Here is a 57,671-nt window from a genome sequence, read left to right as displayed (position 1 = left end):
CCAGCTCCACCTGGCCGCGGCCGGCCACCGGCGTGCCCACCGCCACGTCCTGCTGCCCGGACCAGCGGGCCAGCACGATCTGCACCACCGCCAGCAGCACCATGAACCGGCTCGCCCCGGACCGGCGGGCCAGCTCGTCCAGCCCGGCCTCCCACGCGCGCGGCAGGTCGATCTCCACGGCCGCGCCCCGGCCCGACCAGCCCGCGGGCCGCGGCCGGTCCGTGGGCAGCTCCAGCACCGGTACCCCGGCCAGCGTCCCCTCCCAGTACGCCAGCTGCCGCTCCAGCGCCTCGCCGGCCAGCCGCTCGCGCTGCCAGACCGCGAAGTCCCCGTACTGCACGGGCACGGGCGGGAGCCCGTGCGGGACCCCGGCCAGCCGGGCCGCGTAGCAGGCCGACAGTTCGCCGATGACGATGTCCTTGGACCAGCCGTCGGTCGCCGCGTGGTGGAAGGCGATCACCGCGACGTGGTCCTCGGGCGCCAGCTCCCACACCCCGGCGCGCAGCAGCGGCGGGCCGGCCAGGTCGAAGCGGCGGGTGGCGTACCGGACGGCCTGCTCGCGGACCAGGGCCTGCCGGGCGGCCGGGTCCGCGCCGGCCGGGTCCGTGCCGGGAGGGGCGGGCTGCCACAGCAGCGGCACGGCAGCGCGGGGCAGCACCCGCTGCACGGGACGGCCGTCCTCCTCGGCGAGGGCGGTCCGCAGCGCCTCGTGCCGGGCCACCACGTCGTCGAGGGCGCCCTGCCAGGCGGAGCGGTCCAGGGGGCCGCGCAGCCGCCACGAGTACCACAGGACGTATTCGTCGCCGGTGTCGGACATGCGGTCGAGGAACCACATCCGCTCCTGGGCGAAGGACAGCGGCAGCGGCCCCGAGCGGTCGACGGGGACGACGGCGGCGCCGCCCGACTGCCGGGCGGCGGCCACCAGCGGGCCGAACTCGCGGATCCGCGGGTTCTCGAAGAGGGTGCGCAGCTCGACCTCGCGGCCGAGGCGCTCCGCGATCCGGGACACGGCCATGGTGGCGAGGAGGGAGTGCCCGCCGAGGTCGAAGAAGCCGTCGTCGATGCCGACCCGGTCGACGCCGAGGACCTCGGCCCAGATGTCGGCGACGACCTGCTCGGTCGCGTCGCGCGGGGCGGCGAACTCGGCCCCGCCGGCCGCCCGGTCGCGGACCGAGCCCGGCGTGCCCGGGGTGACCGGGGCGTCCGGGCGGACGGCGGGGAGGGCGGTGCGGTCGAGCTTGCCGGAGGCGTTCACGGGCAGCGCGTCGAGGGTGACGAAGTCGGCGGGGACGGCGTGCTGCGGCAGCCGGGCGGCACAGAACGCGCGCAGCGCGGCGGGGGCGGTCGCGTCCGGCCCGTCCGAGCCGGCCGCCGGGACCACGTAGCTGGTCGGGACCACGTAGCCGGTCAGGGCCGGGCCGCCCTGTGCGTCGGTGCCGACGGCCACCGCGGCGGCCGCCACGCCAGGGCACTGTGCGAGGACGGCCTCGACCTCGCCGAGTTCGATGCGGAACCCGCGGATCTTGACCTGGTCGTCGGTCCGTCCGAGGAACTCCAGCTCCCCGGACGGCAGTCGGCGTACCAGGTCGCCGGTGCGGTAGAGCCGCCCGCCGGTGCCACCGTACGGGTCGGGGAGGAACCGCTCGGCGGTCAGCGCGGGTTGCCCCAGGTAGCCGCGGGCCAGTTCCGGCCCTCCGATCAGCAGCTCGCCGGGTTCGCCGTCCGGCGCGAGCTCCCCGTGGGCGTCGACGACGTACGCGCGGCGGGCGCCCAGCGGCCGCCCGATCGGGATCCGGGCCCCGGCCGGGGCGCCTTCGCCGTCGGTGCCGGCGACGTCGTACGTGGTGGCGGTGACGGTGGTCTCCGTCGGGCCGTAGGCGTTGACGACCCGTACGTGCGGGGCGCGGGCCGTCCAGGCGGCCAGCGCGCCGGCCGGGACGGCCTCTCCGCCCAGGATCAGCAGGCGGAGCCCGGCCAGGGCAGCGGCGCTGCGGGCGGTGAGGGAGAAGGCGAGCTCGTTCCAGTAGGTGGGCGGCAGGTTCAAGGCGGTGATGCCGACCCGCTCGACCAGTTCGGGGATCCGCGCGGGCAGCCACTGCTCGTCGGGCCGGATCACCAGGCAGGCCCCGCAGCCGAGCGCGGTCAGCAGCTGGTCCAGGGAGGCGTCGAAGGAGAAGGAGGAGAAGGCGAGGACCCGATCGCGGGCGGTGATGCCGAACCGCTCGCGGGCGGCGGCCGCATGGGCGGCCATGGCGCCGTGCTCGACGCCGACGGCCTTGGGGCGGCCCGTCGAACCGGAGGTGAAGATGACGTACGCGAGCTCGTGCGGCCCTGCCACGTGCCGCGGCGCTCCGGCCCCGGCCGGCCCGTTCTGCGGCTCCGGTACGTCCTTCGGCTCCGTTACGTCCTCGACGGCCAGCACCCGCGGGCCGAGCCCGGCCGCCCGCTCCGCGGTCTCCGCGTCCGCGACGACGCACGCCAGGCCGGCCTCGGCGGCCATGAACCGCAGCCGCTCCTCCGGCAGGGCGGGATCCAGGGGCACGTAGACCCCGCCGGCGCGCCAGATCGCGGCCATCGCGGCGACCGACCACACCCCGCGCCGCAGGAACACGCCCACCGCCGCGCCCGGGCGGACGCCCGCCCCGGCCAGGGCGGCGGCCAGGGACCCGGCGCGGGTGTCGAGCTGCCCGTACGTCACGGTCTCGTCCCCGCAGACCAGGGCCGTCGCGTCCGCCGGACCCGACACGGCGAACGGCACCGCCGCAGCCGCCGCGGGCGACCGCTCCGCCCCCGCCAGGGCCAGGAGCCGCCGGCGCTCCTTGCCGGGCAGCGGCTCCAGGCCGGCGGTGAGCTCCGCCAGCGGCCGCTGCGGCGCGTCGACCACCGCGCGCAGCAGGGCCGTGTATCCCTCGGCGAACCGGGCCATGGTGCTCCGGTCGAACAGGGCGGTGGAGTACTGCAGCCGGGCGGCGATGCCCCCGTCGGCCCGCAGGCTCAGGTCGAGGAACACGTCCAGCGGGGTGCCCGTCAGCGGGGTCCGCACCAGCTCCACGTCCAGACCGGCCAGCCGGGCCGGCGTCGGGGCGGTGTTGAGCAGGGTGAAGGAGGCCTGCGCGAGGGGGTGGCGGGACAGGTCGCGTTCGGCGGCGACCTCGCCGACCACCCGGTCGAACGGGGCGTCGGCGTGCGAGAAGTCGCGCAGCGCGCCCGAGCGGACCCGTGCCAGCAGCCCGGCGAAGGTCGGGCCGCCGCCCAGGTCGGTGCGCAGCACGATGGTGTTGACGAACGGGCCGATCAGCCCGGCTACTTCGGGGCGGCCCCGGTCGGCGAGCGTGGTGCACACGGCGATGTCCGTCCGGCCGGAATACCGGCCCAGCAGCGCCTGGTACACGGCGAGCAGCAGCATGTAGCGGGTCGCGCGGTGCTCGCGGGCCACGTGGTCGGCCCCGGCCACGAGCGCGGCGGGCAGTTCGAAGCGGACGACGTCGCCGGAGCCGTCCCAGAAGGCGGGCCGCGGCCGGTCCGCGGGCAGCGCCAGCGGGGCCACCCCGGCCAGCCGCTCCCGCCAGTAGGCGAGCAGCCGCTCCATGCGGGGCCCGTCCAGCCGCTCGGCCTCGGCCCGGGCGACGTCCGCGTACTGCAGGGCGGGGGCGGCGACGGCCTCGCCCCGGTAGCCGGCGTCCAGTTCGCCGAGCAGCACGTCCCAGGACCAGCCGTCCACGGCGATGTGGTGGACCACGACCAGCAGCAGGTGGTCCTCCGGGCCCAGACGGGCGAGCACCGCCCGCAGCGGGTGCTCCTGGGCGAGGTCCAGCGGGCGGGCCAGCTCCCGGTCGAACAACACATCCGGGCCGGCGGCATCGACCCGCTCCAGCACCGTCCGGCCGCCCGGCGGGCCCACCTGCGCGACGGGCTCCCCGCCGACCGCGGTGAACCGGGTGCGCAGCACCTCGTGCCGGTCCACGATGCCGGCCAGCGACCGCTCCAGGGCGGGCACGTCGAGGGCGCCGCGGATGCGCAGGGCCAGCGGGAGCAGGGACTCGGCGGAGCCGCCGGTGAGCTGGTCGAGGAACCACAGCCTCCGCTGCGCGAACGACACCGCGCCACCCCCACGGGCGGCTGCCGCATCGCCCGCCCCGGTGCCGTGCCGACTCGCCCCGCCGTTCGCTGCGACAACCTTCACTCTGGGCCTCCAAGCGGTGTTTTCCCCCACCCTGCTGGCTGCGGGGGAAGGCCAGTAGGGAAGAAGAAGCAGCCGCGTCGGCAGGCCCGGGGGAAGAAGACGCAACGCCGGAACCGCCGTCCCACCGACGGCCAAGAGGCCGGCGCAGAACGGCGGTTCGTCACGCAGGGAAAGGCAATGGCCACGGCCTGCTCGTAGACTGGCCCGTGCCGGGGGAGGCACGGCCCCGGGCCGTGCGGCACACGGCCGCACCCAGTACGACACACGACGCGCCACGAGGTGAACGAGCCATCCTGTACCTGATCATTGCCTGCGACGTGCTCTTCTGGGTCTTACTGGCGGCCGGACTCACCGCCCGCTACGCCAAGGGCCGGAGACGCCTCGGCGGCGCGCTCCTGCTGTGCGTCCCCCTCCTCGACGTCGTGCTGCTGACAGCCACCGTCCTCAGCCTCCGGGACGGCGCCGAGGCGTCCATCTGGCACGGGCTCTCCGCCGCCTACCTGGGCTTCACCGTGGCCTTCGGACACGACACCCTGCGCTGGGCCGACGCCAAGTTCGCCCGGCGCTTCGGCGGCGCCGCCGAAGCGCCGCCGCGGCCGACCCTGTACGGCGCGGCCCGCATCCGCCAGGAATGGCTCTCCTGGCTCCGCTTCCTCCTGGCGTACGCGGTCAGCTGCGCGCTGCTGCTCGGCATGGTGTGGCTCGTCGGCGGCCCGGAACGCGGGGCCCTCCTCCTGCCCTGGCTGAACCCGCTCACCAAGATCCTGCTGTACAGCCTCGTCTGGCCGGTCATGGTAACGATCCGCCCCGGCCGCACCCCGGCCTGATCCCGGAGCGGGGGAGCTGACCCTGGCACGGGTGGCGGAGCCGATCCGCCGCCTGTTCAGCTCCCGGTACACTCCGCGCGGGGTGTCGTACCTGCTGCACGGGCTGGGCTGGTCACCGAAAGCCCCAGCCCACCGGGCCGTAGAGAGGGCGACGAACAGGCCGTGGCCAGGTGACGGACGAAGGAGTGGTCACGGGTAAGTCGTCTCACCCGCGGCTTCCACTCGGACTGATACATGGCCACCATCGAAAGTGACGGTAGCTCTGCCCCCGCAATTGTGAACCAGGACCGGAGTGGTGCCCGCCAGTACGCGGCGCCAAGAGGTGCGGGAAGGCAAGCCCAAAATACGCGCCAGAGGCCCCGCCGGACGAAAAAACCGGTGAGGCCTCAGGCATTCACCCTTTACCCCTTGCAAGCTACCAAAGGGTGGTGATGTGGCGCCGAAAACTGGTGCAGCAATTACAATTCACGAGGAGTGAGTGAACCGATCCGTTCCTCTATCTCCTCGTCTGAGAGGTCTCCGCCGATTGCATGCCATCGCGACAGGCGCTTTGCGTCCCACAGTGACATTTCGAATGCGTCATGCATGCATCCGACAACTCCGAATGCGACTTCACCGAGATCGTCGCGTGGGCCGATCGCCGATACCAGGAAGCGCATGACGGAAATCGCAGATCTCTCACTGGCCCAGCACTCCTGGAGACTACGGACAATGCGCGCCCTCTTCGCGAAATATTCCTCTGAATCCACTCATCCTCCCGGTCGCATGAAATTTACGACGAATTCTTCGTAGTTGCCAGGGTTTCCAACCAGGCTGTCCTGGTCGATAACGGCGTCCGTAAACCCGTTGCGAGCGGCGAATTTTCCGGTAGCTGTCTGCCAGACTGCCTGTCGAACGGTCAATCCGCTCTGTACGGCCGCGTTCAATGATTGCAGATTGTCCGTCAGGTCACCCTTCGCAACCCAGGCGCCACGAATTCCGTCTACCGGTAGACCTGCACCTTCAAATGCGGTTATGGCCTGCCTGATCATCTGTGAACCGCTGGGGAGCCCGTCGATACCCTTCGGGGCTCGCACAATCATTTCCAGGACTCCATAATCATAGGTCGCTTCGATCCCTTGCTGACCGATGTCACCGTTGTAGCTGTGCACCCACTTCTTTGTGGGGATGGTGAAGGATCCGCCACAATTGTGAACAAGGACCGGCGTGGCGCCCGCCAGCACATAGTACGTGTGGAGGTCTGCAACGGTGAGGTTGTAGGTCTCCTTGACATCCTGGTAGGTGCGGACCTGAGCAACGACCGCGGGCGTGCCGTCGTTGGTTCGGAGTGTCGTGCCCGGCTTGAGGTCCCCTGCGTCCTTCCAAGTTTGGTCCGATTCGGACCAGAACGGGTGGTGGTCTGTCGTGGTGATGGTCTTCACGCCGTCGTCTGTCTCAATGGAGACGTCGACGTACTTCTTGTCATCAGTGGTGAAGATGGTGGCTGAGACGGCCTTGGGTCCGGTTTCCCCTGTCTCCGGGTCGGTGGCCATTACTTCATCGCCGGCGGCCAGTTGTTCGATCGGCTTCGAAGTGCCGTCTGCAAGTTGAACCTTCGCGCCCGCGACGAAGCTGTTGCATTTACTGGACAAGCGGGCGAACAGTCCGCGCGCTGCCATCGTCCCCGTCTTGGCCTTGCTGCCGAACCCAGGGGAGAAGAGTTCCGCGATTTGATATGCGGCAGACTTCTCGTTCAGGCCGAACTTCTCGGACATTCGAGTGGCGATCTGACCGCCAGACATACCGAAGCGCGTGAGAACTGGGGCAAGCGGATTAACCATGTCGCCGGTACGGAGTAGGCCGCCGATCAGTCCTCCAACAGCATCCTTTGCTACTTGGCGGAGGTTGCGGGGAGCGGGCTTGATGCCCTCGTTCTTTCTGATCTGCTTCCTGATGTCGCTGCCACGCCAGTGCCAGGTTTCACCAGAGGTCTGGTAGTACCTGCGCTGAGCTTCCGGCTCGCGGTAGGTGATTGTGGAAGCGTTTGAGAAGGTGATAACGCTGCTGCCGTTGCAGTTGTAGAGGGTGCCGCATTCCTCGCTGCGCAGGCCCGTGGGGTCCGACCCGGTGATGGGGTTGCCGCCGGAGTAGGTGTAGCCGTTCATCTGGAGCGGGTCGGTGATGTCGATGATCGGGTCGACCGAGATGAAGCGGCCCGTCGAGGGTTCGTACTCGCGGGCGCCTATGTGGGTGAGGGCGGTCGCGGTGTCGTCCACGCCCGTCCCGAGGAACGTGCGGTCGCCCGGCCAGTCCGAGGGCTGGGCGCCTCGGGGGTTGCCGTACGGGTCGGACTTGCGGCGCGAGTCCTTCTGACCCGGGGCCTGTTCGATGCTGGTGGTGGCGGTGTTGTGGTGGTCGGTCAGCAGGACCGAGAGGGTGTGGCCGGTCGCCTTGCCGTTGGTGCGGCGGACGGTGGTGGGGCCGCCGCTCGGGCTGCCGTAGTAGCGGACGGCATCGATGGCCTGGCCGTCCTTGTTGACGGTGATCTCGGCTTCGCCGAGGTAGAGGGTGCGGGAGCTGCCCGTCTCCTCGATGATCCGGTTGCCCGAGGCGTCGTGGAGGTAGTTGGTGACGTTGCTGAAGCTCCACTGCTGGGCTGCGGTCGGGGCGGGGCCGGCGCAGGTGTAGATGTCGAGGTCGTTGCCCTCGGCGGCGTTGTCGTTGGGGACGGTGACGCAGGCGTTGGTGCCCGTGTACAGGGCCTTGTCCGCTGCCCGGTAGGTGAACTTCTGTTCCGGCCTGCCGTCGCAGGTCCTCAGGACCGCGTCTCCGTTCTCGGCGGTGAGGCACTTGCCGAGAGCCTGGACGGTGTCACCGGTGACGCGCCACTGCTGCGGCTTGGTTTCGTTGCAGGACAGGAGCTGCACCGGAGTGCCGTCGGCGGTGCTGCCGTTCTGGACGTCGAGGCACTTGCCGGCGAGCCCGGTGATGGCGACGGCGCCGATGCCGGGGCTGGTGGCGGAGGTGAGCTTGTTGCGGCGGTCCCAGGCCAGGGTCTGGGTGTCGCCGTCGATGCGTCGGGTCTTGGTGTTTCCGGCTGCGTCGTAGGTGTAGCTGGACGAGGAGTTGACGGTGGAGGTCGCGGTCTTGGCGGTCTTGGCCATGCCGGTCAGGGCGTGCGGCTGCTTGACCGGGGATCCGGCGCCGTCCTTGAGCGCGACGCCGTAGCCGTAGGTCGTGACGTCGTCGAGCGCGGCGTTCGTGAGGTCGTGCTCGGTCAGCTTGGTGCGGTTGCCGATCGCGTCGAACTCGTAATCCTGCCAGTAGGCGTCACCGGGAGCGGCGGAACCGACCTCGGTGAGGGCGGGGCCGTTCGAGCCCGTGGGGCAGCCTTCGGTCCTCCCCGTCCAGGCTCGCGTGAGCCGGCCGATCGCGTCGTAGGTGTAGCACTGGCGGTCGATGCGTCCGCCGGGCTGGGTGTCGGTGATGGAGGTCGGGTTGCCGACCTTGTCGTAGGCGTAGGTGAGGGCGGAGACCAGGTTGGACCTGGTGAGGTCGTCCTTGGTCTCGCGATGGCCGGCGGCCTCGGTAATCCGGCCGGTGTGGGGGTCGTACGCGTTGGTGGTCCACACCCGGTGAGGGGCGGGGCCGGCGGCCGTGCGCAGGACCTCGCCGAAGGGGCTGTAGACGGTGTCGGCGGTGTACCAGGTCAGGCCGGACATGGTCTGCACCATGCCGTCCGCGTTGTAGCGGGTGATCAGCTTCTCGGCGGCGAGGCCGCCGATGGTGGCCGGGAGTGTCGTCGACTGCACCTTGCCAGTGGGTGTGTACGTGGTGCTGTAGGCGTACGTGCCGGCCAGGCCCCTGGTACTGGGCAGGCTCGGGACCGTGATCTTCGATCCGGTGGGCCGGTACTCGCTGTCGTAGCCGGTGACCTCGCTGACGTACGAGCCCGCGCCCCAGTTACGGGTGGCGGAGACGGGCTGGCCCTTGGCTCCCGGCAGGGTGTCGTAGGTCCACGTGGCGACGACCGGGCCGGTTTCGGAGTCGTCGTGCAGTGCGGTCTTGCGGCCGAGGACGTCGTACTTGGTGAACTGGGCCAGGCCGCGGGAGTCGGTGACGGAGACCTGTCGGTCGAGGATGTCGTAGGTGAACGTCGCCTTGCCCATGTCGGGGTCGTCGGACGAGGTCATCCGACCGCGGGCGTCATGGGCGTACGTCCAGCTGTTGCCGGCCGCGTCGGTGACCTTGGCGAGCTGTCCGCGCGCGTCGTAGGAGTACTGGGTCTTGATGGTCGCGGGATTGTTGTCCTTGCCCGGGTCCACGTCCGCGGGATTCGTGGACGTGTAGTGCTCGACCAGGGTGGTGCGGTTGAGGGCGTCGGTCGTGGTCTTGACCGCGCGGCTGCCGGCGAGCGGTGTGGCCCCGGTGGGGGACATGGCGCTGCGGGTCAGCGTCCAGTCGCCGCCGTACTGGGTGAGGGCGGAATGCTGGGGTGTGCCCTTCTGCAGGGCGGTGGTGCGCACGGGGCGGCCGAGGCCGTCGTAGGCGCTCTGCGTGGAGTTGTGGATCTCCGTCAGCGACTGCGGGACGAAGATGGCCGTGTCCACCCGGCCCTCGGCGTAGTAGCCGTTGTTGGTCTGGCTGACCGTGCCGTTCGCGCTGTACAGGGTGTCGGTGATCAGGCGTCCGCCGCCGGGGGCCTCGGCCTGGGTCTGGCGGGGGCGCAGCAGCCCGTCGTAGATCGCGATGGAGGTGTTGTACGTGCCGTCGTCCTTGAGCGAGCGGGACGTGACGGCCGGGGTCTTCAGCTCCTCGATCTGGTACTCGAAGGTGTAGGCGGGCTTGTCGGAGGGCTTCTGGGAAGGCGTCCAGACCTTGGTGCTGCGGCCGAGTTCGTCGTAGGCCGTGGTGACCTTGCGGCCGTTGGCGTCGGTCGTCTCCAGCACGCTGCCCCGGGCGGGATCGACCTTGGTCGTCACCGTGTGTCCGAGGGCGTTGGTGGCCGTCGTCGCGAACGCGGGACCGGTGGCTGGGCTGAACGCCGTGGTCGCGGCGTTGCCTGCGGCGTCGTACGCCTTGACGGTCCGTCCCAGCGCGTCGTACTCGGCGCGCCCGGCGGTCGTCCAGCCGGTGCCCGCCGCGTCGAGGCCGTCGACCTGGTAGGGGAGGCCCTTGGTGGGGGCCGCGCCGAAGTCGTTCACGGCGTCGAAGGAGGTGCGGGCTGCGCCGAGGACCGTTCCGGTGCCGGTGGAGGCGTCAGAGCAGTCGCCGGCCGTCTTGCGGACCTGGGAGGGCAGGCCGATCAGGTTGTTCGCCGTGTTGTGGACGAAGGTGGTCTTGTCGCAGGACTGGTCGACCGTGGTCCAGCCGGTGCCCTTGTTCTCCATGACGTCGGTCTGCGTGCTCTTGACCAGGCCGTACGTGGTTTCGAAGTCGTTGCGGGTCCGGACCATCCTGGACTTGCCGCCGCTGACCGACTGGATCTCGTCGGTGCGGGCGACGCCTCTGCGATGGGCCTCCAGGTCGGTCGTGTCGACCCGCTTGCGGGTCGCGGTCGGGGCGCCGGAGTCCCAGGGCCAGGTCAAGTGCCGGTTCTCGACAGCTCCGTTGGCCTTCGTGTAGGTGATGGTCTCGGCGGTCAGGCCCTGGTACCGGGGCTTGTCCTCGCCGAGCTCCTCGGTTCCGGTGGAGTCCTTGACGGTGACCTTGGCGCCTTCGCGGGAGAGGCCGCGGAAGTAGCGGGTGCGCGTCTGGGACTGCTCGGTCGCGGTGGGCGTGCCCGCATTGGCGGTCTGCCCCGTCGTGGTGAGCACGCTCGCGTAGCCGCGCCACTGGCTGTACGTGCGCAGCTCGGGCTTGGTGAACTCGTCGTCCTCCTTGGCCCAGGCCGCGCCGCCCTCGTAGGTGTAGCTGGTGGTGACGGCGGGACGGAGCGCCACGCGGTCCATTTCGACCACGCTGTCCACGACGTACTTGTTGAACCACTCGATCGGGGTCTTCTCCGGCGGCAGCTCCGGATCCGGGGACCAGCGGACGGGGAAGCAGCGGGTGGTGTTGCCCTCGGGTTTGAGGTCGCCGGTGCCCACCGGGCAGGGGGCGGAGTAGTTGACCTGGATCTCGCCGCCGGTCTCGGTGCGGATCGTCGCGATGCGGAGCCGGTCGAAGTCGGGCGTGGCTTCGTTGGCCGACTTGCGGACGCGGTTGGGCATGTCGTTCTTGTTGGCGGTGAAGGTGACGGCCGGCAGGGACACGCCGATGGAGCCGTCCTTGGCGCTGTAGCCCGTGCGGGTGACGGACTTCAGCCACAGCGGGGGGTGGGTGTCGGTCCGCTGAGCGGGGAACGACTGGTCGAGGGACCACTGGTCGACCTTCGACAGGACCGTGGAGCCTTCGGTGCGCTGCCCGTAGGTGCTGATGCTGGCCAGGCGCATGTTCGACCAGAAGGTCGGGGCGGCGGTGTAGCAGTTCGCCGCGTCCATCGTGCAGTGCAGGGTGGTGGGGGTGTCCCACCAGCCGCGCTTGTCGCCGGCGTTCTTGGAGTTGAACTGCTCGTCCCCGCACTTGATGTCGCCTTCGGCGAAGCAGCGCGGCTTGGCCTCGAACTCGACCCGACCGGCCGGGGCTCCGGCGAGGTTGTCGGCGCGCAGGCCGTAGAGGATGCGGAGGGGGTAGCCGCCGCGGACGTATCCGACCTTGGCCCGGTCCTTCTCCGAGAACTTCTCGTTCCTGGCGTAGCGGTTCTCTTCCTTCTTCCAGTCGATGACCATGGCGTTGCCGTGGACGTCCTCGACGTAGTCGAGGTTCCAGCGCCAGGCCTGGGTGCAGGAGGAGGTCGCGTAGGACGTCTGGTAACAGGGTTCACCGGGGTGGTTGCCGAAGACCGGCACGGTGAAGACCGAGTCGGTGGCGGTCTGCGGCGTCGAGCCGTCGCCGTGGGCGCCTACGTTGTGGCGTCCGTAGTGGTAGCGGGTGCCGTCGCGCGTGGTGACGACCCAGTACTCGCCGTCCTTGGCACCGTTGCTGCCGCCCGTCTTGCGCTCGACGGTGGAGCCGTCGTCGGCAGCGGGAACCCACTTGCCGGTCTTGTCGTCGTGGACGAGTTCGGTCGTCACTCCGCCGAAGGACAGGACCACGTTGTCGCCGGCCCAGCAGAGGTCGGCCTTCTTCTTGTCCGTGGCGTTGTCGTTGTTGGGCTTGCTGATCCTGGTGCTGCGGTCGTCGGCACAGGAGCGGTAGCGGCGCTCGATGAAGCCCGGGTTGTAGTCCCAGCCGTCACCGATCCACGACGCCTGGCCGTTGGTCACGGACGTCTTGCCGTCGACGGCCTGCGAGGAGTAGGAGAACGCGATGGAAGGCGTCGGGCCTGCCGGCGCCGGAGGCACGGTCAGCGGATAGGTCCAGGAGAAGCCGCCGCCGCTGCCGCCCGCCGTCCACGAGCCCGACGGCGAGAGGGAGGTGGCCTTGTAGCTGCCGCCTGCACCTGCAGCGCCGTCGGAGGCGGCCAGTACGACGGCACCGCCTGCGCTGCTGCCCGTCATCGTGCGAAGACCCTGGGCGGGTGCGCTGGTGGTCGGGTCCACGGTCGCGACGACCGTCTTCTCGGACGGGTTGTTGGTGCTCGCGAGGTCCTTGGAGACCGAGCACTCGGGAAGGTCCGGGGTGCTCAGGAAGCACGCGGGAAGCTGCTTCAGCTGCAGGCGGGATGACCACTCGGTGCCGTAGAGGTCCTTGAACTTCGTGTAGTCCAGCTTGACGTCGACCGGGGTCGATGCACCGGCGGGCGGCGTGATCTTGATGAGGGCGCCGTCGACGTCGGCCGCCTCGGTCGCCGGGCGCGATTCGACGGACACGTTCCAGGTCCCCGAGGGGGCCGTGGCGGTCCCCTCGGCCTTGCCGATGCTCACCGGGAGCGTGCCTGCCCGGACGGGCTGGTCCCCGGTCAGCGTGACGTCGTAGGAGCCGGCGGCCGGCGGCGCCAAGGCCTTCGGCTCGAACGCCGGGGGCGGCGAGGCCGCTTCACCGGCCCAGCCCTTGAGCTTGGCCGCTTCGATGGCATCGAGTCTGGTCTTGAGGTCTTTCTGGAGACCCGGAAGATCGACGCCCGTGCGGTCGCCCGGTGGTGCCGCCCAGGCTTGGACGGGAAGGAGAGATGCGACCAGCAACACGGACAGCGTGATGCCGGTGCGCCCGGCGAAGCGCGCACGCGTCGCGCGCGCTTTTCTGTTTCCGGGCAGGCGGAAATTGTTCGCCGAGAACGGCGACATGTGGACCCCCCCACGCGCTGCCGCCCAGGCAATGGCACACAGGCGGCAGGAAACTGACAATGAGCCAGTTGATTCTGCGGCCAGTTGATCAGAAAAGCCACGGTTCCGATATCCGGTGTGTCCCTTGTCACCTTAACCACTGCATACGGTTGGATAAACGGCGTAAATCGACGCCAAATGGTACTCCGGCCATTCGACCCGGGGGTGAATACGTCGGATGAATGGTTCATGCTCGACTGGCGTGCCCGCCCTATGCGCGGACGACGAGCGGGGAGTGAGTCATTCGCGCTTTTCAGGCCAGTGGCCGAAATCATCTGTGAATACCGAGGGCTGCGGAAGTAGGAGCGCCCGAGGGGGGAGAAGACGCTCGTGTCCGTTGGTGAATCCGTGGACGAAAGTCCGCCCGCTGCCGCCGAAGAGAAGGCTGCTGCCGCACCGGCAATCCGCTGGTTCAAGCGCCGCAGGACCCTGGGGGGCCTCGCTGCGCTCCTCGCGGTCGCCGTCGCGCTGCCGGTCGGTCTAGACGTGGCCGACAGCGACAAGGGGCGCACCCGGCCGGCGCAGGACGTCCCGCCCGTCGCAGAAGCCGAGGCGCGCCGTCTGGCCGTGAAGACCGGCAAGGGGGTCGAGGTCACCGCCGCGCGCAGCGCGAACACCACGACCTGGGCGCAGCCTGACGGAACGTTCCGCAAGCAGGTCTTCAGTGCGGCCGTCCGCGCCATGGCGGACGGCCGGTGGCAGCCGATCGACACCGGTCTGCAGCGGGTGGAGGGCGGCTACGCCGCCAAGGCGGTGAACGGTCGTGTCGTCTTCAGCGCCGGATCCCAGCAGCAGGCGGGCGGAGGTCAGCGGTCCTCCCGCGGCGTCAGCCGGGTGGCGCTGAAGCAGGACACTCCGGGCGAGGTGTGGACCGACCTGGTCCGGTTGAACACCGACGGCCACGACATGGCAGTCAGCTGGCCCGGCCCCCTGCCCGAGCCCGTCATCGACGGCCCGCGGGCACTGTACGAGAACGTCCGCCCCGGAATCGACCTGGTGATGACCGCGCAGGACGGCGGCTACTCGCACCTGTTGGTCGTCAGGGACAGGCGGGCCGCCGCCGATCCGCTACTGGGCCAACTCGACTACCGCCTGGCCTCGCCCGACCTGGCGTTCAAGCTGGACGCCGAGTCGGGTGCGGTCAGTGCCCGTGATGCCCAGGGTGCGGAGGTTGCCGGTTCACCGACCCCGATGATGTGGGACTCCAGCGGCAAGGTCGCGACCACCGACAACGAGCCCGCCTGGAAGCCCACCGCGGTCGCGAAGCAGCATCCCACGCTGGCCCTGCCCGGCCTGGCCGGCGCGGAAGGCGCACGCCTGAAGCCCGCCAAGGTCGCACTGGCCGAAAACCGCCTTTCCGTGACCCCGGACAGTTCCCTGCTGAACGCCGCGGAGACCGTGTATCCGGTGTTCATCGACCCCTCCTTCAAGGGGCACAAGCATTCCTGGACGCTGCTCTACAAGACGGAAGGAAACTCCAGCTTCTTCAACGGGCAGAACTACAACGCGAGCGGCACCAACGAGGCCCGCGTCGGATACGAGTCGACCACAGGCGGAACATCTCGCTCCATTTTCAATTTCGACTTCGGCAGCCAGCTTCACGGCACCGGCATCATCTCCGCCAACGTGCGCGCACTGCAGACGTACTCCTGGTCGTGCGACCAAAAGGCGATGGACATCTACTCGACCCCGTACATCACCTCATCGAGTACGTGGAACAACACGAACACGGCCGCCTACTGGAACAGGAGGGTCGCCTCCGAGTACTCCGGCTACGGCTGGAACAGCTCCTGCCCGGACAACTGGATCGCGCCCGACATCAAGGGTCTGGTCGCGGAGGCCGCCAGCAGCGGCTGGGGCGCGCTCTCGCTGGGGTTCGCCGCACCGAACGAGTCGGACTCGTACTACTGGAAGAAGTTCATCGCCAACGGTGAGACCGCTCCGTACATCGAGGTCGTCTACAACACCCCGCCGGACACCCCGGTCGCCGCGAACATGAGCACCTCACCCGGCGGCGCCTGCCTCGCCAGCGAGAACGGGGCGAGCATCGGCAAGACGAACGTGACCTTCCAGGTCAAGGGAACCGACCGCGACGGCAACCTCAAGGGTGTCCAGATCGAAGTGTGGGACGCGGCCAGCGGCCAGCACGTACACAACGAATGGCTCTCCCCCAACAGCGACGGCGTGGTCACCCGGGAAGTTCCCTGGGACAAGTTCACGTCGGGCAGGAAGTACTACTGGCTCTCGCGCACCTACGACTGGGACGGATGGGGCTCGCCCGGCAGCGGCCCGGCCGACTCGGGGAGCGGTGGCTGGTGCACCTTCACCGTCAACCATGACGTTCCTCCTAGCCCTGAGATCTCCTCCCCCCACTTCCCTCCCCGCGGCGACGCGCACACCGACTGGAGCGTCAACCCCGCCGGCACCCCGGACCAGGAGATCAAGCTCAGCGGCAACGGCGCCAAGGCCGAGGACATCCGCGAGTACCAGTGGAGCCTCAACCGGCCCGCATTCGACAAGAAGGCCACCCCGACCACCGGCGACGCAGCCGTGATCAAACTTCAGGTCGACACCAGCGGCCCCAACGTGCTCTACGCCCGCACGGTGAACAAGTACGGCAACGTCTCCGACCACCGGGCCTACCCGTTCCTCGTCCGCCCCAGGCCCGGCCTGGACGCGCCCGGGGACGCCAACGGAGACGGACACCCCGACCTCTTCGCCGTCGACAAGGACGGAAACCTCCGCTCGTACGCCGGCGACGCCGCAGGCGACACCGACGACTACATCCGCGGGGCCATCCAGGACGGCGTCCCGGTCGGCGACGGCTACTGGAAGAGCTCCGCCGCGGGAAGGAAAGCCCTCATCGGCCATTCCACGGACTGGTTCCCCGGTGACGGGCTCACCGACCTCATCGCCCGGATGCCCGACGGCAAGCTGTACGTCTACCCGGGCATCGGGACCGGCCAGGTCGACGTCGGCCGCCGCATGGAGATCCTCCTGCCGGCCGGGGCTCCTGACCCGGCGACGTTCCGGCAGATCGTCGTCACGGAGGACGTCGACGGCGACATGTTCGCCGACATGTTCGCCGTCGCGGACGACACCCTGTGGGCCTTCTCCGGATACACCGGATCGAGCTTCACCTCGTACACGAAGATGGCCGCGGGACCGTGGACCGACCGCGACGTCGTCGGGGTCCGCGACGTGTCCGGGGACAAGGTCCCCGACCTCCTCTTCCGCGACAACGCCGACGCCAACCGGGGCCTCGCGCTCCGCAAGGGCAGGCCGGGGGCGAACGGCGGAGTCGACCTCGCCTCCCTCAAGGACGCAGCCAGCTCCGCGGGGGGCCAGGACCACACCTACGCCACCACCGGCTGGGGCCGGGCCACCATTCCCATGATCCTCGGCACGTCCGACACCAACGGGGACGGCATCCCCGACATCTGGGCCGTCGACACCCTCGGCAACCAGTGGCTCTTCCGAGGCGGCGCCACCGCGATCGGCCCCGCAGCCGGCAGGGACGAGGACGGCTGGAACGCCTTCCTCGCGATCGGTTAGCGCCGCCCCGAACCCCGAACCCCGAACCCCGCACCCCGCACCCCGCTCCACCGACAACGGCGCCCGGCCGGGACGGCAGTCCCCGCCGGGCGCCGTTCACGTCATCGGCGAACCTCGTCCCAGCCCTCGTCCACCGCCACGAAGCGCAGCTCGGAGGTGTACGCGTTGCCCTCGTCGTCAGTCAGCCACGTGTCCTCGGGGCCGGGCAGCATCTCGGTGAACACCGCCCGGCCCTGCGGGTCCTTGCGGGACATCCGGCGGAGCGCCTTGGCGAGGACGTTGACGTACACGGGGCTGTCGAAGTCCACGTAGAACGGGCGGGTTTCGGTCGGCAGGACCGTGAACACGAACCGGGGCAGGCCGTGCCGCTCCCGCCAGCGCCGGGCCCGCACGAACCGGCGCGCCTCGTCCTTCTCCCCGGCGAAGTCCAGGTCCGCGGGCGGCAGCCGCCACGTCTCGCGGGCCACGACCAGCCGGTCCACGGTGACCCGCGGCGAGTGCTCCGCCCCGTCCGGCAGCAGCTGGAACAGGTCCATCGCCAGGGTGGTCAGCACGTGCGAGAACACGTCCACCGCCGGGAACTCGGCCCCGTCGGGCAGGACCACCGCCAGTGCGCCGTCAGCCCGCTCCACCACGGCCACGTCGGCGCTGAGGACCGTACGGGGCCGGGCCGGGTCGGCGGTGAAGTCGACGAGGGCGACGTAGTAGTCCTCGGGCCGCACCAGGGAGTTCCGGATGCGGGCCGAGAGCCGGGAGCGGTGCTCCTTCGGCAACAGCGGCAGCAGCCGGGGGCCGGGATGGTCCCGGTCGGTGAGGCGGAGCAGCTCCTCGGGATCCGGGTGCTGGTGGACGAAGAGCGACGCGCCCAGCGTGTTGGAGGCGACGTGCAGTTCCCCCAGGACCAGTTCGAAGTCGCCGCGCGCCACGGCCTCCGCCCCGGCCGCCGCGACCATCACGTCGGGGCTGAGGTACCGGGCGGCCGTCCAGCCGCCGCCCGGCACCGTCCCGAACCGCTCGGCCACGGGCCCGGCGATCGCCGACAGCGGCAGCCGCACCCGCCGGGCGCCCGGCTCCGGCGCGAGGATCGCGTCCCAGCGCCGCCGGAACTCCCGCTGGAGCGCGACGGATTCCTCGCGGGCCGCTCCGTGCAGGACGGGCATGCAGGCGAACCAGAACGCCGCCAGGTCGACCGGCCCCTGCGCGGCGAGCCGGGCGTACACCTCCTTCGCGCGGGCCATCACGGCCTCGGCGAGCCGCCCGGTGAGCCAGCCCGCGCTGGTCAGCAGCGGGCCCAGCGGGGCGAGCGCCTCGTGCACGCTCCGGCCGAGGGTCGCGCTCGCCGCGCGGCGGCAGTCGGAGTACACCAGGGCCCGGCAGGGCGCCGTACCGGAGGCCTTCTCCCGTACGGCTGCCGTCTCCGTCAGGGTGGTGAACTCGCCCTCCAGGGCGGTCAGGGCGGCCACCAGGGCGTCCGGCCCGTCCGCTGCCCGCACCCGTTCCCGGCCCCGCTCCAGCACGTCGAGGGTGTCCAGCCCGGCTCGCCGCAGCTCCGCATCGCCGACCCCTTCCAGCCAGGCCCGCAGGTCGCGCTCCGGGCGGGCCCCGGCCGGCACCTCCAGCCGCCACACCACCCACCGCCGCGCGACCAGGTCCGCGAGCGCCGTCGGCACGTCGACGCCGGGCAGCGCGGCCCGGATCTCCCGGGCCGTTCGTACGCCGTCGCACAGCGCGAGCACGGCCCGCGCGGCTGCGGTCAGGGCCTGCCGGGGCCGGCCCGGCACGGTCACCTCCTCACCCGTCTGCCGGACGAACGGCACCCGCCGGGGCGCCACCCACTCGCGCAGGGCCGGGTCCGCGTCCAGCACCGCGGCGACGGCGTCGACGGCCCAACTGGCGAAGTACACCTGCGTGTCGGCGACCAGGCCGCTGCCCGGATCGACCCGCACCCCGTCCGTGGCGGCCGGGTCCCAGCGGCCCCAGCCGACGGGTCCGAAGAACCCGATGGTGTCGTTCTTGACGCAGAACCGCTGCCAGTAGTGGGCGACCAGTTCCTCGCGCTGCCGGGGCATGCTGGTGCGGCCGGCGGCGGTCGGCGTCCAGTTGAGGAACGGGGCGATGCCGGAGGCGAGGACCGGGCGGTTCTGCCAGGCCACGGCCGCCCGGAAGGCCGGCTGCCGGGCGATGTCCTGGAGGGTGTGCGAGGCCTCCACCTGGGCCCGGGCGAACAGTTCGGCGAACTCCTCCCAGCCGTCGCCGGCGAGCGGCTCGTCCGGCGCGAACTTGTCGGCGGCCTCGGCCAGCCCCGCCGGGGCCAGCCGCAGCACCCCGCGGGCCGGGAAGCCCGGCCCGCGCAGCGCGAACCGGTCCCACAGCCGCCAGCGGCCGCCGGGCACGAAGAGGTCGGTCACGGCCGGCCCCTCAGGCCCGGACGAAGTCGGCGTCGACGACGCCGGCGAGGTCCGCGGGAGTGGGGTAGGCGAAGACCAGGGCCACCGGGACCTCCACCCCGAGGGCCTCCTCCAGGCGGGCGGTGACCCGGAACGCGGTCAGCGAGTCGCCGCCCCACTCGTAGAAGTCGCTCTGCTCGTCGAGGTCGGCCACGCCGAGGGCCTCCCGGTAGACGGCGACGACCAGTTCGGTCAGGGCGGCCCCGGCCGGGCCGGCGAGCGGGTCGGTGATCGGGCCGGCGAGCGGGCCCGCGAGCGGGTCGGTGATCTGGTCGGCGGTCAGGTCGACGGTCGGGTCGGCGGCCGGGCTCTCGGTCATGGTCATGGCGTGTCTCCTTCGGAATGAGGGAAGAGGGGGAAGGCGTGGAAGGGGTGCAAGGGGTGGAAAGGGTGTCGGGAGGCGGAGGGCGGCGTGGGGCGCTCAGGGCCTGGTGAGGGCCGCGGCTGCCGCCGTCAGGGCCGCCGTGGTGTTGCCGCCGGACACGACGGCGACCGAGCGGCCGGTGCCGCGACCCGCGCGGATGGCCCCGGCCAGGGCTACGGCCCCGCTGGGCTCGGCCTCGAAGCCGCGGCGCCGCAACAGGGCGGCGGCGGCCAGGACCTCGGCGTCGGACACCGCGATCAGGTCGTCGACCCGGTCCCGGACGATTGGGTACGGCACCGCCCCCGGCTGCTGCCCGCGCAGCCCGTCCGCGACGGTGCTGCCGGGCGCCAGCCGCACGGGACGCCCCGCGGCCAGCGAGCGGGCGTAGCGCGGCGTACAGGCCGGCTCCACGCCCACCACCCGCACCGGGTGGCCGTCCGCGGCCAGGCACACCCCGGCCAGCAGCCCGCCCCCGCCGACCGGCACGTACACGGTGTCGGCGTCCGGAGCGTCCGCGAGGATCTCCAGCCCGACCGTGCCCTGTCCGGCGACCACGAGCTCGTGGTCGGAGGAGGGCACGAGGACCGCGCCGGTCTCCGCGGCCAGTTCCGCGGCCCGCAGGTCCCGCTCGGCGACTCCGCCCGGTACGCCGACCGTTCGCCCGCCGAGCGCCTGGATCAGAGCGGCCTTGGCGGGGTGGGCCCCACCGGCCAGCACCACGGTCACCTCGGCGCCCAGCGACGCGGCCAGCCGGGCCAGCGCGATGCCGTGGTTGCCGGAGGACCCGGCGACGATCCGGCGCGCCCCGAGGGCCAGGACGGCGTTCGCGGCGCCGCGCAGCTTGAACGAGCCGCCGTACTGGAGGTGTTCGGCCTTGAGCAGCAGCCGCCAGCCGGCCCGCCGGCGTCCGGTGGCGGGTAGGCCCGGCAGTAGTGGGGTGCGTCGGACGTGGCCGGCGATCCGTGCGGCGGCGGCCTCCACGTCGGCCCGGCCGGGCGTCGCGGGTGGTGCCGGGGGCGTCGCGGAAGCGGTGGTGGTGGCGGCGGTGGTCACGGTCGGCCTCCGGTCCGGGAGAGGGCGCGGCGGTCGGCCTTCCCGCCGCGGGTGGTGGGCAGCCGGTCCAGGCGGGCGAAGCGGCGCGGCATCAGGTGCGGGGGCAGCGTGCCGCCCAGGTGGGCGCGGAGCGCGGCGTCCGTGGTGTCCGCCAGGTCCCCCGTGAGGTGGGCGACGAGGAACACCCGCCCCTGCCCGTCGGTGTCGGAGGTGACGACCGCGCCCGTGACCCCGGGATGGGCCAGCAGCGCGCCCTCGACCTCGGCCGGGTCGACGCGGTAGCCGCGGATCTTGACCTGCCGGTCGGCGCGCCCGTGGAACTCCAGCCCCTGCGGACCGTGGCTCGCCAGGTCACCGGTCCGGTACAGCCGGGCCCCGGGCGGCCCGAGCGGGTCCGGTACGAAACGCTCGGCGGTGCGGGCCGGCAGCCCCCGGTAGCCGCGGGCCACCCCGGCCCCGCCGATGTACACCTCCCCGGCGGCCCCGTCGGGCACCGGCCGCAGGCCGGCGTCGAGGAGCCGTACGACGACCCCGTCGATCGGCGTGCCGACGACGTCGGCCAGGACGTCCGGCTGCCGGGCGGGCACGGCGTACCGGGTCGAGGTCATCGTGCACTCGGTCGGGCCGTACTGGTTGACCAGCGCACCCCCGATCAGATCCCGTCCGCCCGCGGCCAGGAACGGCCGCAGCGACTCGCCGCTGGACACCACCAGCCGCACCCCGGCGAGCAGCCCGGCCGGGTCCGGCTGCCCGGCCAGGAACGACAGGAAGGACGGGGTCACGCTGAGCAGCGCCGTCACCCCGTACGCCCGCACGGCGGTGCCGAACTCCTCTGGCCGCAGCAGCGCGGACCGCGGTAGGACCACCAGCCGGCCCCCCGCCAGGAGCGGGGCGAAGGTGTCGCGGACGGAGGCGTCGTAGCCGAGCGGGGCGACCTGGAGGGCCACGGTGTCCGGGCCGAGACCGTAGTCCCGGACCAGGAACCGCAGGTAGGAGTCCAGGCCGCGGTGCTCCACCAGCACGGCGCTCGGCTCGCCCGTGCTCCCGGAGGTGTGGCTCACGTACGCCAGCGCCCGCTCCCCGACCGGGCCACCGGGGCCACCGGGGTCGGCGGGGCCACCGGGGTCGGCGGGGCCACCGGGGCCAGCCGGCCGGGCCGGGTCGGCGGGCCCGGCCCCCGGCGCCGCGTCGAGCAGCACCGGTGGCCCCGGGACGGGCAGGTCCAGCCGCGCCGCCAGGGCCGGGGTGGTCAGCAGCAGCTCCGCGCCGCCGCTGCGGGCGAGCGCGGCCAGCCGGGCCGGGGGCTGCTCCGGGTCCAGGCCCAGGAACGCCGCCCCCGCCCGCACCACGGCGGCGGGGCCGACCACGGCGTCCGGACCGCGTTCCACCGCCACCGCGCACACCGTCTCCGGACCGGCCCCGCGGGCCCGCAACACCGCCGCCAGAGCGTCGATCCGGGCAGTCAGCTCCCCGTACGTCGTCTCGCCGTCCGGCGTGGTGACCGCGATCCGGCCGGGTGTGCGGGCGGCGTGCGCGGCGATGTCGTCGACGAAGGTCCGCATCACGCACCCGCCCCGCCGCCGAGCCCGCCGCCGGGGCCGCCGCCGAGCCCGGGGCCGGGGCCGGCCACCGTCTGGTCGACGGCGACGAACCGCAGCTCGGAGGTGTAGGCCCGGCCCTCGTCGTCGGTCAGCCAGGCCTGCTCCGGCGTGGGCAGCATCTCGCTGACCTTCAGCCGGGCGGCCGGGTTCCTGCGGGCCAGCCGGCGGACCGCCTTCGCCAGGATCGTCAGGTACACCGGGCTGTCGAAGTCGACGTAGAACGGCCGGGGTTCGGCCGGGGAGACGACGAACACGAACCGGGGCAGATCGTGCTCCCGCTGCCACTGCCGGGCCCGCACGTACCGGCTCGCCTCGGACTTCTCGCCGGAGAAGGCGAGTTCACCGGCCGGGAACGTCCACGTCTCGCGGGCCACCACCATCCGGTCGATGCTGATCCGCGGCGTGTGCCCGCCCTCGGGGCGCAGCGTGAAGCGGTCCATGACGCGCTGGGTGAGGGTGTTGGCGTACACGTCGAGCAGGTCGAACACGGCCCCGTCGGGCAGCACCGCGACCAGCGTGCCGTCCCGGTCCTCCACCGCCACGTCGGCGCAGAGCACCGTACGCGGCCGGTACGGGTCGCCGGTGTCGTCGACGAGGGAGACCGCGTAGTCCTGCGGCCGGTCCAGCGAGGGCCGGCTGCGCGCCGACCACTTCAGCGGCAGCTCCTTCGGCAGCATCGGCAGCAGCCGCGGCCCCGGGAAGTCGCGCGTGGTCTCCGCGATCAGCTCCGCGCGGTCGGGGTGCTGGTGGACGAAGAGCGAGGCGCCCATCGTGTTGAGCGCGCTGTGCATCTCACCGAGGACCAGCTCGAAGTCGCCCCGCGCCACCGCGTCCGCGTCCTCGGCGAGCAGCAGCACGTCCGGGCTGAACCAGCGGGCCAGCGACCATCCGTTGCCGGGCTCCTCGAACTCCTCCCGCACCCGCTCGGCGATCCGCGCCGAGGGCACCTGCACCCGGCGGGCACCGGTCCCTTCCGGTAGGTCGAGGATGCGCGCCCACTTGGCGCGCAGCTCGGCCTGGATGCCGTCCAGGTCGCGGTCCGCGTCCGGGTACGGGGACGGCAGCGAGCCCAGCCACATCTGTCCGAGGTCCACCCGGCCGCCGCCCGCGGCCAGCCGCTCGTACACGACGCGCAGGTGGCCGCGGACCCGGTCGGCGAACCGGTTCGTCAGCCAGCGCGCCGAGGTCAGGCACAGGGCGAGCGGGGTCAGCTCGTCCAGCAGGGACCGGCCCAGGGTGGCGGTCGCCGCCCGCCGGCAGTCGGAGTACACCAGCCCCCGGCACGGCGCCGTCCGCTCGCCCTTGGAGCGCTGGGCGCCGGTAGCGGTCAGCGCCGCGAAGTCCGCTTCCAGGGCGCCGATCGCCCCGGTCAGCGCCTCCACGTCGGTGCCCGCCGCCTGCACCGCGTCCCGGCCCCGCTCCAGCACGGCCAGCTTCTCCAGGGCCCGTTCGCGCAGCCGCCGGTCGCCGATCCGCTCCAGGACGGTGCGCAGCTCCCGCTCCGGGTGGGTGCCGGTCGGCACCTCCAGGCGCCAGTGCACCCACCGCTTGGCCAGCAGCCCCTCGACGGTCGCGGCGGCCTCGGCCGCGGGGATGCCGAGCGCCCGCGCGATCGCGCTCACCGGCCGGGTCCCGTCGCACAGGTCCAGGACGGCGCGGGCGGTCTCGCCCAGGGGCTGCGGCGGCCGGCCGGGCAGGTGCACGGCCCCGCCCTCGACCCGGACGAAGGACCTCCGGCGCGGCGGGATCCACGCCCGCAGCGCGGGGTCCGCGTTCAGTGACTTCGCGAGCGCGTCGACGGCCCAACCGGCGAAGTACACGCGGGAGTCGGCGAGGAAGCCCTCCCCGGGATCGACCCGCACCCCGTCCGTGGCGGCCGGGTCCCAGCGGCCCCAGCCGACGGGTCCGAAGAACCCGATGGTGTCGTTCTTGACGCAGAACCGCTGCCAGTAGTGGGCGACCAGTTCCTCGCGCTGCCGGGGCATGCTGGTGCGGCCGGCGGCGGTGGGCGTCCAGTTCAGGAACGGGGCGATGCCGGTCCGCAGCACGGCCGGGTTCTGCCAGGCCACGGCGGCCCGGAAGCGCGGCGAGGCCGCGATCCCCTGGAGCAGCCGGGCGGTGCGGACGGCACCCTCCTCGAAGGCCTCGGCGAAGGCGTCCCACTCCGGCCCGGCGAGCGGATCACCCGGCCCGAACTTGTCCGCGGCCAGGCCCAGCCCCGGCGGTGCCGTGCGCAGGACCCCCTCGGCGGGGAAGCCCGGGCCGCGGAGGGCGAAGTGCTCCCACAGCCGCCACCCGCCGGTGGGCAGGTACACGTTCTCCGGTGTGTCCGACATGGCGGAGCTCCTTCCAGCCCGAGGGGGTGGCCTGGCCGGTGGCGCCTGCCGCCCCCGGCACCTGCCGGAACCTCTCGGACGCCACCCCGGCTGCCCGGAACACTGCCGCCGCCCGCACCGCGGCCGCCAGGGAAGGAGCGGCAGCGCCGTCCGCCGGTCCTGCTGCGCGTTTGTCCCTATGGCAGGGACCGGACCGGGCGGCAGGGTGGGACCCGCTGACCGATCGAGTGCCAAGTGCGGGAGGACCGACTGCGATGAGTGACACCGACACCGACCAGGGCCGCTACCGGGTCGTGCACAACGACGAGGAGCAGTACTCGATCTGGCGGGCGGACCGCGAACTGCCGGCGGGCTGGCACGACGAGGGCACGGCCGGCACCCGGCAGGAGTGCCTGGACCACATCGGCCGCGTGTGGACCGACATGCGCCCGCTGAGCCTGCGCCGCAGCCTGGCCGGGGCGGCCGGCGCCTGACGGGGGACGCCGGCGCCTGACGGGGGACACGGACGCCGCCCGGTGTGGCTGAGGCGCGGGGGAACCGAGCCCCGCCGCCGGCGGCAAGGGGTCGGGCCGGCCGGACCGCTACGTCCGGCCCGCCCGACCCGCCCCGACGGGAGGGGCGGCGGATGCCGTCGCGTCGGCCGCAGCGACCGTGCACCGGGGCGGCCGCGTGCGGAGACGTTCCCCTACCCGTCCCGTCCGCCGTACCGGATGTGCGGCTCCGCCGCGTGGCGGGGCCCGCCCTTTGACCCCGGTGCGCCCGAGCGCCCCGCGGGACCGATCGCGCCCCGCGGGACCGATCGCGCCGCGCGGGACTGATCGTGCCGCGCGGGACCGATCGCGCCTCGCCGCGCGCCCCTGCGGCTACGCGCCGCCCGGCAGCGTCGCAAGGTAGTCGTCGAGTGTGTGGCTCGGCGTCCAGCCCTGGGCGCGGGCGCGGGTCAGGTCCAGCACCACGGTGTGGGCCAGTTGGTCCACCGCGTAGCGGCTCAGGAGCGGTTCGCCGCCGCGGGCCAGGGCCTCCGCGGCACGGGCGGCCGTACGGGCCAGGGCCGGCGGCAGGTGGCGGATGCGGGCCGTGATGCCGTGGGCGCGCAGCACCCGTCGTACGGTCGCGTCGCGCGCGTACGGCTGCGCGTCGGCCACGTTGTACGCACCCGGCGCCCAGCCGGTCGCCGCCAGCGCCGCGTCGGCCAGGTTCTCCACCGCCGTCAGGCCGAGCAGGACGTCCGGGCCCGGCAGGAACAGCGTCCCCGCCCGCACCCGGGACACGATGCGGGGCAGCAGGGTCGTGTCCCCGGGCCCGTAGACCGCCCGCGGCCGGAGCACCACCGCCCCGGCGGCGAGGGCCAGGGCCTCGCCCTCCGCCTTGGTCCGCCCGTACGCGTTCAGCTGGCCGGCGCGCGGATGGTCCTCGCCGACCAGGCTGCGGTCCGGGCGCGGGTCGTACACGCTCGCGCTGCTCACCCACACCACCGGCCTGCCGCCGGCAGCCCGCAGCAGCCGCTCGGTGCCGCCGACGTTGACGGCGTGCATCTCCGCCTCCGCCGGTGAACCGGGCGCCGGATCGCCGACCGCCGCCGCGCAGTGCACGACGAGGTCGACCCCGGTCAGGTCGGGGAGCTCCCGGGCGGCGTCCCAGAACCGGTGCTCCCCGACGGGACCGGGCCTGCGGCCCACGCACACCACCTCCGCCCCGCGGGCGGCGGCCGCCCGGGCCACGTGCCCGCCGCAGAAGCCGCTCGCCCCCGTGACCGCGATCCGGATCATGCGCCCGCCGCCTTCACGGTCAGGACCCGCCAGCCGGGCAGGGCCGCCCGCCGGTCCACGCGGGCCCGGACGACCTGCGGCCGGTACGGGGCCAGCGCCGCCAGGACGTCGGCCAGCTGGGCCCGGGCCAGCCGGGCACCGGGGCAGGCGTGCGGGCCGGCGCCGAACACCAGGTGGGCGTCGGCCGGAGCGGCCGGATCCAGGGCATCGGGGTCGCGCCGGTGCGCCGCGGCGGCGTGCCGGGCGACCAGCAGCAGCCGGTCGCCCCCGCGCACCGGGCAGCCGCCGACGCTGCCGTCCGCGGCGGCCACCCGCGGCAGCACCGGCGAAGCCGCGGTCACCCGCAGCAACTCGTCGGCCAGCCGGGGCAGCAGCGCCGGGTCGGCGGCCTGCTCCCACAGCCCGGCGTCGGCACACCAGGCCACGGCCCGGGGCAGCGCGGCAACCGTGGTGTTGACGGCAGCCACCGCCACCATCGCCCCCAGTGCCCCCTCCACACCCCGCCGGACCTCCCCGCCGGTGCCGATGCCGGCGCCGGTACCGGGACCCGCATCCACAGTGGGGCCCGCGCCCGAACCCGAACCTGCGCCCGAACCCGAACCCGAACCCGCGCCCGGGCCCCCGGCGGCGCCCGGGCCTGCGCCCGCACCCGTGCCCATGGCGGCACCCGCGCCCGGGACAGGGCCCGCGCCCACGGCGGCACCCGCGTACGGGCACGCGTCGGTGGCGGGGGCCCGGCCCGCATGCGTGGCGGGGCCGGGGTGCGTGCGCGTGGGCGTGCTCGTGCCCGTGACGATGGCCCGCCCCGCGGGCGAGCCCGTGGCCGGGCCGGAGCCGGCGGCCCTCCCCGCTGGGGCCGGCGGGGTGTGTCCGCCACCTGTCGTGGCTCCGCCTCCGCCCAGCAGGTCGCGCAGGGTACGGGCCGTGCGGGCGGCAGCGGCCGCCGCGCCCGGGCGGGGGAGGCCCGGCAGGTGGTCACGGACCGAGGCGGCCGCCGCGTCGGCGGCCGCGCGGGCCACCGCCACCGGTTCCGCGTCCGTGCCCAGGAGCTCGCAGACCACCGACCCGGACAGCTCCCGGGCCAGGGCCACCAGGTCCACCTCGCCTCCCGCGGCGAGCGGCGCGAGCCGCTGCTCCAGCAACGGCAGCCACCGCGCCCGCAGTTGCTCCACCCCGGCCGCGCCGAGCCCGTCGGCGAGGGAGCGCCGGTCCGCCCGGTGGCCGCCGCCCTCCTGGTCGAAGAGCACGCCCCCGCCGGGGGAGCCCGCCCCGGCCAGCGCGTCGCGCGCCGCGCCGCCGGTGGTGCCGGCGGCCGTGCGGTCGAGCGGGAGCCGGGTCAGGGCCTCCCGGTAGGCGGCCGCGTCGTGGACCAGCAGGGTCCGCCCGAGCCGGCGCACCCCGCGCCCGCCCCGCGTCGCGGCGAGGAGTCCGAACAGCAGCGGGTGGCTCCGCAGGTACACCCTCCGGTCCCGCCGCCGGGCCGCCGCCGCGTCCCCGCCGGCCACGCCGGTCCGCGCCGCCCGCGCGGCGGTCTCCGACGCGTCGGCCACCGTACCCGTACCCGTACCCGTACCCGTACCCGTACCCGTGCCCGTGCCCGTGCCCGTGCCCGTGGCCAGGCCTGCGCCTGTGCCCGGGCCTGCGTCCGGGCGGGTCGCAGGGCCGGTCATCGGGTGCCTCCGAGGCGGGAGGCGGCCAGCGCTGCGGCTGCCGCGCGGTCCGGCTTGCGGGACCGCCCGGACAGCGGGACCTCGGCGAACACGACCGCGTCGGGCCGGGCAGAGCCCATCCGCCGCAGCGGATCCGCCAGCGCGGCCCGCAGCTCCGGCTCGGCGGCCCCGTGCCGTGGCTGTACGACGGCCACGAGCCGTTCGTCGCCCGCCGCCTCCGCCGTCCCGCCGGCCGGGACCCCGACGAGCACGGCCAGCTCCACCCCCGGCACGTGCAGCGAGGGTTCGTACAGCCCCGGGTAGATGTTCTCGGCGCGGCGCAGCACCATGTCCTTCGTCCTTCCTTCCAGCACGATCCGTCCCGTCCCGTCCAGCCGGGCGCGGTCCCCCGTCCGCACCCACGGGTCGGGCTCCTCGCCCAGGTAGCGGTGCCGGGCCGCCGCCCCGGCCAGCAGCAGCTGCCCGTCCTCGTCCGTCTTCGCCGCCACGCCCGGCAGCGGGGCCCCGACCAGGTCGCCGGGTCCGTCGTACGCGGCCTTCTCCGCCGCCTCCACGGCGGCGGCCGGGAAGAGCTCGGTCAGTGCGTACACCCCCCAGGCCTGGTCGGCGCCCGCATCCCGTACGCGGGCCAGCAGTTCGGCGCCGGCCGGCGCCGAGCCCGTCCACACCCGGCCCCGGAACCGGGCGTCCTCCCGTAGCGCGTCGCGTAGTTGAGGGGGCGTCAGGTAGGTGTCGGCCGGCTCCAGGCGGTGCAGCTGCCGGGCCAGGACCCGCGGGGACCGGGCGGGCAGGGCGACCGGGGCGCCGCGGGTGAGCGCGGGTACGAGCACGAAGAAGGTGCCCCCGAGCACCGGCCGGCCGTCGTCACGGAGGCCCCCTGCCTCCCTTGCCTTCCCCGCCTCCCCGGCCCCCGTGAACAGGGCGCTCACCGTCTCCATCCCGGCGGCCAGGCTCGCCCGCGTGTGCACCACCGCCCGCGGCTTCGAGGTGGTCCCCGAGGTGAAGACGATCACCGCGTCGGCCTCGCCGGCCACGGCGGCTCCGCGGCCCGCCGCCCCGGCCGCCGGCCGGGGCGCCCGCAGGTCCAGCGCCGGCGCGCACCCCGGGAGCCGCCGCCCGACGGTGGCCACCGGCCCGCCGAGCGCGGCCAGGTCGGGCAGGGCGAGCCGGGCCCTGCGGGCCAGTGGCCGGGCCCACCCGGCGACGGCCTGCGCGGCCGCGTCGGCCACCACCAGCGAGGGCCGGGCCAGGGCCAGCCGGGCCCGCAGCACGTCGGGCCCGGCCCCGGGGTCGAGGACGGCCCCGCGCAGCCCGAGCCGCCACAGGGCCAGCAGCAGGGCCAGCGCCCGCGGCCCGGGCCGGACGGCGACGCCGACGGTGTCCCCGGCGCGCAGCCCCCGCGCGTGCAGGGCGGCGGCGTACGCGTCGGCCAGGTCGGCGAGTTCGCCGCAGCGGGCCCGCACCCGGGGCGCGCCCGTACGGGAGGCGGTCAGGACGGCCGGCCGCTCGGGGCGGCTGCGCAGGGCGTGGTCGAGTCGGTCGAGCATCAGCGGGGGTCGTCCGTTCCGTGCGGGCCGCTGCCCTGGTCGAGGTACCAGCGGGCGGTGCCGAGGATCCCGTACGCCCGCAGCCGGCGCGTGGAGTTCTCCACGACCATGGACCGGCAGCGGCTGATGCGGTCGGTGTGACGGCGTACGGCGTTCAGGAAGAGCCGGTCGGTGGGCGACGGGCGCCGCGGCATGCCGCCGACCGCCAGGTACAGGTCGGCGGTGATGGCCATGTTGTTCCCGGCGTGCATCCGGTACGGGGCCCGGAACTCGCCCCGCCGCACGTGCTGCGGCCGCAGCCGTCCGAACAGCGCCGCGAGGGAGACCAGGGCGGTGAACCCGGCCCGGCCGAGCGGCCCGTGCTCGTCCCGCCGGGCGGTGATCCGCCCGCACACCAGGCCCGGTCGGGCCGTCAGCGCCGCCCGCGCGGCCCCCGCCCAGCCGGGGCGGGGGATGCAGTCGGCGTCCGTACGGGCCAGCAGGGTCGCGCCCTGCCCGATCGCGTACCGGAAGCCGGTGTCCACGGCGGAGCCGACGCCCTTCTCCGGCTCCTCCAGCACCCGCACCGGGAACGGCGCGCCCGCCGCGAACTCCCGGGCGAGGTCCCCGGTACGGTCCGTGGAGGCGTTGTCGACGACCAGCAGCGTGAAGTCCCGGTCGCGCTGCGCGGCGAGCGCGGCGAGCGTGTCGGGCAGCCGGGCCTCCTCCTGGTGGGCGGGCAGCACCACCCACAGCGCGTGCCCGCCGCTCACGACTTCTCCCAGACCATCGTCATAATGCTGATGCCGCCGCCCAGCCCCACGCACAGCACCCGTTCTCCCGGGGCGAGTTCCGCGAACACCCGGTCCAGCTGGACGCCGATGCTCGCGCTCGCGATGTTCCCGAGCTCGGGCACCGTCACCACCAGCTTGCCGGCCGGCACCCCGGTCAGCTCCGCGAACCGCTCCAGGTACGGCACCGTCACCTGGTGCACCAGCACCTTCGCGACGCCGTCCCAGTCCAGGCCCGTGCGGTGCAGCGTCCGGTCGATGACCGCCGTGCCCACCTTCTCGAACACGCCCCGCAGTTCGTGCCCGTCACCGCGGAAGTAGGTGTACGCGTCCCCGCGCGGGTGCCGCGACCCGCCGCCCGGGATGCCGCCGACCTCCCAGTGCTCCGAGTGCGTCTCGGTGTCGACGTCGAGGATCCCGCCGCGCTCCACCGCTTCCACGACCACGGCCGCGCCCGCATCGCCGAAGGTGTACCCGGCGAAGCCTTCGCGTAGTTCGGCGAGGCTGCCCGGCGCGTACTGCACGGCCCGGCTCGGGGTCTCCCCGGTGACGACGAGGGCCCGCCGGGCCCGCCCGGCCAGGATCATCGCCCGGGCCAGGTCGACGCCGTTGATGAAGCTGTTGCAGGCGTTGGTGACGTCCAGCGCGTGGGCCCGCGTCCCGAGCTCCGCCTGCACGATGTGCGCGGTGGCCGGCTCGACCATGTCGCGGGACGCGGACGCGAACAGCAGCAGGTCGATGTCGGGCCCGGTGAGCCCGGCCGCGTCCAGTGCCCGGCGGGCCGCGCCCGCGGCGAGCGTCGACGCGTACACGTCGGGGCCGGCGACCCGGCGGGAGCGGATCCCGGTGGCCTGCGTCAGCAGCCTCGGCGGCAGCGCGAGTCCGCTGCGCCGCGCCACCTCCTGCTGGAGGGAGTCCGAGGACAGGATCTCCTCGGGCAGCATGCTGCCGACGGCGGTGATGCCGGCGGCGCGGGGCTGCGGTCCGTACGACTGAAGGAACATGCCCCCACGATGGCAAGGCGTCCGCGGCCCGGACCTGAGTACGGATGCTCAGATCGCACGCGCGTGCGCACCGCTTCGCCCTGAGTACCCCGGCCCGCTGATCACGTCCAACGGGAGGACAGGGGCGGCCGGTTTTCGTAGGGTGAAGGGGGCAGACCACGGGAGGGGCCGCATGGGCCAGTTGGCAACACGCCAGTTACCGCAACTGGCGCAGTACCGGACCGACGCGGTGACCCGCCACCTGTGCGCGGGCGCCCACCTCGACGAGGGCTTCGCCCGCGAGGCCGACACCGAGCTCACCGCAGACCGGCTGGGCGCCATCGGCCTCACCCTCGGCATCGACCTGATCGCACTCGCCCGCCACGCCCGCGCCGCGGTCCGCCGCATCGACGTCCGGGACCGGCTCCTGGCCTGGATCTGCGTCGGCTGCGTCTGGGCGGCCGTGCCGACCCTGCTGTACGCGGCGGTCGCCGGCCCGGCGGTCCTCGGCTACGCGGCCGGATCGGCGATCGTCCTCGGCTACGGCAGCGCCTGGTGGCTCGTCCACCGCGCCGAGAGCGAGGCCCGCCGGGCGGCGCTCGCCGTCGAGCACGGCTCCGACCGGGCCGCCGACCTCGCCCCGCCGGTCGAACCCGAGGCGGAGCAGCGGCTCCGGGAACAGAAGAAGGCCAACGTCGTCCCCTACACGGCGAGCGCCGAACGCACCAACCCCTTCGTCGGCAGCGGCTCGAAGCTCAAGGAGATGGTGTGGCAGCCCATCGACGTCAGCCGGCCCGCCGATGACCCGGCGGGCGGCGGCAAGCTCACCATCAAACCGTTCGACGCGATCGACCTGCACACCTTCGTCGCCCGCGAGATGGAGAACATCGCCGGCCTCAAGGGCCTGCGCGTCCGCAACCGGCTGTACGTGATCGGCAACCACGTCCCGTACGTCACCGAGCTGCTCCCGGACCCGCTGCGCATGCCCCGTTCCCAGATCCCCAAGCAGCTCGTCCAGGCGGGCCTGGTGCAGTCCGGCGCCGGCATGCGCACCTACCTCAGCCTGGAGCGCGCCGGCGAGGGCGGCCGCGCCATCGTCTCCATGCACCTGCGGGCCCGCCTCCAGCACCCGAGCCTCACCTGGGAGGTGTCCGCGTACGGGATCCCCCCGCTGCAGGGCCGCTTCGACCGGGTGAACCAGCTGCCGGTGACCGGGTTCGAGCGCTGGTGGAGCCTGGTCTCGTACGCGACCGGCGCGACCCTGTCCCTGCTGCTCGGCGCCCCCGGGCGGGTCTCGCGCCGGTCCTCGGAGCGGCGCCGGCGGGCCCGCACCCTGGAGAAGTGGCGCCGCGAGATCGACAAGCGGCACCTGCTGTACGACTACGGGGCCGTCGACAGCATCCGCGAACGGGTGTCCGACTGGAGGCAGTTGGGCTTCTCGGAGCGCACCGACTCGCAGGACTTCCTGCAGCGCCTCCAGCAGGGCGTGCTGATAGCGACCGAGCGGTTCCTGAAGGACCACAACGTCGACACCAGCTCCTACGACCAGGCGCAGCAGGTCATCAACACCCACACCTACAACTTCCAGGGCGACATCCACGGCCCGGGCAACTACGGCCCGGGCGGCACCATCAACGGCCCCGGGCCGGGCCCGGGCGGCCACCCGTAGGGCGGCGGCCAGGGCCCGTCGCACCCCTGAGCCCCTGACACCCGCAGCACGAGGAGAACAACCGCATGGGCGGCAACTACACCTTCAACGGCAACGTCAACGGCCCCGCCAACTTCGGGGACAACGGCGTCATCAACGTCGGGCAGCAGGACACCGCCGCCCAGACCCTCCACCTGGCGACCCAGCTCGCCCAGTGGCTCCGCGACCAGGGCGCAGCCCCGGCCCGCATCGAGGCGGCGGAGGTCCTGCGCGGCGAACTGGACCGCGCCGCGCAGGAGCGCCGCCCCGCCGAACCGGGCCTGATCCGCCGCTCCCTGGAGACCATCACCCTGGGCCTGGGCGCGGGCAGCAGCGGCTTCACCCTCGCCCAGGAGATCGGCCGCCTCGTCACCGGCGGCTGACTCCGCGCCCCCGGGGGCGGGCCCGGCCCGAACCCCGGTCCGGTCCGGACGGCCCGCTACGTCGACCGGACGACGGCGCGGGCACCGCCGAAGTCGAGTTCCAGGCCCGAGCGCAGCGGGACCGTCTGGCCCGGGTCGATGCGCTGGGTGGTGCCGTCCGCCCGGGTGCCCGTCCACGCGGTGGCCGACCGGTTCGCGAGGCCGAACCGGCCCGGCCTCTGCGGGTGTTCGGTCAGCTGCGCGACCAGCGTGGTGTCGCCGTAGTCGTGCCGGGCCGGCTCGGGGGCCAGGTGGTGCGCCTGCACCCGCGAGGACCGGTGCAGCAGGATGTGGTGCTCGGTGCGCGGCGGGGGAGTGGTGAGCACCAGCCGGGGCGGCAGCACCAGCGTGTTTCCGCAGCCCCAGCAGGTCCCGGGGGCGGCGGACCGCGGCTCGGTCATGTTCTGCCGCCCGCAGTGCGCGCACTCCACCACCGCGTCGTACACGGCCCGCAGGGTGTCCCGCCACTGGCCCTCCCGGACCCGGGCGGCCGGGTCGTGCAGGCCCGTGGTGAAGTTCTTCGTGAACAGGTCCCGCAGCGAGGCCGGGGCCGCCGCCCAGGTGGCCAGCACGGTCTGCTGCTCGGCCGGGTCGGGGGCGTTGGACCGGTCCTGCGGGTCGAAGACGAACAGCGGCTGCTTCCCGTACAGCTTGCGCTCGGCGGCCTCGTCCAGGCAGTGGATCGCCAGCTCCCGCCGCCCCTTGAGCGGGTGGTGGTTCATCAGCAGCATGAACAGCAGCACCGACAGGGAGTGCAGGTCGCTCTGCGTGCCGGGCGTGGCCCCCGGGTCGCCGCGCACCAGTTCGGGCGCCATGAACTCCATGGTCCCCGAGATGCCGGTGCTGTCGCCCTCCACCACCGCGTTGTCGTTGTCGCAGACCAGCACGTCCCCGGTGGCCGGATCGAAGAAGATGTTGCCCCAGGAGATGTCCCGGTACGCGATCCCCCGCGAGTGCAGCGCCTGGTACGCCTCCACCGTGTACAGGCAGGCCTTGAGCAGGGCCCGCGTCGAGGTGCGCAGCTGCCGCCGGAACAGCAGGGGCAGGCCCTTGAACCGGTCCGGCCGGATGTCCATCAGGTAACCGAAGCCGCCGCGCCCGTCGGCCACGAAGTCCAGGGGCCACAGGAAGCGGTCGTCGTCGAAGCCGCGGCCCACCAGCTGGCGGACGATGGCTTCCTGCGCGGGCGTCGCGCACGCCGGGTAGTACCACTTGAGGGCCTGGTCCCCGGCCGGGGTCCGGACCCGGTAGACCTCGCCCTGGCCGCCGGCGCCGAGCAGGTTGAAGACGTCCACGGCCATGCCGCCGTCGGTCGTCAGCCGGGTGCCGCTGTCGAGCATGCCGCTCATGTTCCACTCCCGTGCGGGTCTTCTGTCGTTGTGTCGGGGCCGGCGTCCGCCATTCCTCCTGCGGCCCCTTCCGCGGTGCCGTCGGCCGCCCCGGGGGACGGCGACGGCACCGGCGGTGCCGGTTCTGGTACGCCGTCGGCCGCCGCGGCCGTGTTCCAGGCGGCGACCAGCGTGGTGTCGTCGCCGGAGTGCTGCGAGGCCCGGCCCAGCCAGCCGGGCAGCACGGCCCGGACGGTGGCCGCCCCCTCCGCCGTCAGCCGGTCGTCCAGCCCGGCCATGAACTGCAGGAAGCCCCGGTCCGAGGCGAAGCTCTTGGACAGCCCGTCGGTGGAGACCGCGACCATCCGGGGCGTTCGGGAGGGGGCCGTGACCGGCGCCCAGTGGGTCCGTACCCGCAGCCAGGCCTCCGGGGTGCACAGCGACTCCGTCTCGTCGCCCAGGTCGGCCTCCACGGGGGCCAGCGGCACGCTCACCCGCCCGTCGTCCCCCACGACGGTCAGCTCGCCGTCGCCGAGCTGCCAGGCCGCGAAGACGCGGGGGGTGAGCACGGCGCCGACGAGGGTGCTGCCGTACAGCAGCAGCTTGTCCTCGTCGGTCAGGCCCGGCTCCTCGTGGGAGCTGGTCCGCGCCCAGTTGCCGAGTACCCGCTCCCGCCAGGCGGCGACGAGCTGGCGGGGGAAGGTGTGCTCCGCGTAGTGCATCAGCCAGGCCAGGCTCGGCGGCCGTTCGTCGCCCCGCGGCCGGGCGAGCGCCCCGAACTGCCGGGCCTGCTCGACGAACAGGTCCACCGCGAACCGGGACCCGAGGTGGCTGCGGGCGTGCACCGCCGACCCGTGGCCGTCGGCGACGGCCAGGATGAGCGGTTCCTCGTCCGTCCCGTACCCCAGGGCGTCGCAGTAGTCCTGGTTGCGGGTCTTGTTGACGCCCTGCACGCTCTGGCGGAGCGTCTCCCACCGCCGCCCGGGACCCGAGGGCGGGGGCGGCGTGGGCGGGACGGGAGGGACGGGTGGGACGGGGGGTGGCACGGGTGACACGGGGCCGCTCACCACACGTCGTCATCGTCGTCGTCGAGCACGGGCGGGGCGTACGGCGGCTGCTTGACCATGCCGTCCCCGGCGCCCGCCACCGGCTGGGAGGCGGCCTTGACCGCCGCCGTCGACGCCCAGCGGATCGCCGCCGCAAGCTGCTTGGGGCTGTTCGCGTCGAGCGGCTGGAGCTCCGGATTGCCGAGGAACTCCTGGAGCACGGTGCGGTCCGCGTCCGCGCCGATCGCGATGGCCACCCGTACGGCCTTGCGCCCCCACGGGGTGGCGTCCACCGCACGCAGTCCGGCCTTCCAGTCGTCCGTCGGCACCCCGTCGGAGACGAGGGCGAGGACCGGCTTGAGGGCGCGCTGCGGCATCGGCGGGGTGTCCAGCTCCCGCGCCACCAGCTGCAGGGCCTCGCCCAGGTTGGTCATGCCGTCGACCTGGACGTCCTGCCAGGTGAAGGTCTCCACCGGCACCGGGTCCTGGTGGTGCCAGCGCGCGGTCGTGGAGAACGTCATCGTCCGCAGCAGCAGCTGGGCCGCCGGATTGTCCTGCGCCACCGAGCGCATCTCCGGAACGGCCTCTCTGATCGCGTAGTTGAGCTGGCCGATCTTCTCGCCCTGCATCGAGTACGAGCAGTCGAGCAGCCAGATGAAGTGGACCGGCCGGTTCGCCATCGGCCCGCCGGGGATGTCACTCACTGCTGATCTCCTTCAACTCCCAAAGCCATTGGGGTACGTACTGCACGAGCGCCGCCAGCCCGGCGGCCGCCGTCATCGCGACCGCCACCACGAGCAGGGTCAGCATCAACCGCCGCCCCCGCACGATCTGCGGTGTCACCATGGGGTGTTGCTCCTTCCAGCGACCCTAGCCAGTCGCCCCGGCCCTCGTCACAGGCTTGATCGATTCGGTGTGCCGCGGTCGGCGGAACCGCGCGGTCGGGGCAGCCGCGCCAGCCGCGGGGGCAGACCCGGCGGCCGCCGCCCGCCGGGCGGGCCGCCCGGGCTTCCGGCGGGCCCGCGGACCCGCAGGCCCGTCCGCGACAGCAGCCACAGCACCGGTTCGGCCGCCCGCAGCTGCTCCGACTCCAAGGCCCCCGCCCCGGTGGCGGCGCGGGCGCTGACGGCCCAGAAGCGGGCCGCCGCGAAGTCGTGGCCCAGCGACCGCACCAGGTCGCCCAGCCCGATCTCCTCCAGCCAGGCGTCCACCGGCCCGTCCCCGGGCCGGGGCAGCGAGTCCAGCCGGTCCAGCACGTCCCGCTTGGTCACCACCGCCGCGACGCCCAGGCGCCGGCGCCGGCCGCCCAGCCCCTGCAGCTCGCCGGTGAAGCCCGCGTACGTCTCCACCGGGCCCAGGTCGGCGGGCCGGGCGGCCACCGCCAGCTCCCCGTCGCCCGCGCGCAGGGAGCGGCGCACCACGGGCGAGGCCAGCACGTCCGCCACCAGCAGCACCCCGTCGGCGTGCGCCAGGTACTGCTGGCGGCGGGTGGTGTCCGCGTCCCGCAGGGACTCGCCCATCGGGTCGTACACGTACAGCAGCCGCTGCCGCCGCAGCCGTCCGCGGCCCTTCCCGACCAGCAGCATCAGCGCGCGCGGCTGCCCGCCCTGGGTCTTCAGCGCCCAGCCCGCGGCGTCCACCTGCCGGCCGAGGGCCGTGGCCTCGTTCCGGTCGGCGGGGGAGGCGTACTCGACGGTCAGCCCGGACGTGCGCGTCCAGGCCCCCAGCCCGTCCAGCACGGCCGCCAGCAGCATCGTCTTCCCGGCGGAGGTGCCACCGACCAGCGGCAGGTGCACCACCCGCGTCGTGCCGACCGCCTTCGGCAACCCCTGGTCGCAGTGCGGGCAGCGCGCGGCGAGCTTGCTCCGCCCGGCCAGCGCGGTGGTGGGCAGGGCCCGCCCGCAGCGGCAGACGTGCCGCACCACTCCGTACCGGCCGGCCCGCAGCTCGCGGTGGGCCGCACGGCAGTCCGGGCAGACGTACACGGCCAGGGGGAACGGCCGGTAGCAGCCGGGGTACGGGCACTTCATGCGGATGCCCCGGACCAGCTTCCACAGCCGGTCCACGCCCCGCCCGGCCAGCACCCCGGCCAGCACGACCACCGTCACCAGCACCAGCTGCGCGGCGAACGCGACCGCGATCCCGGCCAGCAGCACCCATGCCAGCAGCGCCGACAGCACCGCGGCCAGCGCCATCCCGGGCGCGATCAGCCGCAGCACCAGGCGGCCGATCCAGTGCTCGGCCTCGTCCCCGGTGTAGCCGCTGCAGCCGCGCAGCAGCCGGTTACGGACCATCTCGTCCAGCCAGTGCCGGGTCAGCAGGTACCACACCATCTCGACGGCGGCCCGCCCGGCCCCCGCCGTGTCGACCCACATCTGCAGGGCCCAGTAGGCGAGCTTCGCCGGCTCCGCCCCGGGGGGCGGGGCACCGATCCGCGGGTCGGGGGTGCCGGGGGTGCGGGGCCCGAACGCGGACGCGGCGGCCTGCAGCGCCAGGCCCAGGAACCGCCAGAGCCCGTAGCCGAGGCACACCGCCACCCCGATGACCGCGGTGGCGTACAACAGGATCTGCAGGCCCAGTTCGGGACTCACGGCAGCAGCCCGTCCTTCCCGTCGCCGACCTTCCCGTACCCGCCCCTTGCGTCGCCGCCCCCTCCGTCGCCGGCACGGCCAGCCGTGCCTGGCGGGACGGGCGGGACGGCCGGGCTGCCGGGCACGACGGGCCCGCCGCCCCCGCCGCGGCGCGGCGGATCGGCGGGCGCGCCGTCCCGGCCGCCGCCCTTGGCGGCGCGCCGCGCCCCCCGGCCCGCCCCGGTGAAGCGGTCCCGCAGCCGCCCGAAGGCGCCCGGCCGCTGCCAGCCGCGGAACTCCTGCGCCCAGCGCCCGCCGAGGCGGCCCAGCGCCTCCTCCAGGGCCGCGAGCTCGCCCGGCGGCAGACCCCGTACGACCGGCCGCATCACCCCGTCCAGGAGGTCCGTACGGGCCTCCTGCCACACCGGACCCGCCTGTGGCTGCGAGGACCAGGTCGCGAAGCACTCGGCCGCGTAGCGGGGATCGAGGCGGAGCCGGTCCATGACCCGCGGCTCGCGGGCGGCCCGCCGGTAGGCGGCCAGCAGCGCCGCGTCATTGCTCTCGATCAGGGCCCGCAGCTCGCTCTCGGGCCGGCCCTCGGGCGCCAGCAGCCGCGCCGCCACCGCCCCGTAGCCGTGGTCCCGGGCGGAGGGCGACGGCTTCAGCGTCCCCAGGTCCAGGGCCTGCCGCACCCAGCCCGGCCCGGCCGCACCCGCGCGCAGGTTCCCGGCCAGCTCCAGCATCAGCAGCGACGGTCGCAGCGCGGAAGGGAGTTCGGCCGTGAAGTGCCGCAGCAGCTCCGGGGCCAGCTCCTCCGCCGCCCGGTCCTCGGCCGGGGCGTCCACCGCCGCCCGCGCGAGCAGCTCCCAGGTGCCGGCCTCCCGATGGGGCCCGGGGCCCGTCGCCGTGAGCACCAGCCACGCCTCGTGCGCGCCCGGCGTCCCCTCGGGCCACACCAGCCGCATCGCGGTCCGCAGCACCAGGGGCTCCGCCTCCAGCGGGACACCGGCGGCCTGCACCAGGTCGGTCAGCGCCCGCACCCGGTCCCCGCCCGGCTCCGGCCCCCGCGCGCACATCCGCAGGTGCGGCAGGGCGTCGGTCGCCGCCAGCCGCAGCGGGGTCCGGGCGAACACCCGCGCCGCCGCGGCCGGATCGCCGGCCGCGAGCCCGTCCAGCCGGTCCAGGACGAGCGCCCGCAGGCCCGGCATCCCGTCCAGCGCGGACCGCACCGGCTCCCCGTACGTGCCCTCCGGGTCGGCGATCAGGGCCCGCGCCAGATGCCGGGCCACCTCCGGCAGTACGTCGGCGCTGTCGATCCCGAGCTCGGCACCGACCCGCAGCAGGCCCACCCGGTCCGCCGGCCCGCGCTGCGGGTCCGTCAGCGCCGCCCGCAGCTCCGGCTCCAACTCCGCGCCGAGCCGCAGCCGGACGGCGCCGCCCAGCAGCCCGGCCGGCGGGGCGGCGCCGCCGGAGCGCACCGCCCGGGCCAGGGCGACCGCAGCGAGCGGCTCGGTCACCGCCACCGGGGCCCACCCGGCCAGGGCCGCCAGGAGCCGCCCGCACGCGGCGGCCTCGGCGGCCTCGGCCTGCGCGTCCCCTTCGCCGTCGTACCCGATCCCGTCCGCCGGGCGGCCCAGGGCCGCGGCCAGCGCGTGGAGCCGTCCGCCGTCCAGCGCCTCCCGGTGCCCGGCCGCCCAGTCGGCCGCCGCCGCCCGGCCTGCACGGTCCAGCGGGACCTCGGCCGCGAGGGCGAGCGCGGCCAACGGCCCGGCCGCGTGCGGCTCGGTGGACAGCCGCCGGACCTCGGCGAACAGCTCCTGCCGGCCCGCCCGCCAGACCCGCGCGGCGGTCTGCGCCCACGCGTCGGGGGCCGGGGCGGGGGCAGCGGCCCGGGTGGCGTCGTACACCCGGTAGCGGTGCTCCTGCCCGGCCAGGCCGGGCCCGTCGTCCGGCAGCACGCCGATGATCTGCTGTCGGGCCAGCTGCGGCCGCCGGGTGTACGTGGTGAAGGTCAGCCACTGGCCGCGCTGGTGCGGCAGCACACTGCACGCCAGCATGATCCAGCGGGCCGCGGCCTCGCTGTCCGGCTCCACCACCACGATCTGCGGGGCCGCGGCTTCCTCGCCGAGTCGGCGCACGTCCGCGAAGAACCCGGCGAGCCACGGCCCCCGAGCGGCCACGAACGCCGCCAGCGCCTCCCGGTCCAGCGGCCCCGGCACGGGGACCGAGGCCAGCGGCGGCAGCGGCGCCCCGGGCGGCGGGCTCTCGTCGGCCCACTGCGGGGAGCCCCAGGACGTGATCGGCAGCGGCCCCTCGGCCGGCCGGTCCGGCCCGGCCGGCTGCGGCAGGTGCACGGCGTGCGCGTGGAAGTTGCCCCAGCGGCCGCTGTAGTCGGCGCCCGTGTACACGGAGCGGGCCAGAAGCCGGCTGCCGTCGGCGAGCACGTTCAGGCTCAACGCCTGCGGGAACGCGCGCAGCTGCTCCGGGCCCGGGCGGGCCGGGGCGTCCCGGGGCGGCTCGTACCCGATCAGCTGCTCGGCCTCCCGCAGCAGCGATACGGGCACCCCCGGGCTGACCGCCGTGAACCGGAAGCCCGAGCCGTCCGGTCCGGGCGGCGCCGAGGTGTAGTGCAGTTGCGCGAGGCTCACGCTGCTCCTCCCGGTCCCGTACGCCGGCTGCTGCCGCTGCCGCTGCCGCTGCCGCTGCCGCCGCCCGCCGCGCTGCTGCCCGCCGCACTGTCGGCCGCCGCTCTGCCGGCTGGGGTGCTGCCGGCCGGGGTGCGCCGCAGCAGCCCGCCCAGCCCCAGCAGCCACAGCAGCGGGTCCTCCACGCGCAGCGGCTGCGGACCCGACTTCGGGGCGTCGGACGGGGACTCCGCGGACGGCGGGGAGCCCAGTGCCGAGATCCCGAACAGCGACAGCTGCGCGAAGTCCCGCTCCAACTGCCGGAACAGCGCCCCCGAGTCCCAGCTGTCGAGCAGGCCCCGCATCTCCTCGTGCACGGCCAGCCGGTCCTCGTCGTCCAGCACGCCGCCCGCGTGATCGGCGTTGCGGCGCAGCGGGGAATGCGGACCCACCAGCGAGAACAGGGAGTCGGTCTTGGTCACGGCGACCGCCACCGGGGTGGTGACCCGGCCCCGGCTGCTGCCGCGGCCGTGGGCGCGCAGCTGCGCCGCGAGGTCGGCCGCGATCTGCTGGGGCGGGGTCTCCACGGTCGGCAGCGGCAGCCCGGAGTCCACGGGCAGCTGGTCCCGTACGGCCCGCATCTGCAGCGGGTCCACGAGCAGGACGATCCCGTCGGCCGCGGCCAGGTAGTGGGTGTAGCGGTCCATGGCCTCGGCGCTGCCGAGGTCCTCGCCGGCCGCGTCGAAGAAGACAAGCGCGGTGTGCCGGCTGCCGTCGCCGAGCAGCCGGCGGCGCAGCGGCAGGCTCAGCCGGTACAGCAGCGGGTCGTTGAAGCCGAGCGCCGCGGGTCGGGTCGCCTCCGGCAGCCGCAGCCGGTCGTACAGGTCCTCGGCCATCTCCCGGTCGCGGCGCTGGGTCTCGCCGCCCATCGCGGTGATCGACGCTCCGTACGCCCGGCCGACGCGGTTGCGCAGCTCGTTGATCAGGACGGAGACGTACGTGCTCTTGCCGGACGCCTTCGGGCCCAGCAGGGCGATGATCCGGGTGTCCTGGTCGCAGTAGTCGCTGGGGAAGTCGCTGTGGCAGCGCAGGCAGACCCGGACCGGGGTGGACACCCCGCAGTGGGGGCAGTCCGCGCGGGAACCGCCGCCGACGCCGAGGCGGCCGGCGAGGCCGCGCGGCCCGGGGAAGACCGGGCCGCGCAGGGTGAGCGCGGGCGGCACGCTCGGACCCATGAACTCGGCCCACACGGTGTCCAGTTCGGCGGTGCATGGTTTGCCCCCGCGCACCCCGGTCGCGGACATCTGGCAGCGGAAGGGCAGCCGGGCGGCGGAGGAGCGGTCGAAGCAGTAGGGGCAGACGACGGAGGTCATGTCAGCGGACCACCAGGGAGGTGAGGGAGGGCTCGTCGAGCCGGACGGAGGCGGCACGGCCGCCGAGGAGGAAACCGCGCACGGCATAGGGGCCGGCGGCGGGCGGCTGGGGGACGATCTGGCGCTCCACGGTCAAGGCGGCGGCGAGCTCGCTGCCGGTCACGCGGCACAACTCGACGCCGTCGGCGGGCCGGTGGGGCCGGGCGGTGCCGCCGCCCGCGCCGGCGACGAGGACGAAGTCGGGCAGGCCGGCCCCGGGGTCGCCGCCGGGCGCGAGCAGGGTGACGCGGAGCACGCAGGGACCGCGGCGCAGCATCCGCCGCTGCCCGGGCAGCACCCGGTAGGCGATGGCGACGTCGGCGGGCAGGAGGACCTGCCCGGCGTCGCCCGGGGCGGCCACCGTCGCGAGGGAGCTGCGGGGGGCGGCGTACGCGGTGATCCGGACGGCGTCGGGCCCGACCGGCAGCTCCAGCCCCTCGCGCAGGAACACGGCCCGCACGACGGGGTGTTCGGTGGACTCGCCGCTGCCCGCTCCGGGGGCGGCGGCGACGACGACCCGGCCCGCGTCCTCGGGCCAGTCGAAGGCGATGCGGGCGCGGCCGGCGGCGGTCCGGTGGGCCGTGAGCCCGGCCACCGGCCGCGGGGCCTCGACGGCGGTGCTCGGCCCGGCCAGGGCGCGCTCGCCGAGCACGGCCACGGCGGTGACGGTGGCCAGCGTGCCCGGTGGCGGATCCGCGGCCCCGGCCGCGTCCACCCAGGGCAGCGCCGGCGGCAGCCCGGCGGCCGCGAGTTCGGCCCCCTCGGCGGGGGCGTCGCCGCGCCACTGCACGATCCGTACGTCGGCCCCCTCGGCCCCCGTCCAGGAGAGCTGCAGCCCGCCGCCGTCCCGAGCCCGCGCAGCGAGGCTCCGCACGGGCTCCGGCCACGCGTGCACGCTGACCTCCCCCTCGGTCCCGAGTGACAGCACCTCGCCCCGGGGCCCCGCGTACCGCGCCCGAACCCGCACGGCGTACGGCCCGGGCGCCACTGAGTCGACCCGCACCCCTTCCCTGCCGGCGCCCGCGTCCGCGCCGGGACGGGCGCCGTCGCCGGCCGGCGGGTCGGCTACGGGGGACGCGCCTGCCGTGCCCGCGTTGCCCGTGCCGAACGCGTCTGCCCCGACCGAAGCGGTCCGGTGCCCCGCGTCCTGCAGCGCGTGGCCCCCCGGGTCGTGGACGACGGCCCCGGCTGCGGTGAAGCCGGGTATGAGGGACCCGTGCGGCACGGGCCGGCCGTCGGGCCTGGTCACGGTCACCTCGACGCCGACCGCCCCGGCGGGGCGTAACCAGGAGGCCTCGATCCGGGCGCGCCCGTCGGCGAGGACCAGCTCCGCCACCTCGGGCGCCACCAGCAGCACCGCACTGACCAACGGCCCCGCCTCCCCGGCCGCTGTGGCCGCGGGCCCGGTCCGGCCATCGGTCGGTGTCCCCGACGCCGTTGCGGCGGAGGCTCGGGCGCCGGCCGGGCCGCCGTCCGTTCGGGAGGCGGGGATCGCACCGCCGGCCGTGGTGGCGCCGTGCGCCGCGCCTCCGGCCGTGGCGGCGCCCCGGGCGGCGGAACCCCGGTCGGGCGTCGGGGCGGCGGTGTCCGGCGGTGTGCCGGTGGCGGTTCGGGTCGGCGGGATGTCACGGGGGAGGGCCACGTAGCGGACCTGGCGGCCCAGGGGGGCGTCGGGGTCGGTGACCGGGCCGGTCGCCAGGTCCCCCGGGATCTCCGTCAGCGGTACCGTGAGCGGCTCGCCGCGGGTCAGCCTGACGACCCGCCAGGACGCCGCCCCCTCCGTCTCCGTCGGCCCCGGCGCCGTGGCCGGGCCCTGTGTCGCGGCCGGTCCGGCGGATCCGGACGCGGCCGGTTCGTCTGCGGCCGGCAGGCTGCGCAGTTCGACGCACGTCGGGGTGAGGGTGGCCGTCAGGCGGCCGTGCGTCGGGGCGTGGGTGCGGACCAGTCCGCGAACGGCGCGCGGGCAGTCCCAGGCCAGCCGGGCGGCCTGACCGTAGCGGGCCGCGGCCTCCTCCCGTTCCCCGCGGTCCTCGTGGTCGCGGGCTTCGTCCAACAGGGCGTCCGCGCCCCGGACCCGCGCGGCGATCCCGGCGAGCCGGTCCGCCAGCGGCCGGTCACCGCCGGCCGGCGGGAGCGCGGCCGCGCACAGGGCGGCGGCCCGGATCCGGCCCTGGGCCCAGGCGTCCTCCAGGCCCTCCGCCGCCGCCCGCCCCGCCGCGTCCAGCCGGGCCCGCCCGGCCGCAGCCTGCGCCAGGGCCGCCGCCTCCGCGGGGTCGACCCCGAGGGCGGTGGCCGTCTCCGCCCGGTCCCCGCGGGGGTGGTCGTGCAGCAGCTGCACCAGCTGGTACAGCAGGATCCGGCGCAACGCGGCGGGATCCCGCTCCTGTATCCCGGCGAGCCGCTCGACCAGCGCCGCCCCCCGGGCCCCGGCGCGGGCCGCCACCGGCCCCCGCAGGGCGGCCGCTCCCACATGGTGCCGCCGCCCCGGCCCTTCGACGGCGAAGATCCCGTCGAGCACCCGCAGCCGCCCGCCGGGCGGGACCAGTAACTCGCCCAAGTGGCCGATACCCAGGCCCTGTTGCGCGGCGACGAGCTCCCCGTACCGTTCCACCAGCGGGGCGACCGGCAGGCCGGTGAGCGCCCGCGACAGCCCGAGGGCATGCCCGAAGCCGGCCCCCGTGCCCGTCCCCGTCATGCCCCCGTGCCCCCTGTGCCCCCCGTGACGTGTGTCCGGAAGTCATTCCAGCAGATCCGGGCGGCCGCCGGGAGGACTTTTGCGTTCTCCCGCCGTACCGCGGGACGTCACGGGCTGCTCTCCGGGCGGTACCCCGGGCCCGCTGTCCTTGGGGCGCCCCTCGGATCCCCGTCACCTCCCTGTCCCGTTTCCCCTCACCCGCAGAGGTCGTCACACGGGGCACCACCAGACCATCCAGGACGTCGAGCACGTCGTCGTCCTGATGGAGGGAAACCGTTCCTTGGACGGTTGCAAAGTCCCGGAGCAGGATTCGGGGCCGTCTGACCAGCAGGAAGCCCCGCCCATGCGCCCGGGAGGGCACACGGACGGGGCCGTTGTGGAGTGGTCCGCTCAGTGCTCGCGCCGCCGGACCGGGTGACGAGTGGCCGCGTTGCGCCACCACCACAAGCCCCGGCAGGCAGGCAGCGAGAGACCGAAGAACTCCCCGCACCGCGCGCACCACGGCAACCCGCTCTCGGGGTCGGTGGGGCACTCGGCGTCACAGCGGGGGCACTTCGTCACGGGACCCACTCTCACGCACTCAGGTCGTACTCTCCGGCTTTGACGGCGGCCGTCAGGTCGGCCCACTCGGCGGACGTGTACGTGACGACCATGTCCGGTCGGCTGCTGTCGCGCAAGGCGACGACGCCGGGGACGTTGGTCGCGACCTCGGGGCAGTTGTTCACCCTCGGGTCACGGCACGCGGCCGTCCTGACGAACTCGAACTCGGGCGTTCCAGTGGACATGGGGTACTCCTCTCGGAGGACGTAACGGGGAAACGGTCCCCGCGCCGTTCGTGCACCCGTCCCGTCGTGCGTGTCGGCGTTCGGCACAGAAGGGGGCGGGAACCCGGGCGGCCCGACCTCGGGCCGCGATCGCAGCGACAGCAGCAGTCCACGCGACGGTGCTGAGGGGCACCAGCTCCGGCGCCGGCTAACAAGCGCGCGGGCGGTCTGCGGGGGAGCCTCGCAGGGGTCACGCGGTCCGCCGGAACTTCCTGGCGCACTCGCGGTGCCGGTAGACGACGGTGGACGGGCCGGACTGGCGTTCCACGGTTCCCCGTCGGCAGGGCTCAAGGGCTCCGATCGGCTTGCTGCACTCAGGGCATGTCTCCCCGGTCGGCGCGAACGTCATGTACTCGTCCCTGCGTGCGTCCGTGTCCGCGGTCGTCCTGATCATCCTCGCTGTCTCCTCGTCTGTCCCGGCAACTCCGGCCGTCCGGCGTGCTCACTCAAGGCAACCGCACGACCACGCACGGAGGTACCGTTGCAAGCGCGCCAGGACTTAAGACCTTTAAGCGGGGGTGGACGGCCGGTGACCAGTCGAGAGCCGAACCGAGGACTTGAGCGGCTGTACCGCGAGACAGGATGGACGCTCCGTCAGTTCTCCCGAGAGATCAACAAGCTGGGAACCGGGCGAGGAACACCCCTCAAGTACCGCGAACCATCGGTGCACCAGTGGCTCAAGGGGCACATGCCCAAAGAGGACGTGCGCCCGCTGATCCTGGAAGCGCTGGCCAGGAGATTGGGCCGCCCCGTCACGAACAGCGAGGCGGGTTTCCCGCCACCTTCCGCTGAAGAGTCCGGCCCGCTGCCCGGCACGGTTGAAGGGCTGTTGGACCTGGGGAGGCAGGACATGGACTCTTCGCGTCGAAGCATGCTCGGAGTAGGCCTGTTCGCCGTCGCCCTCACCGTACCCAATTGGCCTGACGTGGTCGGCCGAATGGAAGCCGTCCACAAAGGCGGGACGCGACGCATCGGGATGTCCGACGTTCAATCGGTCATCGCCATGACCGAACGCCTCTCGGACATCGACGACCAGTTCGGCGGACGGACAGCGCGCCCGATGGCTGCCGCCTATCTCGTCAACACGGTTGCCCCCTGTCTACGCGCTGACGCTCGGGACAATGTCCGCAAATCCATGATGGCCGCTGCGTCCGACCTCTCGTACCTCACGGGCTACATGGCCGTCGACGAGGGCGTACACGCAATGGCGCAGCGCTATTACCTGAAGGCGCTCGAACTTGCCGGGGCGTCCGAGGACCACCTCACGTACTGCACCACGCTGCGGGGAATGAGCGTCCAGGCGGTGGACCTGGGGCACGGTACCGAAGCTTTGAGACTCGCCGACGCTGCCGCCGCCGCGTCCCCGCACGCCGGTCCCAGAATGCGCGCGTTCCTCACCGGACAGCAGGCGCACGCCGCAGCACAAGAGGGCAATGGGCGTATGGCCCTGCAGCGCATGAAGGAAGCCGAAGTCGCCATGGACAAAGCCGAGTCACAGTACAGGACGTTCGGGTCCTACAACCCTTCCTCGCTGGCGTATCACGTGGGACAGGTCCGTTACGAACTGGGCGACGTGCCGGGCTCCATCGAGTCGCTTGAAGAGTCGGACCGGCTGCGCCCCGGCACGTTCAGGCGGACGAGCATTCGCTACCTGTCCCTGCTCGCCGAGCGGCAACTGGAGGTCGGGCACCTGGAGGTGGCGTGCGAGACGTGGGGGCGAGTCCTGGAGATGTACCCACTCGTTCAGTCCGGCCAGTGCGACCGGAGCATCACCGCCATGCACAGCCGCATTCGCCCGTATCTGAAGAATCGCACAGCGCGGGAACTGTACGAACGTGCTCGACTCGTCACACCGACGAACCTGCTGCCCCGCTGAACGCGAAACAGCCCATACCGGAAGGGTCGTGCCATCCGGGCCGACAGTGCCGGTTCGTAGATCCGGGCGGCCGCCGGGAGGACTTTTGCGTTCTCCCGCCGTACCGCGGGACGTCACGGGCTGCTCTCCGGGCGGTACCCCGGGCCCGCTGTCCTTGGGGCGCCCCTCGGATCCCCGTCACCTCCCTGTCCCGTTTCCCCTCACCCGCAGAGGTCGTCACCCCATGGCCGAAGTCAACCGCCGCAGGTTCTTGCAGATCGCCGGCGGAACCGCCGCCCTGGCGATGCTGAACGAGAGCATCGCGCGGGCAGCCGCCATCCCGGCGCAGGGCACCACCGGTACCGTCCAGGACATCGAGCACATCGTCGTGCTGATGCAGGAGAATCGTTCCTTCGACCACTACTTCGGCGCCATGAAGGGCGTCCGCGGCTTCGGGGACCCCCGCCCCGTCCTCCTGGACAACGGCAAGTCCGTCTTCCACCAGTCCAACGGCACGAAGGACATTCTGCCCTTCCACCCGGACGTGCCGGACCTCGGCATGCAGTTCCTGGAGGGCCTGAACCACGACTGGGCCGGCGGCCACCAGGCGTACAACAACGGCAAGTACGACAAGTGGGTCCCGGCGAAGACCGCCACCACCATGGCGTACATGACCCGGAACGACATCCCGTTCCACTACGCCCTCGCCGACGCGTTCACCGTCTGCGACGCCTACCACTGCTCCTTCATCGGCGCCACCGACCCCAACCGCTACTACATGTGGACCGGTTACACGGGCAACGACGGCACCGGCGGCGGCCCCGTCCTCGGCAACCAGGAGGCCGGCTACGGTTGGAAGACCTACCCCGAGCGCCTGGAGGCCGCCGGGATCTCCTGGAAGATCTACCAGGACATCGGCGACGGCCTGAACGCGGCCGGCTCGTGGGGCTGGATCAACGACGCCTTCCGCGGGAACTACGGCGACAACTCACTGCTCTACTTCCACTCCTTCCGCAACGCCCAGCCCGGCAGCCCCCTGTACGAGAAGGCCCGCACGGGCACCAACGCCAAGGCCGGCGAAGGCTACTTCGACCGGCTGCGCGCGGACGTGGCCAACGGCACCCTGCCGCAGGTCTCCTGGATCGCGGCCCCCGAGGCGTTCAGCGAGCACTCGAACTGGCCGACGAACTTCGGCGCCTGGTACATCTCGCAGGTCCTGGACGCGCTGACCGCGAACCCGGCGGTGTGGGCGAAGACCGCCCTGTTCATCACCTACGACGAGAACGACGGCTTCTTCGACCACGTCGTCCCGCCGTACCCGCCCGCGTCCTCCGCGTGGGGCCTGTCCACGGCGGACGTCAAGGGGGACCTGTACGCGGGCGGCGGCGGCTACGCGGCCGGCCCGTACGGGCTCGGCCCGCGCGTCCCGATGATCGTGGTCTCACCGTGGAGCAAGGGCGGCTACGTCTGCTCCGAGACCTTCGACCACACCTCGCTGATCCGGTTCATGGAGAAGCGGTTCGGCGTGCAGGAGCCCAACATCTCCCCGTGGCGCCGCGCGGTGTGCGGTGACCTGACCTCGGCCTTCGACTTCACCCGGGCCGACGCCGCGCCCGCCGCGCTCCCGTCCACGGCCGGGTACGTGCCGCCGGACAAGAACCGCCACCCCTCCTACCACCCGGTGCCGCCGGCGGCCGGCGCCCTGCCGCGGCAGGAGGCCGGCGCCAAGCCGACCCGCGCCCTGGGCTACGCCCCGTACGTGGACGGCCGGGCCACCGTGTCCACCGGCAAGTTCACCCTGACGTTCGCCTCCGGTCCCACCCTGGGCGCCCACTTCCACAGCACCTCGGGCAACCGCACCGACGGGCCGTGGCCCTACACGGTGGAGGCGGGCAAGACGCTCTCCGACACCTGGTCGACGAGCAGCTCCACCGGCAACACGGTCGACCTCACGGTCTGGGGCCCCAACGGTTTCCTGCGGACGTGGAAGGGCCCGGCGAAGAAGGCGGGCCCCGAGGCCACGGCCCGCCACGACGCCGCCACCGGCAACCTGAACCTGACCCTGACCAATTCCGGCACGGCCGCCGTCAACCTCACGGTGACCAACGCCTACGACACCGCGGCGACCCGGACCCTTCGGGTCGCGGCCGGCGCCACCGTCACCCACACGGTGGATCTGCTGGCCTCGTCCCGCTGGTACGACGTCAAGATCGTCTCGGACCGCGACAGCACGTTCCTGCGCCGCTTCGCGGGCCACGTGGAAACGGGCGCCCCGGGCGTCTCGGACCCGGCGCTCAAGACCGTCTGACCCGGTCCGGCGCACCGCGCAGCAACCGCCGCTCCAGGACCGGCAGGTCCCCGGGGCGGCGGTCGCGGGCGTGCGCCAGCAAAGGGTCCGTCGGGGGCCTCGCCCCGGGCCATCGCCCCCGCGCACTCCTGCAAGGAGGCGGGAGCCGCCCGCACCCGGCGGGCCCGGTGCCGGGCCGGCATCCCGTGGGCTGCGGCGGGTCGAGGAGCTGGGCCAGTTCCTCCGCGCCCGTGTTCGGCGGTCCGCACGCCGCTGACGCGGACGCGCACCGCACGGGACATCGGCTTAAAAAAATTGGGGGTGATGCCAGGCATCCCCACGGCCGCACCCACCAGCGGCCGGACCCCCTCTGGGAGCGCGGACGGCCGGCGACGGCAGCGGTGCGGTGTGGGCGCGGGAACGGTGGGCAGTACGTACGGCGTCGGTTTCCGCCACCTCCGCCACCGAGGGAGAACGCATGGCCATCGCCCACCGCAGGATCGGCACCGGACCGCTGCGCGCCATCGTGCTGCACGACTGGTTCGGCACCTCCGCCAACTGGGGTTCCGTGCTGGACTTCTTCGACCCGGACGGCTTCTCGTACGCCTTCCCGGACTACCGCGGCTACGGCGACCGCCGGGACGTCCCCGGCCGCTACCACCTCGCCGAGATCGCCGACGACGTCCTCGCCCTCGCCGACGAACTCGGCTGGGACACCTTCTCCCTCATCGGCCACTCCATGGGCGGCAAGGCCATCCAGCAGGTCCTGGTCCGTGCCCCCGAGCGGGTCGAGAAGCTGATCGGCATCAACCCGGTCCCGGCCGGCCCGTACGAGATGGACGACGCCACCCACGCCCTCTTCCACGGCGCCGCCGCCAGCCCGGAGAACCGGCGCGTCATCCTCGACCTGGTCACCGGCCACCGCGCGAGCCGCCACTGGCTGGACCGCATGGTCGCGCACTCCGTCGCCGTCTCCCGCCCCGAGGCCTTCGCCGCCTACCTGTCGAGCTGGCAGTCGCTGGACCTGTCCGCCGCGGTCAAGGGCAGCACCGTCCCGGTGCTGGTCCTCGCGGGGGAGTACGACCTCGCGCTGAGCCCCGATGTGATGCACGCCACCTGGAAGGTCGCGTACCCGAACTGCCGGGTCCTCCCGCTCCCCGGGGCCGGCCACTACCCGCCGCACGAGACGCCGGTGGCCTTCGTCACAGCGGTCGAGGACTTCCTCCGCTCCGACCGGCAGGAGGAGGGCGGCGCGTAGCCGAAAACGCCCGTAGGGGCACGAGGTGCGAAGACCTCGTGCCCCTACGGGACCGGAAGGGTGAGTGACGGGACTCGAACCCGCGGCCACCTGGACCACAACCAGGTGCTCTACCAACTGAGCTACACCCACCACGAAGGGCGGCGGACCACCCGTTCGATGTGCACGCACAGCATAGCCGATCAGACGGGCGGTCCTGCGACGCGTTATCCGGCGGCGACGCGCTCCCCGGCGGCGACGCGCTCCGCAGCGGCGACGCGCTCCCCCGCGGCGTGTGCGACGGCCGCGGCCGCGAGGGCCCGCACGATCGGGTGCGGACGGCTCCCGTCGCCGTGCAGCTCCGGCTGGAACAGCGTCGCCAGGAAGAACGGGTGGCCCGGCAGCTCCGCGATCCGCGGCTGCCCGTCCTCGTCGTGCCCCGACAGGCGCAGGCCGTGTGCGGTGAGGGCCGGCAGGTACCGCGGCTCGGGCCCGTAGTTGCAGTGGTACCGCTCGGTCGTCCGCTCCGCGCCGAGCACGGACTCGGCGAGCGAGCCCGGCTCCACCCGTACGACACCCTCGTGCCCGACGAGCGAACAGGCCAGCGGGGTGATCAGCAGGTCCTCGGCGTCGGCGGCCGGGTCGTTCTCGGCGTGCGCGATGCCGGACAGCCCGCAGACCGCGCGGGCGTACTCCAGCAGGGCGTGCTGGAAGCCGCCGCAGGTCCCGAGGAACGGAACGCCCTCCTCCCGCGCCACCCTGACCGCCGCCAGCGCCCCGGCCTCGCTGGCGTACGGGCTGCCGGGCAGCACCCAGACCGCGTCGAAGCGGGCCAGGGCCCCGGAGGCCGCCTCGGCCCCGGCCTCGGCGGTGGGGATCCAGTACGCGTCCAGGACCAGCCCGTCGCGGGAGGCGAGGGCGTCGAGGAGGAGCGGGATCCGGTTGTGGGACGTCACGTGCGGGGAGCGGTCGCCGACGAGGGCGATCCGGGCGGCGGGCGCGCTCGGCCCGGTCTGCGTGCCGGCGGCGGTGCCGGTGGTCGTGTGGCTCATGCCGATCATCCTGGGGCGGCCCCCCACTTCAGCGCCAACGATTGTTCCTGCACTGTCGATAAGCAAAGCTGATGGGCAAAGCTGGTGGCCATGGATCCGCACCTCCTGCGCACCTTCGTCACCGTGGCCCGACTGGCCTCCTTCTCCGCCGCCGCCCGCGAGCTCGGCTACACCCAGTCCGCCGTGTCCCAGCACATCGCCGCCCTGGAGGGCGACCTCCGCACCGAGCTGCTCACCCGGCGCCCCGTCGCCCCCACCCCCGCCGGGCTGCGGCTGCTGGAACACGCCGCCCCGCTGCTGCTCCGGCTCGACGCGGCCCGGGCCGACGTGCTCCGGCTGGCCGCGGCCCCGCCCGGCCGGGTCGCCCTCGCCGCGTCGCCGCTCGCCGTCGGGCCGCGGCTGCTCGCCGCCCTGCCGGCCACCGGGGTCGAGCTGCGGGTCGTACCGCCCGATCAGGTGCCGGCCGCCGTCGCCACCGGCGGCTGCGACCTCGGGCTCGTCGACGGCCTCGCCGCCGCCAGCGACCCGCTGCGGCTCCCCGACGTGGCCCCGCTGACCGTCACCGGCATCGGCGAGGAGCCGCTCGCCGTCCTCCTCCCCGCCGGCCACCCCTTCGCCCGCCGGGCCGCCCTCCGCCTGGACGACCTCGCCGACGCGCGCTGGCTCGACGCCCCGCACGCCGGCCTCGCACCGCCCGCCGCCGTCCGCACCGCCCCGGCCCTGCGCTACGACGGCACCGACCTGCACGCCCTGTGCGCCCTGGCCGCGGCCGGGCACGGCCTGGTCCTCCTGCCCCACCGGGTGGCCGTCGCCGCCGCGGCGGGCGTGGCCGTACCCCTGGCCGACCCCCGCCTGGTCCACCGCACGGAGCTCCTCACCCCCCGCACGCCCACGCCCGCGGCCGCCGCCCTCTCCGCCCGGCTCGCCGCCCCGGACCCCCTAGGCTGACCCGCGTGAGCGGAATAGACGTGGTCAACGGTGCGGTCGGCGCCGTCTTCGGGCTCGTCCTCGGGAGCCTCTTCCAGCAGCCGATCGAGGACGCGTGGCACCGGTTCAGGCGCCGATCGGCAGGCAGGGTACGGAGCATGACGTTCCGCCAGGACGGCGACCGGGCCGCCTGGTCGGCGTTCGCCCTCGGTCCGCTGCGCACCTCCGCCCTGATCGTGGAGGGCGACGGACGGCACCCGATCGCCCCGTCGGCCGTCCACGTCCAGGTCCTCGACCAAGAGGTCGTCCTGCCCGAGGAGATGACCCCCTGGCGCGACGAGGTCGCGGAACAGGAGAGCGCCAGGGACGGCGGCGGCGCCTGGAACGGCCCCCGCTACGCGGTCGACGGGGTGTCCGTCTCCCGCAGCCCCCTGGAAGAGCAGCCGGAGGTCCGCCTGCGGCTGCGCCCCACCGACTACTTCACCTTCCTGGCCGCCCAGCAGCTCGACCGCAGGCTGCCCGACGGCACCACCCCGCGCGGCCGCTACCTGGACCCCGGCGACCCCCTCGCCGCACCCGCCTTCCTGCAGTGCAGCTTCGGCGTGAACGTCGCCGTGGTCACCGCCGACCACCTCCTGGTCGTCAGCCACCGGGCGGACAGCGTCCGGACAGGCACCGGCCTGTGGAACTCCTCCGTGAACGAAGGGCTTTCGCGGCACCTCGACTCCGCCGGCCGCAGCGCCCCCGACCTGCACGAGGTGGCGCGGCGCGGCATGCGCGAGGAACTCTCCCTGGAGCCCCACGAGTACACGCTGAGCCTGCTGGCCTTCGTGCTCGACGTGGAACGGCGGCAGTGGAGCGCCCATTTCCACGCCCAGCTGGGCGAGTTGACCGGCCAGGGGCTGCAGGAGCGGATGTCCCGCGGGGTCGCCGACCGGTGGGAGCACCAGAGCACCGACCTGGTCCCCTTCCGCCCCGCCGATGTCGTCCGGTACCTGCTCCGGCCGGACCGGATCCACCACTGGACGCCCACCGCCCCCGCCCTGTTCCACCTCGCACTGGTCCACGCGTACGGGCGGGGCCCGGTCGAGCGGGCGGAGGACCGGGCCGTACGCCGCCTCGGCGCGCGCTGAGACCCGGTCCCCGCCGAGCAGCGGGGTCCCACGGTGCTACGGCGCCAGCAGGACGGCCGACTCCGCCGGGACGTGGACGCGGCCCTCCGGATCCGGGTGGTCGACCGGACCCCAGGACGCCAGCACCCGGACCCCGTTGCGGCCCAGGGCGATCACCGCCGGCACGGGGGCGAGGTTCACCACCACCCGTACGTCGCCCCGCCGGAAGGTGATCCAGCGCCGCTCCTCGTCGTACGCCACGCGCACCGCCGCCAGGTCCGGGTCGCGCAGGTCCGGGTGGCTGCGGCGCAACCCGACCAGGGTCCGGTACCAGGCCAGCAGTCGCGCGTGCGGATCGCGCTCCGGCTCGGCCCAGTGCAGGCACGACCGGTCCCGGGTGGCCGGGTCCTGCGGGTCCGGGACCTCTCCGGCCCGCCAGCCGTGGGCCGCGAACTCCCGGCGCCGGCCCGTGCGGACCGCCTCGGCGAGCTCCGGGTCCGGGTGGTCGGTGAAGTACTGCCACGGCGTGCCGGCGCCCCACTCCTCGCCCATGAACAGCATCGGCACGAACGGCCCGGCCAGGACCAGTGCAGCCGCGCACGCCAGCAGCCCGGGGGAGAGGGAGGCGGCGAGCCGGTCGCCCTGTGCCCGGTTGCCGATCTGGTCGTGGGTCTGGCTGTAGCCGAGGAAGCGGTGCGCGGGGGTCCGCCGGCGGTCCACCGGCCGGCCGTGGGTGCGGCCCCGGAACGCCGACCAGGTCCCGTCGTGGAAGAAGGCCCGGGTCAGGGTCTTCGCCACGGCGGCGAGCGGCGCCTCGGCGAAGTCGGCGTAGTACGCCTGCGACTCGCCGGTCAGCGCACAGTGCACGGCGTGGTGGAAGTCGTCGTTCCACTGGGCGTGCAGGCCCTGTCCGCCCGCGGCGCGCGGGGCGGTGGTCCGCGGGTCGCACCGGTCGGACTCGGCGATCAGGAACAGCGGCCGGCCGGTCTCGGAGGCGAGCGCGTCCACCGCCGCCGCCAGCTCCTCCAGGAACGTCAGCGCCCGCCCGTCGGCCAGCGCGTGCACCGCGTCCAGGCGCAGCCCGTCGATCCGGTAGTCGCGCAGCCAGGCGAGGGCGCTGCCGATGAAGTACGCGCGGACCTCGTCCGAGCCGGGCGCGTCCAGGTTCACCGCCGCACCCCAGGGGGTGTGGTGGGTGTCCGTGAAGTACGGGCCGAAGGCCGGCAGGTGGTTGCCGGACGGCCCCAGGTGGTTGTGGACCACGTCCAGCACCACCCCGAGACCGGCCGTGTGCGCCGCGTCCACGAACCGGGCGAGCCCCGCCGGGCCGCCGTACGGCTCGTGCACCGCCCACGGCGCGACCCCGTCGTACCCCCAGCCGTGCCGGCCGGGGAACGGGCAGACCGGCATCAGCTCGACGTGCGTGACACCGAGCGAGACCAGGTGGCCGAGGCGGGCGGCGGCCGCGTCGAAGGTGCCCTCGGGGGTGAAGGTGCCGATGTGCAGCTCGTACAGGACCGCGTCCTGCAGCCGGACGCCGGGCGCCGGCGCCTGCGGCGCCAGCCGCTCGACGGCCACGACGGCCGACGGTCCGTCCGGCCCGTCCGGCAGCCGCCGTCCGCGCGGATCGGGCCGTACGGCCGGGTCGTCGCCCAGCAGGAACCCGTACCGGTCCCCGTCGGCGGCCGGGGCCTCGACGACCCACCAGCCGTCCCGCTCCGGATCGCGCAGCATGTCGTACGCGGTCCAGGCCGCGGCCCCTCCTGCGGCCGTCCCTGTGGCTGTGGCCGTGGCCGTGCCTGCGGCTGCAGCTGTGGCTGTGGCTGCGGCGGGCGCGAGCCGCAGGGCGACCCGGTCTGTCAGCGGTGCCCACACCTCGAACTGCACGGGCGGCTCCCTCGTCTGCGGCGGTACCGGAACGTGAGCTTTGCCATGTGTCGTACCCATCATCACCGGTGGCCGGAGCAGTTCTGGACACTCCGGCCCTGACGGGCCGACAATCACCCTGTGACGTCGAGTTTCGAGTTCCCCGCCTATCCCGCGCCGCGTCTTTCCGACGCGGAGCGCGACCTCGCCCTGGGCAAGCTCCGTGAGGGAGCCGCCCTCGGCAAGCTGTCCCACGACACCTTCCTGCGCCGGATGGAGCTCGCCCTCGTCGCCCGCCGCTCCGAGGAGCTCGCCGTCCTCGTCGCCGATCTCGACGGCCGGGACAAGGAAGCCGCGTGGACCCACCGGCTGTTCGGCTGGGTGGGACGGGTCTCCGCCGTGTCCGCCGGGGTCCGGCGCGCCTGGACCGCGGAACGGCTGCCGAAGCTGCTGCTGCCGCACCCGGGCGCCCAGCCCCTGCGGATCGGCCGCGACCCGGGCAACGGGCTCCGCCTCACCGACGAGACCGTCTCCCGGGTGCACGCCGAACTCGGCATGCGCGACGGGATGTGGGTCCTGACCGACCTCGGCTCCTCGAACGGCACCACCGTCAACGGCCGCAGGGTGACCGGCTCCATCGTGGTCCGCGACGGCGACCAGGTCGGATTCGGCCGCATGTCTTTCCGCCTGTCGTCAGGCTAAGCCCCGTCGCCGGCTGCCCCTCCGCCCCCGCAGACGCACACCCGGCCTGCGGCGAAGGACCTTCGGTCACCACCTCCGTGTCCGAGGATGGGGTGCATGGATCACAAGCCCGTCGTGCGTCCCGCGCGTCCCGAAGACCTGCCCCGCCTCGTCGAGCTCGTCCACGAGCACATCGCGTACGAGAGGTCCGCGCCCCGGCCCCCGGGACTCGCCGGCCGGCTCGGCCCCCAGCTGTTCGCCGAGGACGCCCGGGCCTGGGTGCTGCTGGTCGAGGACCCGGACGGCAGGGTCGTCGGATACGCCGCCTGCTCGGCCGAGTTCACCTTCTGGGACGCCCGCCACTACCTTCACCTGGACTGCCTCTACCTCGCCGAGGAGGCCCGCGGACACGGCCTCGGCGCCGCGTTGATGGACGGTGTGGCCGCGCTCGCGCGCGAACGCGGCCTCGACGAGGTGCAGTGGCAGACGCCCGACTGGAACGAGGGCGCGATCCGGTTCTACGACCGGCTCGGCGCCCGCGGCCTCGCCAAGCGCCGCTACTCGCTGCCCGTACCGCCCGCCGCGGGCGCGGGCGGGGCGGCGGGGGGGGGGGGGGCGCGGGGGGGGGGGGGGGGGTGTGGGGGGGGGGGGGGGGC

37 protein-coding genes and 1 tRNA gene (1 of these 38 running past the window's edge) are annotated in these 57,671 nt (G+C 74.1%); 13 read left to right on the top strand and 25 right to left on the bottom strand.

Annotated elements, in window-relative coordinates; genetic code table 11:
* Positions 1-4,183, bottom strand: partial view of an amino acid adenylation domain-containing protein gene (locus ACFVGY_RS21360; RefSeq protein ID WP_385679657.1) — the 5' portion only. 2,291 nt of this gene lie to the left of the window's left edge; the window shows 4,183 of its 6,474 coding nt (coding positions 1-4,183); it begins with the start codon at positions 4,181-4,183; the stop codon falls past the left edge of the window.
* A gap of 317 nt (positions 4,184-4,500) precedes the next feature.
* Between ACFVGY_RS21360 and ACFVGY_RS21355 the strand changes: the two genes are divergently transcribed.
* Together ACFVGY_RS21355 and ACFVGY_RS21350 are read left to right on the top strand one after the other, a co-directional pair.
* On the top strand, positions 4,501-5,010 hold the full coding sequence (locus ACFVGY_RS21355) for a hypothetical protein (protein ID WP_385679656.1): 510 nt from the start codon (positions 4,501-4,503) through the stop codon (positions 5,008-5,010).
* A 31-nt stretch (positions 5,011-5,041) separates the two neighbouring features.
* Positions 5,042-5,209 carry a winged helix-turn-helix domain-containing protein gene (locus tag ACFVGY_RS21350; RefSeq protein ID WP_385679654.1) on the top strand — a complete coding sequence of 56 codons (168 nt, stop codon included), beginning with the start codon at positions 5,042-5,044 and terminating at the stop codon, positions 5,207-5,209.
* 550 nt (positions 5,210-5,759) lie between these two features.
* On the opposite strand, the gene ACFVGY_RS21345 is transcribed toward ACFVGY_RS21350, so the two are convergent.
* Positions 5,760-13,154 (bottom strand): ricin-type beta-trefoil lectin domain protein, encoded by a 7,395-nt coding sequence (locus ACFVGY_RS21345; protein WP_385679652.1) that lies wholly within the window; start codon positions 13,152-13,154, stop codon positions 5,760-5,762.
* 471 nt (positions 13,155-13,625) lie between these two features.
* Between ACFVGY_RS21345 and ACFVGY_RS21340 the strand changes: the two genes are divergently transcribed.
* On the top strand, positions 13,626-16,850 hold the full coding sequence (locus ACFVGY_RS21340) for a DNRLRE domain-containing protein (protein WP_385679650.1): 3,225 nt from the start codon (positions 13,626-13,628) through the stop codon (positions 16,848-16,850).
* Between the two features lie 101 nt (positions 16,851-16,951).
* Here the strand turns inward: ACFVGY_RS21340 and ACFVGY_RS21335 are convergent, their stop codons facing one another.
* From ACFVGY_RS21335 to ACFVGY_RS21315, 5 genes are all read right to left on the bottom strand, one after another.
* Entirely contained in the window at positions 16,952-19,258 is a 2,307-nt protein-coding gene (locus ACFVGY_RS21335) for a lantibiotic dehydratase (protein WP_385679648.1), read from the bottom strand.
* A gap of 10 nt (positions 19,259-19,268) precedes the next feature.
* Positions 19,269-19,622, bottom strand: a complete 354-nt coding sequence (locus ACFVGY_RS21330) for an acyl carrier protein (RefSeq protein ID WP_385679646.1) — start codon at positions 19,620-19,622, stop codon at positions 19,269-19,271.
* Positions 19,623-19,718: 96 nt separating this feature from the next.
* The gene (locus ACFVGY_RS21325) at positions 19,719-20,714 is read right to left on the bottom strand and encodes a threonine/serine dehydratase (RefSeq protein WP_385679644.1); all 996 of its coding nucleotides are present in this window, start codon (positions 20,712-20,714) and stop codon (positions 19,719-19,721) included.
* The gene (locus ACFVGY_RS21320; protein ID WP_385679642.1) at positions 20,711-22,276 is read right to left on the bottom strand and encodes an amino acid adenylation domain-containing protein; all 1,566 of its coding nucleotides are present in this window, start codon (positions 22,274-22,276) and stop codon (positions 20,711-20,713) included. Before ACFVGY_RS21320 ends, ACFVGY_RS21325 begins: the two co-directional genes overlap by 4 nt.
* A complete protein-coding gene (locus ACFVGY_RS21315) occupies positions 22,276-24,651 on the bottom strand; it encodes a lantibiotic dehydratase (protein WP_385679640.1) in 2,376 nt (791 codons plus the stop codon). The genes ACFVGY_RS21320 and ACFVGY_RS21315 overlap by 1 nt, the downstream gene beginning before the upstream one ends.
* Before the next feature lie 254 nt (positions 24,652-24,905).
* On the opposite strand from ACFVGY_RS21315, the gene ACFVGY_RS21310 reads away from it, so the two are divergent.
* The gene (locus tag ACFVGY_RS21310; RefSeq protein WP_385679638.1) at positions 24,906-25,124 is read left to right on the top strand and encodes an MbtH family protein; all 219 of its coding nucleotides are present in this window, start codon (positions 24,906-24,908) and stop codon (positions 25,122-25,124) included.
* 390 nt (positions 25,125-25,514) lie between these two features.
* Here ACFVGY_RS21310 and ACFVGY_RS21305 read toward each other — a convergent pair whose 3' ends face one another.
* Genes ACFVGY_RS21305 through ACFVGY_RS21285 form a run of 5 tightly spaced genes read right to left on the bottom strand, consistent with a single transcriptional unit; the run spans position 25,515 to position 31,411 of the window.
* The gene (locus ACFVGY_RS21305; RefSeq protein ID WP_385679636.1) at positions 25,515-26,420 is read right to left on the bottom strand and encodes an NAD-dependent epimerase/dehydratase family protein; all 906 of its coding nucleotides are present in this window, start codon (positions 26,418-26,420) and stop codon (positions 25,515-25,517) included.
* Positions 26,417-28,090, bottom strand: a complete 1,674-nt coding sequence (locus ACFVGY_RS21300; RefSeq protein WP_385679634.1) for a cytochrome P450 — start codon at positions 28,088-28,090, stop codon at positions 26,417-26,419. The genes ACFVGY_RS21305 and ACFVGY_RS21300 overlap by 4 nt, the downstream gene beginning before the upstream one ends.
* A complete protein-coding gene (locus tag ACFVGY_RS21295; RefSeq protein ID WP_385679632.1) occupies positions 28,087-29,637 on the bottom strand; it encodes an AMP-binding protein in 1,551 nt (516 codons plus the stop codon). The genes ACFVGY_RS21300 and ACFVGY_RS21295 overlap by 4 nt, the downstream gene beginning before the upstream one ends.
* Positions 29,637-30,389, bottom strand: a complete 753-nt coding sequence (locus ACFVGY_RS21290) for a glycosyltransferase (protein ID WP_385679630.1) — start codon at positions 30,387-30,389, stop codon at positions 29,637-29,639. The genes ACFVGY_RS21295 and ACFVGY_RS21290 overlap by 1 nt, the downstream gene beginning before the upstream one ends.
* Complete coding sequence (locus tag ACFVGY_RS21285; protein ID WP_385679628.1) at positions 30,386-31,411, bottom strand: 3-oxoacyl-ACP synthase III family protein; 1,026 nt, start codon at positions 31,409-31,411, stop codon at positions 30,386-30,388. The genes ACFVGY_RS21290 and ACFVGY_RS21285 overlap by 4 nt, the downstream gene beginning before the upstream one ends.
* A gap of 172 nt (positions 31,412-31,583) precedes the next feature.
* Here ACFVGY_RS21285 and ACFVGY_RS21280 point away from each other — a divergent pair, with 172 nt between their 5' ends.
* Together ACFVGY_RS21280 and ACFVGY_RS21275 are read left to right on the top strand one after the other, a co-directional pair.
* Positions 31,584-33,059, top strand: a complete 1,476-nt coding sequence (locus ACFVGY_RS21280) for a hypothetical protein (protein WP_385679626.1) — start codon at positions 31,584-31,586, stop codon at positions 33,057-33,059.
* 65 nt (positions 33,060-33,124) lie between these two features.
* Positions 33,125-33,460, top strand: a complete 336-nt coding sequence (locus ACFVGY_RS21275) for a hypothetical protein (RefSeq protein WP_385679624.1) — start codon at positions 33,125-33,127, stop codon at positions 33,458-33,460.
* 56 nt (positions 33,461-33,516) lie between these two features.
* Here ACFVGY_RS21275 and ACFVGY_RS21270 read toward each other — a convergent pair whose 3' ends face one another.
* The 10 genes from ACFVGY_RS21270 to ACFVGY_RS21225 form a co-directional block, all read right to left on the bottom strand.
* Positions 33,517-34,848 (bottom strand): protein kinase, encoded by a 1,332-nt coding sequence (locus ACFVGY_RS21270; RefSeq protein ID WP_385679622.1) that lies wholly within the window; start codon positions 34,846-34,848, stop codon positions 33,517-33,519.
* Entirely contained in the window at positions 34,845-35,780 is a 936-nt protein-coding gene (locus ACFVGY_RS21265; RefSeq protein WP_385679620.1) for a PP2C family serine/threonine-protein phosphatase, read from the bottom strand. Before ACFVGY_RS21265 ends, ACFVGY_RS21270 begins: the two co-directional genes overlap by 4 nt.
* Positions 35,781-35,890: 110 nt before the next feature.
* A complete protein-coding gene (locus ACFVGY_RS21260) occupies positions 35,891-36,553 on the bottom strand; it encodes a tellurium resistance protein (protein ID WP_360638105.1) in 663 nt (220 codons plus the stop codon).
* Between the two features lie 16 nt (positions 36,554-36,569).
* Positions 36,570-36,719, bottom strand: coding sequence for a hypothetical protein (locus tag ACFVGY_RS21255; protein WP_385679618.1), 150 nt, complete (start codon positions 36,717-36,719; stop codon positions 36,570-36,572).
* Between the two features lie 47 nt (positions 36,720-36,766).
* The gene (locus ACFVGY_RS21250; RefSeq protein WP_385679616.1) at positions 36,767-38,464 is read right to left on the bottom strand and encodes a hypothetical protein; all 1,698 of its coding nucleotides are present in this window, start codon (positions 38,462-38,464) and stop codon (positions 36,767-36,769) included.
* A complete protein-coding gene (locus tag ACFVGY_RS21245; protein ID WP_385679614.1) occupies positions 38,461-41,091 on the bottom strand; it encodes a GTPase-associated protein 1-related protein in 2,631 nt (876 codons plus the stop codon). The genes ACFVGY_RS21250 and ACFVGY_RS21245 overlap by 4 nt, the downstream gene beginning before the upstream one ends.
* Positions 41,088-42,440: a hypothetical protein gene (locus ACFVGY_RS21240; RefSeq protein ID WP_385679612.1), complete on the bottom strand. Its 1,353-nt coding sequence runs from the start codon at positions 42,438-42,440 to the stop codon at positions 41,088-41,090. The genes ACFVGY_RS21245 and ACFVGY_RS21240 overlap by 4 nt, the downstream gene beginning before the upstream one ends.
* 1 nt (position 42,441) lies before the next feature.
* Positions 42,442-45,174, bottom strand: a complete 2,733-nt coding sequence (locus ACFVGY_RS21235) for a hypothetical protein (protein ID WP_385679611.1) — start codon at positions 45,172-45,174, stop codon at positions 42,442-42,444.
* A 572-nt stretch (positions 45,175-45,746) separates the two neighbouring features.
* A complete protein-coding gene (locus ACFVGY_RS21230) occupies positions 45,747-45,959 on the bottom strand; it encodes a DUF397 domain-containing protein (RefSeq protein ID WP_385679609.1) in 213 nt (70 codons plus the stop codon).
* Between the two features lie 229 nt (positions 45,960-46,188).
* Positions 46,189-46,392: a hypothetical protein gene (locus ACFVGY_RS21225; protein ID WP_385679607.1), complete on the bottom strand. Its 204-nt coding sequence runs from the start codon at positions 46,390-46,392 to the stop codon at positions 46,189-46,191.
* Positions 46,393-46,527: 135 nt separating this feature from the next.
* On the opposite strand from ACFVGY_RS21225, the gene ACFVGY_RS21220 reads away from it, so the two are divergent.
* The 3 genes from ACFVGY_RS21220 to ACFVGY_RS21210 all read left to right on the top strand — a co-directional run bounded on the left by ACFVGY_RS21220 (position 46,528) and on the right by ACFVGY_RS21210 (position 51,398).
* On the top strand, positions 46,528-47,874 hold the full coding sequence (locus tag ACFVGY_RS21220; protein WP_385679606.1) for a tol-pal system YbgF family protein: 1,347 nt from the start codon (positions 46,528-46,530) through the stop codon (positions 47,872-47,874).
* Between the two features lie 223 nt (positions 47,875-48,097).
* The gene (locus ACFVGY_RS21215) at positions 48,098-50,161 is read left to right on the top strand and encodes a phosphocholine-specific phospholipase C (protein WP_385679604.1); all 2,064 of its coding nucleotides are present in this window, start codon (positions 48,098-48,100) and stop codon (positions 50,159-50,161) included.
* 457 nt (positions 50,162-50,618) lie between these two features.
* Entirely contained in the window at positions 50,619-51,398 is a 780-nt protein-coding gene (locus ACFVGY_RS21210) for an alpha/beta fold hydrolase (RefSeq protein ID WP_385679602.1), read from the top strand.
* Positions 51,399-51,457: 59 nt separating this feature from the next.
* On the opposite strand, the gene ACFVGY_RS21205 is transcribed toward ACFVGY_RS21210, so the two are convergent.
* Positions 51,458-51,530 (bottom strand) — tRNA-His (locus ACFVGY_RS21205).
* A 74-nt stretch (positions 51,531-51,604) separates the two neighbouring features.
* The gene (locus tag ACFVGY_RS21200) at positions 51,605-52,429 is read right to left on the bottom strand and encodes a hypothetical protein (RefSeq protein WP_385679600.1); all 825 of its coding nucleotides are present in this window, start codon (positions 52,427-52,429) and stop codon (positions 51,605-51,607) included.
* Positions 52,430-52,519: 90 nt separating this feature from the next.
* Between ACFVGY_RS21200 and ACFVGY_RS21195 the strand changes: the two genes are divergently transcribed.
* Positions 52,520-53,377 carry a LysR family transcriptional regulator gene (locus ACFVGY_RS21195; RefSeq protein ID WP_385679598.1) on the top strand — a complete coding sequence of 286 codons (858 nt, stop codon included), beginning with the start codon at positions 52,520-52,522 and terminating at the stop codon, positions 53,375-53,377.
* Positions 53,378-53,382: 5 nt separating this feature from the next.
* Complete coding sequence (locus ACFVGY_RS21190; protein ID WP_385679596.1) at positions 53,383-54,489, top strand: hypothetical protein; 1,107 nt, start codon at positions 53,383-53,385, stop codon at positions 54,487-54,489.
* Positions 54,490-54,525: 36 nt separating this feature from the next.
* On the opposite strand, the gene treZ is transcribed toward ACFVGY_RS21190, so the two are convergent.
* Positions 54,526-56,355, bottom strand: a complete 1,830-nt coding sequence (gene treZ, locus ACFVGY_RS21185) for a malto-oligosyltrehalose trehalohydrolase (RefSeq protein ID WP_385679594.1) — start codon at positions 56,353-56,355, stop codon at positions 54,526-54,528.
* 120 nt (positions 56,356-56,475) lie between these two features.
* On the opposite strand from treZ, the gene ACFVGY_RS21180 reads away from it, so the two are divergent.
* Both ACFVGY_RS21180 and ACFVGY_RS21175 read left to right on the top strand, forming a co-directional pair.
* Entirely contained in the window at positions 56,476-57,036 is a 561-nt protein-coding gene (locus tag ACFVGY_RS21180; RefSeq protein WP_385679592.1) for a DUF1707 and FHA domain-containing protein, read from the top strand.
* 96 nt (positions 57,037-57,132) lie between these two features.
* Positions 57,133-57,671, top strand: a 539-nt coding sequence (locus tag ACFVGY_RS21175) for a GNAT family N-acetyltransferase (protein WP_385679590.1), incomplete at its 3' end; no start/stop codon positions are given.

It is taken from the genome of Streptomyces sp. NPDC127106, from assembly GCF_042677605.1.
Classification (GTDB): Bacteria; Actinomycetota; Actinomycetes; order Streptomycetales; family Streptomycetaceae; genus Streptomyces.
The sequence above is the reverse complement of the archived record's forward strand: the minus strand, read 5'-3'. Positions and strand labels throughout refer to the sequence as shown.

Bases quoted from the DNA above. Each gene is read 5' to 3' on its own strand.
- ACFVGY_RS21330 (WP_385679646.1), bottom strand. From the start codon at position 19,622: ATGACCATGACCGAGAGCCCGGCCGCCGACCCGACCGTCGACCTGACC.
- ACFVGY_RS21320 (WP_385679642.1), bottom strand. From the start codon at position 22,276: ATGCGGACCTTCGTCGACGACATCGCCGCGCACGCCGCCCGCACACCC.
- ACFVGY_RS21315 (WP_385679640.1), bottom strand. From the start codon at position 24,651: ATGTCGGACACACCGGAGAACGTGTACCTGCCCACCGGCGGGTGGCGG.
- ACFVGY_RS21310 (WP_385679638.1), top strand. From the start codon at position 24,906: ATGAGTGACACCGACACCGACCAGGGCCGCTACCGGGTCGTGCACAAC.
- ACFVGY_RS21305 (WP_385679636.1), bottom strand. From the start codon at position 26,420: ATGATCCGGATCGCGGTCACGGGGGCGAGCGGCTTCTGCGGCGGGCAC.
- ACFVGY_RS21300 (WP_385679634.1), bottom strand. From the start codon at position 28,090: ATGACCGGCCCTGCGACCCGCCCGGACGCAGGCCCGGGCACAGGCGCA.
- ACFVGY_RS21295 (WP_385679632.1), bottom strand. From the start codon at position 29,637: ATGCTCGACCGACTCGACCACGCCCTGCGCAGCCGCCCCGAGCGGCCG.
- ACFVGY_RS21285 (WP_385679628.1), bottom strand. From the start codon at position 31,411: ATGTTCCTTCAGTCGTACGGACCGCAGCCCCGCGCCGCCGGCATCACC.
- ACFVGY_RS21280 (WP_385679626.1), top strand. From the start codon at position 31,584: ATGGGCCAGTTGGCAACACGCCAGTTACCGCAACTGGCGCAGTACCGG.
- ACFVGY_RS21275 (WP_385679624.1), top strand. From the start codon at position 33,125: ATGGGCGGCAACTACACCTTCAACGGCAACGTCAACGGCCCCGCCAAC.
- ACFVGY_RS21270 (WP_385679622.1), bottom strand. From the start codon at position 34,848: ATGAGCGGCATGCTCGACAGCGGCACCCGGCTGACGACCGACGGCGGC.
- ACFVGY_RS21260 (WP_360638105.1), bottom strand. From the start codon at position 36,553: ATGGCGAACCGGCCGGTCCACTTCATCTGGCTGCTCGACTGCTCGTAC.
- ACFVGY_RS21255 (WP_385679618.1), bottom strand. From the start codon at position 36,719: ATGGTGACACCGCAGATCGTGCGGGGGCGGCGGTTGATGCTGACCCTG.
- ACFVGY_RS21240 (WP_385679612.1), bottom strand. From the start codon at position 42,440: ATGACCTCCGTCGTCTGCCCCTACTGCTTCGACCGCTCCTCCGCCGCC.
- ACFVGY_RS21235 (WP_385679611.1), bottom strand. From the start codon at position 45,174: ATGACGGGGACGGGCACGGGGGCCGGCTTCGGGCATGCCCTCGGGCTG.
- ACFVGY_RS21230 (WP_385679609.1), bottom strand. From the start codon at position 45,959: ATGTCCACTGGAACGCCCGAGTTCGAGTTCGTCAGGACGGCCGCGTGC.
- ACFVGY_RS21225 (WP_385679607.1), bottom strand. From the start codon at position 46,392: ATGATCAGGACGACCGCGGACACGGACGCACGCAGGGACGAGTACATG.
- ACFVGY_RS21215 (WP_385679604.1), top strand. From the start codon at position 48,098: ATGGCCGAAGTCAACCGCCGCAGGTTCTTGCAGATCGCCGGCGGAACC.
- ACFVGY_RS21210 (WP_385679602.1), top strand. From the start codon at position 50,619: ATGGCCATCGCCCACCGCAGGATCGGCACCGGACCGCTGCGCGCCATC.
- ACFVGY_RS21200 (WP_385679600.1), bottom strand. From the start codon at position 52,429: ATGAGCCACACGACCACCGGCACCGCCGCCGGCACGCAGACCGGGCCG.
- ACFVGY_RS21195 (WP_385679598.1), top strand. From the start codon at position 52,520: ATGGATCCGCACCTCCTGCGCACCTTCGTCACCGTGGCCCGACTGGCC.